The following is a 41,635-nucleotide window of genomic DNA, read 5'->3' as shown; positions in this document are numbered from 1 at the left end:
CAATTGGACATCCAAGAGTAGCAAACACCCATGAGGATGCTTACGGCATCCGCGCTCTCAACCTCGGGCTGAACCCCGAGGCTTCCCGCGCACTTAGTGAAGAAACAGCAAAAAGGCTCAGTGACCGAAATGCGCCCGCACGGTACCCACACCGCTGATGCGTGCCTCAAACCGGTCTCCCAGTTGCACCGGGGCCATCGGGCCGAGAGCACCGGTCAGCACCAAGTCGCCCGCGCGCAGCGGTTGGCCCAACGAGGCCAGCTTGCGCGCCAGCCACACGGCAGCATTGAGCGGGTGGCCCAAGCAGGCAGCACCGTTGCCGCTAGAGACTTGCTCGCCGCCACGGGTCATGGTCATCTCAACCATTTTGAGATCAAGGCCGTTGAGCTTGGTGGGCACACCGCCCAGCACCACCAGACCGCTGGAGGCGTTATCGGCCACAGTGTCGATGAACTGGATGTTCCAGTTAGCAATGCGGCTGCCCACGATTTCAATGGCCGGTAGCACATAGGCGGTGGCGTTGATGAGGTCGATCAGTGTGGCGTCATCTAAATCCAAATCGCGCTCCAATACCAGCGCGATCTCGGCTTCTACCTTGGGTTGCAGAGTACGGCTGGTCGGAATCTCCTCGTCGTCGCCATAAATCATGTCCGACAGCAAGGTGCCAAAGTCAGGTTGGCTCACGCCCAATTGCTTTTGCACGGCGGGCGAGGTTAGGCCAATTTTGCGGCCCACAATACGGCGGCCTTGCTCTACGGCATGGCGCACATTGGCCAGTTGCACGGCATAAGCGGTCTCACCATTGGGAATCTCATCACGCAGCGGTGCAATCGGGATGCCTGTGGCTTCGGCATGGCGTAGACGCTCGGCCCAAGCGTTGATCTGCATTTGTTCAGGAGTGCTCATGGGAGTCCTTGGGTTGAAAGAGCACCATCATGCACCTTGCCAGAGATAACGCCTCCTAAGCAGTCTCCACAGGTGCAGACCGGCCACGACCGTAAGACAATCGGCAGCATGAACTTGCGCAATATTTTGGTACCCGTGTTGGTGATCGGGCTGCTCTGGGTAGGTCACCGCACTTATGGCTGGGCGGGCGTAGCGGCGGTAGGCGGCGGGGTAGTGATGTGGCTACTGCTGCACTTTACCCGCATGATGAATGTCCTCCGGAGAGCGGCAGACCGGCCTATAGGCCATGTCAGCAGTGCCGTGATGCTCCATGCCCGATTGCAGCCGGGCATGGCCCTGATGCAAGTGATTGCCATGACCCGCTCCTTAGGCCAGTTGCAATCGCCTGCCGATATGCAGCCAGAAATCTACCGCTGGACGGACACCAGCGGCACGCAGGTGGACTGCGAATTTCGCCACGGCAAGCTGGTGCAATGGCAGTTGCAGCGCCCGGCACAGCCCGATATCAGCACAGAAGATGCTGCGGCTCCAGCATCCACGCCGTAAAATCTTGGGTTTTGCGAATCCCTGCAACCCCCAAAGGATACCCATGAGCCCCGTGATTCCCTCGATGGCCGACCGTGACGGCAAAATCTGGATGGACGGCCAGATGGTGGACTGGCGCGATGCCAAGATCCACGTGCTGACGCACACCCTGCACTATGGCTGCGGCGTTTTTGAGGGCGTGCGCGCCTACAACACGGTCAACGGCACTGCCGTCTTCCGCCTAGAGGAGCACACTGACCGCCTGTTCAATAGCGCCAAAATCTTGCGCATGAAGATGCCCTTCAGCAAAGAAGAGGTCAATGAAGCGCAAAAAGCCGTCATCCGCGAGAACAAGTTAGAGAGCGGCTACATCCGCCCCTTGGTTTGGATTGGTGACCAAAAGCTGGGCGTCTCGCCCAAGGGCAACACCATCCACGTCATGGCTGCGGCGTGGGCTTGGGGGGCATATCTGGGCGAAGAAGGCATGAAACGCGGTATCCGCGTCAAAACTTCGAGCTACACCCGCCACCACGTCAACATCACCATGACGCAGGCCAAGGCGGTGAGCAACTACAGCAACTCCATTTTGGCCAACATGGAAGCCACCGACGACGGCTACGACGAGGCCCTGCTGCTCGATGCAGCCGGTTTTGTCTCTGAAGGCGCTGGTGAAAACATTTTCGTCATCAAGAACGGCGTGATCTACACCCCCGACTTGTCGGCAGGCGCCCTCAACGGCATCACACGCAACACCATCTTCCACATTGCCAAAGATTTGGGCCTCGAAGTGGTGCAAAAGCGCATCACCCGCGATGAAGTCTATATTGCCGATGAGGCCTTCTTTACTGGCACCGCCGCTGAAGTCACACCCATTCGCGAGCTAGATCGCCTAGAAATTGGCTGTGGCAGCCGTGGCCCGATCACCGAAAAAATCCAAACCGCGTTCTTTGACATCGTCAATGGCCGCAACCCCCAGTATGCCCACTGGCTCACCAAGGTTTGATTGCCATGTCCCAAGCTGTTGTTGAACTGCTGGCCAAGGACTTGAATGGCCAAGGCGGCGTTTTCTGCCCCAACCCCAAGGCGGGCATGGTGCTATGGAACACCCACCCCAAGGTGTACGTGGATGTAGCCCACACCGGAGAGGCTAAGTGCCCCTACTGTGGCACCGTGTACCGCCTGAAGGCGGGGGAGCACGTTCACCACGGCCACTGATGGCATTGTTAGTTGCTGGCAAAAAGGCTGGCCATTGAGAGTGGATGGCTTGCCGTGGCAGCGCCTGTCTAGTTTAGCTGCCTTTATGGTGCCGGGGCTGGCGCTGTGGTTGCCCTCAGGCTACTCTTGGGGGGCACTGCTGCTGCTGTTGTGCAGCTTGGTGGGGGTGCACCAATGGTGGCGTCGGCCCTTGGGCATGGCCTCTGGCACCACCTGGGCCTTGGCTGGCAGCTTTGCCCTGATCGGGCTGGTGTGGATGCTCGATGTGGATGGCCCCGGCGGCTTGCGCAACCTAGACCGGGCAGCCAAGTATGTGGTGGCCCTGCCCTGCCTGTTTTATTTGCTGGCTTGTCCGCCGCGCGTGCGTAGCCTGTGGTGGGGTATGACCATAGGGGCTATGGGCAGTGGCTTGCTCGCCTTGTACCAAACTGGGGTGCTGGGCATGGAGCGCGCTGGTGGCTTTAGCAACGCCATCCAATATGGCAATCTCAGCCTTGCTTTGGGGCTGATGTGCGCTTTGGTGTGGTGTGCCCTAGGCGCTAACTTGGGCCGCTGGCAAGCCATGGCGTTGGCAGTAGCCACGGCGCTGGGCTTGCTAGGCTCTTTGTTATCGATGTCGCGCGGGGGCTGGTTAGCCCTAGGGCTGTCTTTACCTCTGTGGGGCTGGTTGCTGTGGCGCTGGGCCTACCGGCCCATGCTGCTGCGCGCTGCGGCACTGGGCACGCTGGGCTTGCTGGTTGCACTAGTGCTACAGGGGCCACAGCTATACCAACGTTGGGTGGAGGCCCGCACCGAAACACAAAATTACCTAGCACACGATCAAGCCAACTCTTCAGTCGGGCAGCGGCTCGACCACTGGCGCTTGGCTTGGGCCATGGGCTGGGATCGCCCGTGGACAGGCTGGGGCCGGGCTGGCTACACGGCAGAAAAACAGCAGCGCGTGGCTGCTGGGCAGGCCCATCCGTCAGTACTGGCCTTTGACCACGGCCACAATGAATTTTTAGACCTGTGGGCCAAACGCGGCTTGCCCGGTGTGCTGGCGCTGCTGCTACTGTATGCGGTGCCAGCCGCCATTTTTTGGCCCACACGCGCACGGCTGCGCAGTGCCACAGGGCCCACAGACCGCACTACGCTGGCCCTGCGTCTGACCGGGCTAGCCTTGCCAGTGCTCTACTGTGGCTTTGGCCTGACGCAGGCTTTTCTCAAGCACAACAGCGGCAACATGTTTTATTTGTTCATGTTGATACTCATTTTTACCAGCTTGCAGGCCCGCCAAGCCCAGAGGCAAGCTCCTCTGTAGCGCGGCACCCACCGCCGTCGAACCCTTGGTGTGTGAGGTGGTCTGCTAGTGCCCTGTTTGGCCTTGTCCCTAAACTTGGCATGGTGCTACACCCTAAGATGCGGCATTGCTTGACCATGGCCGTCGGCTGGCCCTCCCCAAGAAAGGACTTCAATCCATGCCTATTGATATGCCGACGATGTTGGTATCCATTTTGGTGGTAGCGTTGTCGATGGGTGCTGCCGTGCTGGCTTCAGGCTGGCGCATACCCCACCGCGATGGCCTGAATTTTTGGGGGCAGGGTTTGCTGTTGCTGTCGGCGGGGTTTATTTTGTTTGCCCTGTCGGTACGGCTACACAATCCTTGGCTGATCTGGCTGGGCAATGTGCTGCTGGCCGCCTCTTACGCCTCGGTGCTGATGGCACTGAGTCGTTTTCATGCACACGCTTGTCCGCTGTGGCTTACGGCAGGGCCGATACTGCTGGTGGCTCTGTTTTCTCTGGTATTTTTGCACCAGGGGGAGTGGCGTGTCATCATGGTAGAAGTGGTACTGCTATGGCAGTGGTGTGCCGTAGCTGCTAGTGTGTTGCGCTGCCAAAGCGGGCCGCTAGAGCGCGGGCGCTGGTTACTGCTGCTGGGGGCGGTGCTGATGGGGCTGGTGTATGCGGTGCGCATTGTGGCGCAGTGGCTGGACTGGGGGCAGATGGAGCACCTGTGGCCCCCCCACATGGCACAGGTAGCTCCGCATTTACTGAGCTTGTCGGGGCTGGTGTTTCTAACGCTGGGCTATGTGCTGATGACCAAAGAGCGCGCCGACGCAGAGTTTCGTCGCAGTGCGCGGCTCGATGCCCTGACCGGGATACCCAACCGCAGCGCCTTTTTAGATACCTTTCAGCATGTGCTGGCCCAAGCCGCCCGTGGGGACTGGCCGGTGGCGCTGCTCATGGCCGATATCGACAAGTTTAAGAACGTCAACGATACCTACGGCCATCTGGCTGGCGATGCCGTGCTCAGAGCCGTGGCGCAGCGCTTGCAAGCGGGGCTGCGGGCGCAAGATACGCTGGGCCGCTATGGTGGTGAGGAATTTTTGGTACTGCTGCCCGATACCCCCGTATCGGGTGCCCGCACCTTAGCACAGCACCTGCGCCAGAGTGTGGAGCAAATGGTGGTGTCTTGGGAGGGCAAAAAAATCACCGTCACCATCAGCGTCGGGATATCTGGGCAAATACCAGCAGGCGCGCAAGATGCACAGGCGCTGATTGATCGGGCCGATCAGGCCATGTATGCGGCCAAACATGCTGGCCGCAACCGGGTAGAGGTGGCTGACGCATTACCACCCCCGGTATCTACGCCTGCCTAAAAAGGGCAAGAATGGCTGGACGCTTGTAGCGGCAGGTGCAACACAAACACCGCCCCCGTGCCCGTAGCACTGCCTTGGCAATGCACGCTGCCTTGGTGGCGGGCCGCAATCGAGCGCACCAGCGCCAGCCCCAGCCCCACGCCACCAAAGCGCTCACTGGCCCCAGGCAGCCGAAAAAAAGGCTCAAAAATGCGCTCACGCAGCGCTTCAGGCACGCCAGGGCCTTGGTCACAGACATGCACCTCGGCCATAGGGCCGCTGCGGTGCAGCACCACCGTGATATCGCCTTGGCTGTAGCGGCGCGCATTTTCTAGCAGATTGCGCAGTGCCCGGCGCAGCAGTTTGGCCACCCCGGCCACTTCGAGGGTGTCGGTGCCTGCATCCAAATCAGCGCCCACACGCGCACACTCTTCGGCGGCCAACCCCACCAAATCCACCGATTCCACCGTGCCAATATCGGCCTCTAGGGCATCCAAGCGGCTGGCCAACAAGATTTCATCAACCAACTGATCGAGCTCAGCGATGTTGTGCAAAATCTCAGCGCGGAACGTGGGGGCTGGTTGCCCGGTGCCCATCAGCTCTAAGCCCATACGGATGCGCGTCAGCGGTGAGCGCAACTCGTGCGAGGCGTTAGCCAGCAGCGATTTGTGCGATTGCACCAAGGACTCAATCCGGCTAGCTGCCGCATTGAACTGGCGCGACAAATCGGCCACCTCATCATGGCCCTGCACCGGCACCCGGATGCTCAAATCGCCCTCACCAAAGCGCTGCACACTGCGCTGTAACACCTCCAGCCGCTTGAGCAAGCGGCGCACCACAGGAAAGGCACCCAAGGCCACCGCCAGCCCGACAACCCCCAGCATCCAGACAAAACCCAACGGCGGGCGCAGCCAGAAGGCGGCCGTTTTTTCGGGCGCTGGAGGCGGGCGGTTAGAGCGCTCGGCGGAGGGGGCGATCTCCATGCGATAGGACTGGCCGTTATCCAGTTGCAACTGGTAAATGGGAGCCTGCCCCGGTAAGCGCTGCGAGACACCACGCCCCACCAATACACCTTGGGCATCGCGCAGCAGCAACTCACGCCGGGCTGGTGCCGTGGTTTGCAAATGGTGCTCAGCCGCTACCCGCCAAGCCCAGCCCACCAGCAACGTGAGCACGGCCACCACACTGACTACCGCCAGCCAAATACGCAGATACAGACGTTCAGAAAACAAATGCAACAGCGACACAGAAGGAATAGCCATCGCTGCGCGCCTTAATCCTGCTGCTTGGCAAAGACATAACCGACACCGCGCACCGTGAGGATGCGGCGCGGGTTTTTCGCATCTTGCTCAATGGCGGCGCGGATACGGCCCATGTGGACATCAATTGAGCGGTCAAAAGCTTCAAGCTCGCGCCCACGCACCGCCTCCATGATCTGTTCGCGGGTGAGCACGCGCCCGGCACGCTCGGCCAGCGTGACCAGCAGATCAAACTGGTAAGAGGTGAGATCGCAAGGCTGCCCGGCCACAGTCACGGTGCGGGCGTCACGGTCGATTTCGAGGCTACCAAAGCGCAGCGGTTGTGCGCTAGGGGCAGGCCCTTCGGTGCGTCGGCGCAAGATGGCACGGATGCGCGCCAGCAGTTCGCGCGGCTCAAAGGGTTTGGGCAAATAATCGTCGGCACCCAGTTCTAGGCCAATCACGCGATCCATCGGATCACCCTTGGCCGTGAGCATGAGCACAGGCACCCGTGCCGCTGGGCCGGGCAGGCTGCGCAGGGTACGGCACACATCCAATCCATCCATATCGGGCAGCATCAAATCCAAAATGACCAAATCGGGCAGCCGCCCACCCCCTGACAACTGCGCCAAGCCACTGCGGCCATCATCACAGTGCGTCACTTGCATCCCTGCCTGCCCTAGGTATTCCGCCACCATCTGGGCCAGACGGGCATCATCTTCAATCATCAACAGTTGGGCGTTCATGGCAGTGGCAATCGAATAAGAAATAGAGACATAGTGTGCTGGACGCATGGCCCAGCGTTAAAGCACGGGTAAAGCCGGGGTAAAACCGGAGCGATGGCAGCAACGTTAGGGCCGGGCCGTCAAGGGCAGGCGGGCCACCAGCGCCACCAGCAGCAGCACCGGCACCCCCAGCAGGGCCGTAGCGATAAAAAAGTGGGTATAGCCGTGGGCATCGACAAACTGCCCAGAAAACCCAGCCAGCCATTTGGGAGCCAACAGCATCATGGAGCTAAACAGCGCATATTGGGTGGCCGAATACTGCACATTGGTCAACCCCGACAGATAGGCGATAAAAGCCGCCGAGGCAATGCCTCCAGACAAGTTGTCGGCACTCACCACCCAAATCAGCCCGGTCAGATCGTGGCCGCGTGTGCCCAGCCAAGCAAACAGCAAATTGCTGGCTGCCGACAGCACTGCCCCCAACATCAGCACCCGCATCACGCCCAAGCGCAAAGACAGCACGCCCCCGACAAAAGCCCCCAGCAGCGTCATGAGCACGCCAAACACCTTGGTCACGGCGGCCACCTCGTCTTTGGTATAGCCCATATCGACATAAAACGGATTGGCCATGATACCCATGACCACATCACTGATGCGATAGATGCCAATCAGCGCCAGCATCAGCACGGCTTGCCAGCGATAGCGGCGCAAAAAATCAGCAAAAGGCTCCACCAGCGCACCGCGCAGCCATTCGGCAGCATTGCGCGAAGGCGGCAGCGGCTTTTGCACCGGCTCGCGCGAGAGCAGCACGGTGATGGTGCCCACCAACATCGACATAGCCATGACCAAATAGGCCACCTGCCAAGCGCCATGCTGGTAGCCGCTGACATCCGCCGTTTGGGCGCGTGCTGCCAGCCACAGCACCCCAGCCCCGGCCCAAATCATGGCTAGCCGGTAGCCAGTTTGGTAAGTGGCCGCCAAGGCTGCTTGGTGTGCCGTGTCGGCGGACTCGATGCGAAAGGCATCCAGCGCAATATCTTGCGTGGCCGAGCCAAAGGCCACGGCCAGCGCGCACCACACCACCGGCTCCAATGCCTGCTGCGGATCGTTAAAGGCCATACCCACCAGCCCGGCCATGATGAGCAATTGCGACAGCAACAACCAACTGCGCCGCCGCCCCAGCCTGCGGGTGAGCAACGGCAGCGGCAGCCGATCTACCAGCGGCGACCACACCCACTTGAAGGCATAGGCCAGCCCGACCCAACTCAAGTAGCCGATGGTGGTGCGGTCAATGCCCGCCTCACGCAACCAAAACGACAAGGTGCCCAGCACCAGCAACAGCGGCAACCCCGCAGAAAAGCCCAAGGTGAGCATGCGCAGGCTGGCCGGTTCTAAGTACACGCGCAGGGTTTGCCGCCAAGACGGACGTATGGGTGATGGGAGGTCTGACATCAAAAGCATCCTTTTTGCCTATTATTGGCGCATGTGCCACACTGGCAGGCTGTACAAAAATACCAGCACACATGCCCCACACCTTACCCCCCTGCCCGCAATGTGGCCTAGAAAACACCTATCCCGATGGCGACAACTATGTTTGCCCCGACTGCGGTTTTGAGTGGCCCGCCCAACCCAGCAGCACCGATGCCGATGAATCTGCCAGCGATGGCATGGTGCGCGATGCCAACGGCAACCCGCTGGCCGATGGCGATGCCGTCATTTTGGTCAAAGACTTAAAGGTCAAGGGCGCGGGCGCTACCCTGAAAAAAGGCACCAAGATCAAGGGCATTCGGTTGGTCGATGGTGCCGATGGCCACAACGTCGATTGCAAGACCGATCTGGGCAGCTTGCTACTCAAATCAGAGTTTCTGAAAAAAGCCTGAGATTTGCAGGGTGCAGGCCAGCCTTGGTACATTGCCACCATGTATCCGCCTGCCCTGATTCCTGGCCTGCATGGCCTGCGCCGCCGCGTGGTGTATGTCACGCTATATGAGTTGATCGCCATTGTGGCGGCCACCATTGGGCTGATGTTGCTGTCCAATCAGGCGGCGGGCCATTCCGGCGTAGTCGCGGTGCTGGCCTCGGCCATTGCAGTGCTCTGGAATCTGCTGTTCAACACCTTGTTTGAACGCTGGGAGGCGCGCCAAACAGTACGCGGGCGCAGCCTGCGCCGCCGCGCCGCCCACGCCATTGGTTTTGAGGGTGGGCTGGCGCTGATTTTGATACCGGTGTTTGCTTGGTGGTTTAACGTCAGCCTGTGGCAGGCACTGGTGATGGATTTTTGGATGGTGCTGTTCTTCTTGGCCTACACCTTCAGTTTTAACTGGGCCTTTGACCGCATCTTTGGCTTGCCCGCTTCAGCCTGCGCCGAGCCCAGCCCTATTGGCTAACGGGCGCTGCGCCGCTGCTCGCGCAGCATGAACAAGTACAGGCCCTCAACCTTCTCACGCGCCCAAGGCGTTTTGCGCAAAAACTTGAGGCTAGAGGCCACGCTAGGGTCACTTTGAAAACAGCGCACCGGGATGCGCTGGCCCAGCTCCTGCCAACCGAAGTAGTCGGAGAGCGCAACTACCATCGCTTCTAGCGTGATGCCGTGCAGTGGGTTGCGGGGCTGTTGGGGTGCGGGGAGATCAGAGGTGGTCATGCCGCAAGGATTTTAGTGCCGTACCCACAACGATAAACCTTAGCCCCTGATGCTTATGCCACCTCTAGGGTTTGTGTTTTCCTCAATAATGAACCTAGCCTCTTTGATTCAGGGGCATTTTGCTGGAGAGCACCATGGCCTTGCGTGACTACTTAAACGAACAACTGCTGGGCATTTTGGCCAGCTACCAGCCCACTGGGGTGGTACACCACATCGGCGTGGTTTACCCCCGGCGCAACAACGAGCTGCAAATTTTTATCCCGCGCGGGCACCAACTGGCGGTGGGTTCACTGGTCACGGTGCACTTGGACAACCGCACCGGGGTCGATGAGTTGGATGCGGAGCTGCGCGTGTACCGCACCTCGTACAAGGGCCGCGTGCAAACCACCGAAGACAACTGGCTGGTGCTAGAACCGCAGGAATACACCCTGATCCACGGCGTGCAGGTGGTAGATAGCTTGACGGCACAGGGCTACACCTTTCCTGCCGATGCGCGCCCAGAACACCCACTGCCGTCCAGCCCCTTGCAGGGCATTCCTCCGGTAGAGCCCAAAGACAACGACAACAAGGTGGGCGTACTCACCACCTTGGCCCAAGGCCAGCCGCACACCACGGTACTGGCGTTTCTGTCTAGCGCAGAGGATGATGTGTTTCTGATCTCCATGCCCGACAGCTTTAAGGCGCGGCAACTGCGCCGCAACCCCCACTGCTTTTTTACCATTGACGAACGCGCCAAGTTCACCTTTGAGCAATCCATCGAATGGAACTACACCATCATGGAGATGCAAGCGCACCAGATACCAACGAGCAGCCCCCTGTTTGAACAGGTGCGCCGCTCTTTTATCCTCAAAAACCCGTGGGAAGTGGGCTTCTTTCTCAGCCCGGTGCTGGAGATGTTTCACCTGCAACGGGTGGGATTAGTGTGCTCAGGGCAAGCTAGGCCGTTCAGTGTGGCTTAGGCGGCGGCAGTTTCTGCGGCAGGGGCGTTTTCAAACACCCGCGCCAGCAGGGCACCGGCATAGCGCTCTTCGAGCGGAATCCACACCCGCATCGGGTTGCCTGCGGCCACCAGCACCGGCTGGCCATCAGCGTTGCGCATCTGCTCTAGGCGCAATTGCACGTTGCCGCTGGGGTGGATGATTTCGATCAAATCGCCCACAGCAAAGCGGTTTTTGGTTTCCACTTCGGCCCAGCCGTCTTGTACGGCATGTACCTCGCCCACAAACTGGCTGCGGTGGGCGATAGAGTGCCCGGTAATATAGTTTTGGTACTCTTGGCTGGGGCGGCGTTCTAGCAAGCCGCCGGTGTAGCCCCGATTCGCTAAGCCTTCCAACTCCAGCAGCAGTTCTGGGTTGAACGGGCGGCCTGCTACCGCATCGTCAATGGCGCGGCGATACACCTGCGCCGTGCGTGCCACGTAGTACAGACTCTTGGTGCGGCCTTCAATCTTGAGCGAATCGACACCAATCTGTGTCAGCTTGGCAACGTGCTCAATGGCACGCAAATCCTTGCTGTTCATGATGTAGGTGCCGTGCTCGTCTTCCATGATCGGCATCAGCTCGCCGGGGCGGCCAATTTCTTCAATCAGGTACACCTTGTCGGCGGCGGGGTGGCGCTGGCCGTCGCCGCAGGAAGAGAAGGCTTGCTCGGCCTCTTGCTGGGCAGCGGCAAAGTTAAAGTCACCCTCCATGCGGCTGGCAATGGCTTCGCCGGTGCTGGAATCGGTGGCGGCATCGTGGGTTTTGTATTCCCAGCGGCAGGCATTGGTGCAGGTGCCTTGGTTGGGGTCGCGGCGATTGAAGTAGCCCGACAGCAGGCAGCGGCCAGAGTAGGCAATGCACAGCGCGCCATGCACAAACACTTCCAACTCCATGTCGGGGCATTCTTGGCGGATTTTTTCAATCTCGTCCAAGCTCAGTTCGCGCGACAAAATGATGCGTTCTACGCCCATTTTTTGCCAGAACTTGACGGTGGCCCAGTTGGTGGTGTTGGCCTGCACCGAGAGGTGAATCACCTGCTCCGGCCATTTCTCTTTCACCATCATGATGAGGCCGGGGTCGGCCATGATGAGAGCGTCGGGGCGCAGCGCAATCACTGGCTCAATGTCGCGCAGGTAGGTGCGTACCTTGTCGTTGTGGGCAATCAGGTTGCTGGTGACAAAAAACTTTTTGCCGCGCTGGTGCGCTTCGGCAATGCCTTGGGCGATTTGCTCTAGGCGAAACTCATTGTTGCGCGCGCGCAGGCTGTAGCGGGGCTGACCCGCATAGACGGCATCCGCGCCAAAGTCGTAAGCGGCGCGCATTTTGTCGAGTGAGCCAGCAGGCAGCAGCAGTTCAGGGCTTTTGAGGGTCATGGGGGGCAGCACGGTCAAGGAAGAAAGGGGCAACAAGGCGCTATTGTCCGAGGTTCGTGCGGCGGCGCGGTAGGGCCAGCGCCAAAGACCCTATTGCCGATTTTTTGGCGCGAGCTATGTGGATGCCTATTGACCGACAAAAGGTAATTCAGTTGCATTACCATGTAAACCCTTATCTTTCTGACAGGAGCACGCCATGCCTGCAACCCTCGAAGTCGAATCCACCTTGACCGACCGCTACCAAACTACGGTGCCAGAGACTGTGCGCCGCGCCCTGCGGCTAGGCAAGCGCGACAAAATCCACTACGCCATCCGCTCCAGTGGTGAAGTGGTACTGACCCGCGCCGAAACCATAGAGGCGCAAGACCCAGTGCTGGGCGCATTCTTGGACTTGCTAGCCCGCGATATAGCCACACAGCCACAGCGCCTACAGGCGATAGATGCCAGTTTGGTGCAGCGCCTACACACGCTGACGGATGGTGTGGATGTCGATCTCGATGCGGCCTTATCGGCAGACGACGAATGAGCCTGAAGCAGTCCACGCCCTTGGTGATTCATGGCTGGACAGTTTTTGCCCACCCGTTGTTTTTGGCACAGTTAGAAGCCTTGGCCCAACAGGTGGAGGTGCTCCAGCAAAAAGACCCCATCGGGTACACACAAAAAAATGCCAGTAAACGATTGGCTGCCATCACCCAATTGGCGTTTGATGTCATTCCACAAGACCCGACACGGCCTGAATACCGCCAAGGGGGCACGCTGGGGGATGATCGCAAGCACTGGTTTCGAGCCAAATTCTTCCAGCAATATCGGCTGTTTTTTCGCTACCACGCGCAAGCCAAGGTGATTGTGCTGGTTTGGGTTAATGACGAGAACAGCAAGCGCGCTTACGAAAGCAACGATGATGCTTACCGGGTGTTTCGTAAGATGCTGGACAGCGGCCAGCCGCCGGATGATTGGGAAGAATTGTTAGCGGAGGCTCTGCTGTGAGATAAAGGGTGAGCCTGACTTCTTTTTTCCTTTATCTTCTACGATCATGGTGCGCCGGACGACCTAAAAGTCAGAAATTTTTAGTCTATCTATCTACATTTTTTCAAAGAGCTGAGAAATTTAATGAAACTTAACCCTCAACACATAAAAATTTCTACACTACTTGAAGGTAGATTATTTAGAATTCCAAAATATCAGCGAGCGTACTCTTGGCATAAACAGCAGAGAAACGATCTTTTTTCTGATATAAATGAAGCAAATAGATCTGGCCGTGAGCATTTTATGGCAACATTGGTGGCTCTAGAAAGAGAAACTCGTGAGATAGAAACCAATGAATTCAAAACCGTTGAATTAGTTGATGGTCAGCAGCGAGTAACAACTCTAGTTATTTTACTCAAAGCCATAGAAAAGGCATTGAATCCATCTAATCCAACAGAACAAAAAGTTAAAAATGAAATTTCCGAACTTCTAATCAAGGGCGATGACCACTCTCTTATTTTATTGCAAACAAACCACGATAGCAGTGATATTTTTAGTACCTACATCCGCAATGGTGTTATCAAAAATGCAGCCGCAGCAACTACTGCAGATAAGAACTTAATTGATGCGGCATCAGAATGCGAGGCATTTGTTGAAAAATGGCAGGACACAGAAAAAAATCTGCTTAAATTAATTTTCACAATTAAAAATAAACTATCTATTATTTATCACGAATTAGCAGATGAAGCGACTGTTTATCGTGTATTCGAGGTTCTTAATAGTCGTGGCCTTGATGTTAAATGGATAGATAAACTCAAGAGTCAGCTTATGGCCTTAATTTTTGAGCACATTGATAAAGGCTCCAAGAATGATGCAATCCATGAAATGCAAGTAGTCTGGCAAGACATCTACCGCGCACTTAAAATGGATACAAAAATTGGCGATGAAGCGCTACGTTTTGCAGGAACATGGGCTGCAACCACTAGGCCAAATCGAATATCCAGCGAAGAAGATGCAACCATCCATCTTATTTCTGCTGCTGGAAGCCAACTAAAAAGCATCTCCAAAATTGGCCAACAAGTTAAAGATATAGTTCAGGCTAGCCTAGAACTCTCGAATAATTCTCGCCTGAGCGCGGTGACACGAATTTCTCATGCTCGATTTGTAGCTGCTGCAATTATTTTAAGAGATTTTTCTGAAGTAGATAAAAAGGAACTTCTTGGCAAATGGGAGCGAGTAACTTTTAGAATATTTGAATTGGGAGGAGCAGACACAAGGTACAAGGTTGGCGAATATGTACGATTAGGCTACGACATTTATAAAAAAAATATAGATAAAAAAGAAATTCTTTCAGGGCTAGACGAAATATCTAAGAAATATTCAATTAATGACGTACTAGAAAAAATTGACTGGAGCGATTGCTACTCTAACTGGGCAGATCAACTTCGATACATTTTATATCGCTACGAAGAAAATTTATGCAAACAAGAAAATCAAAAAATCAATGGGAGCCAGTGGTTAAAAATATGGTCTGAGGAGCCGTCAAAATCTATTGAGCATATCAAACCTCAAAGCTCTAGTGCATCTTATATCCACGCCCTCGGCAATTTAGTTATGTTAGCACCCGGTGTCAACTCTTCACTCAAGGATAAAGATCCAGTTGAAAAATCTTTAATTTATCAGCAATGCGGTTTAACTGGAACAATCAGGGTTGGAAAGTTAATTGATAAATCAAAAAAATGGAATGAAGCAATGGTGAGAAATCGAACCAAAGAAATCGAAGATTTTATAAGGAAAGAATGGGCCGATTAAATTAAAGAAACAAAGAAGAAATAAAGTGGCCAAGCTCGAATTATTTTCAAAGAGTGATCGCAGGCTTGGCATCACAAGGGGCGGAGGCGATCATTCTTGGCTGCACAGAGATTTCGTTGTTGGTGAGTCAACAAGATACAAAATTTCCGCTGTTTGACACCACGGCCATTCACGCCCGTGCGGCGGCGGAAGAGGCGCTTGCCTGACCCCTCCATTGAGCGGAAAGCGCCCTACTGCTGCTTACTGCGGCACCACTGGCACCCCCGCCAAAACACTGGGCGCAAAAGCCGGAAACTCTTCCGGGTCAAAGGCTTTATCACCCGCTGGGTCAGCCACGCCGGTGGCTTGCAGCGCCTTGAAATCAAAATGCCGGTTGTCCATAAAGTGCGAGGGCACCAAGTTTTGCAGCGCTACCGCCATGTTTTCGATACGGCCCGGATACTGGGTTTGCCAGTCGCGCAGCATTTGGCCGATTTGTTGGCGTTGTAGGTTCTCTTGGCTGCCGCACAACGTACACGGAATGATTGGGAAGGCGCGCAGTTCGGCCCAGCGCAGTAAATCGGCCTCGGCCACATGGGCCAGCGGGCGAATCACGATGTGATCACCCCGGTCGCTCACCACCTTGGGCGGCATCCCCTTGAGCTTGCCGCCAAAAAACATATTCAAAAAGAAGGTTTGCAGCATGTCGTCGCGGTGGTGGCCCAAGGCGATTTTCCTGCAACCCAACTCGTCGGCCAGCCGGTACAAAATGCCCCGGCGCAGACGCGAGCACAGGCTGCACATGGTTTTTCCTTCGGGGATGTGCTGCTTGACCACGCTGTAGGTGTCTTGCGTTTCGATATGGAACGGCACGCCCAAGCCCGTCAGGTACTCCGGCAGCACATGGGCCGGAAATCCCGGCTGCTTTTGGTCGAGGTTCACGGCCACGATGTCAAAGCGTGGCGCGCCACGGCGTTGCAGCTTGAGCAAAAAATCCAACATGCCATAGCTGTCTTTGCCACCCGAGAGGCAGACCATGATGCGGTCGCCGTCTTCGATCAGGCCAAAGTCATCCACCGCTTGGCGCACTTGGCGGTACAGGCGTTTTTCTAGCCGTTGCTGTTCGTGGGCGGTGTTGGTGCTGTCGGGGGCCTGGGGGTCAGAAGATGCGTTCATCAGGGGCAGAGGCTGAAAGGTGGATAGGCGAAGCCACTATTGTCCGAGGTTCGGGCCAGTACTAGGTGGCAAAAAGAACGGGGGCGAATAAGGTTTTTCTGTGGTTGCCGCTACTTTGACCACCCACACCGGCACAAGCGAGGGGATCGAACAGCAGATGCGCACGACCATCAGTAGGAAAACCAGCCAGCAATAATAAACACTGATGGTTGTTGCACCACAACAGCATAGCGCGCTGACGCTGCTGGCTCCAACAAGGCCAACATAGTTCTACGGTAGCTCGGCCAGCAAAATACGCAACATGTGCAAAATCTGTGCAGTCATCAGGGTTGGAGAGATGCCACACGGCAGGGCTGCCGTGTAGAGGGGAAAAGGAGCCTGCCATGAATGATTCCCGCAGAACGCCATCGCAAACCCGCCACCTTCTTGACCAAGAGATGGTAGACCGTACAGGCCAGCCACAACTTACAAGCGTCCCGACACGGCATGGAAAATGGAAACGCTCCTGCGCCTGTCGAAACTCTGAAGCCAATTTCTCAACATGAAAAATGATAAAATCATAGATAATTTTTCATTTTCTTTACCATACCACTCGGAGATTGAATTATTTACCAAAAACCACACATGGAATAAAAATATTACTCTATCTTAGAACATTAATTAATCACTCGAGTTTTCCATTATTCTCTCAGCGGTTTTTTATTATCTCACAGATAAAAACACAGCCAATCAAATATATTTCTTTCTTATTAGCTAATTTTTTACTAGATAAATAATTTACAGACCAAGCCACCTTTATATTTTATACAGAGTGGTATTTTTATTATGACGCTAGCTCGGCCATTAATACCATGATCGACATTCATCCTACTGCCTATATTTCCCATCTGGCTGATATTGAAGATTCAGTACGTGGCAGCCTTATTGCTCTAGGGGCCCACTCTAAGATTGACAGCTTTGTCAAAATTAAACCAGCCGGTGGTATTGGCAATTTACATATCGGTGAACAAGTTACTATCAATTCAGGATGTGTATTTTACACTGGAAATGGTATTTACATTGGTAATCACGTGGTTATTGCGGCCAACTGTACTTTTGCTCCAGTCAATCATGCCTATCAGAAAAAAGACATATTGATCCGTAATCAAGGGTTTTTGCCCAGCAAAGGGGGTATTTTGATTGAAGACGATGTTTGGGTTGGTGCTAACTGTGTTCTTCTCGATGGGGCAGTACTACGTCGTGGCTGTGTTGTCGGAGCAGGATCGATTGTGCGTGGAGAATTGAAACAGTACACTGTTTATGCAGGCCAGCCGTTGACTCAAATTGGAGAACGCCAATGACGGCCCCTTTATTTACTGTGCTTGGTGCATCAGGATATATAGGTAGCAGGTTAGTAACAAATTTATGCAGTTTAAATAATACCGTATGGGCACCCGCGCGTGATGATCCAAGCATACTAAATAGACCATTAGGTCATTTATTATATTGCGTTGGGCTAACTGGAAATTTTCGGTCTAGGCCATTCGATGCAATCGATGCACACATCACCTTACTGGCACAACTATTAAAATATGCTAATTTTAGCTCACTGCTTTATCTTTCCTCAACACGCGTTTATTTAGGGTCTGAACGCACCGATGAGGATGCGCCTCTAACAATCAACTTATCAGATTCATCAAATCTTTATAATCTTACAAAACTTACTGGTGAATCGCTATGTCACAATAGCGGACGAAAAAATGTCCGTGTCGCAAGATTGTCAAATGTGGTGGGGCCGGGGATGGATCCTGCAAGTGGAAATTTTATTGCAACCTTATTGTCAGAGGCTCGCTCTGGACATGTGCTACTCCAAAGTGATCCTAAGAGTATGAAAGATTACATCCATATTGATGATGTTGTTAACTGGTTACCACGTATTGCTTTAGAAGGACGAGCAAATTCTTACAATGTAGCTAGTGGCATACAAACAACTCATGAACAGTGGTTGCAATGGATTACAACAGCAACGGGTTGTACTCAAGCTATAAAATCTGGAGCACCATTACATCAATTTCAAAAAATCAATGTAGATCGGTTACGAAGAGAATTTAGAGTAGAAGCAAAATCAATTTCAGACTGGTTGAATACACCACCAAATGTTACAATCAAATAAAGCAAAGGTCATGCAAATGAATCCAATTGAGCAATTTGCACAAGAACGTCAAGCAAGATTGGAATCTTATAGTACTGACGATTCATTTTCAACATTGTCACGTAAATGGCTGCAAGCTTCTATGGCTCGCCAATATGTTTACAATTTTGATTGGCTTGGCCGCCCAATTATTCAATATCCACAAGACATAGTTGCCATGCAAGATTTAGTTTGGCGTGTTCGTCCGGATTTAATTATTGAAACAGGCATTGCACATGGTGGCTCATTAGTTTTAAGTGCTTCACTCTTAGCAATGCTTGATATGTGCGATGCGATAGAAATAGGTGCCACGATTGACCCACGCCAATCCAAACGTAAAGTATTGGGCATTGATGTTGACATCAGATCACACAACCGAAATCATATTGAAGCTCACCCAATGGCCAGTCGGATTTCTATGATAGAAGGCTCATCGATTGATATCGGTGTAATTAAAAAAGTACACGATTTTGCAAGAAAATACCAACGTATACTGGTTTGTTTAGATTCAATGCATACTCATGAGCATGTTTTAGCCGAATTAGAAGCTTATACACCTTTGGTATCACTAGGAAGTTACTGTATAGTTTTTGATACTTTTGTCGAAGACATGCCATCTGGTTTTTTCTCCAATCGACCATGGAACGTGGGAAATAATCCAAAAACCGCAGTAAGCAAATGGATAAAAAATAATCCAAACTTCAAAGTAGATAGCACGATTGCACAACGTTTACAGATTACCGTTGCACCAGATGGATTTCTTTATCGCTGTGGAAAATAAAAATTTTGACCTCATTTTTATGAATCTTTAAGATATGAAATTTGCACCTCTATCATATAAAATGATAGTTCTTTTAGATTCATCTATTTATGATGAATATTCAGATATGGCAGTCAACAAAGTGTGAGTACCCACAGTAGTGGAATGATACATTTTCAAAAATACATAGGCCATGAGACGCAGTGATAGTGGGTGGACAAAGTAAAAAAGCAATCTCAGACAAGGCAAAACTCAGGGGCCTACTATTGAGTACCACATCATTGAGGCCGAATCATAGCGGGTAAGGTACGTACACCCTCTCTTGTCTTTGGTTGGCGGCAGTGCTATGTTGCGCCATGAAGAAACACCCCATTCACCACCTGCAACTGCGTGTGCGCGAGTTGGGGCAGTTGTTCAATTCTTTAGACCCCTCGCCCTTTTTGAACAAAGACTTGGATCGCGAGGCCGAAGTTTTTATTGAAAGTTGGGCACAGGGCCTGCCCTCCGACAGCCATTTGCACATCACCGTGCATTTACAGCATTTGCCCACCGAGGGTGATGCGGCAGGGTTAATTACCGAAGCCATCCACAACTATTTCAGCTACAAGGCCGGGTTGGTGCGTGGCGAGTTGCACCGGCTGCTGCGCGAGGGGCGCACCAGCTTGCTGATTGGTATTAGCTTTTTAACGGTGTGCCTGCTGGCCGCTGATGCCAGCAAAGAAATTGTGCCCGGCACACACTTTGCCGTGGCGCGTGAGGGCTTGACCATTTTGGGCTGGGTAGCCTTATGGCGGCCCTTGCAAATTTTTTTGTACGACTGGTGGCCGCTAGCACGCAAGATGCGCGTCTGCCGCGCTTTGGGCCGGGCCGTGGTACGTGTGGTCACGGCACAACCATAAAAAAACCACCCAGTGCCTGTAGCAGGCGGTGGGTGGTGTTTGGGCACACGCGCTAGGCGCGTGGCGCTGGCAGATTAGGCCTTGGTAGTGTGCTTAGTGGTCTTGGCAACCACGTCAGTGACGTGGGCTTCGGCTTGGGCCACGGCTTGCTTGGCAGCAGCTTGGGCAGAGTCCAGCACTTGTTGGCCAGTGGCAGCAGCGTTCTTGAATGCAGCAACGATGGCTTCGCTGCCAGCGGGGGCGTTCTTGGTCAAAGATTCCAACGAAGAGTTGAAGGTTTTTTGCGCTTCAGCGATCTTTTCTTTGGAAGCCTTGCCCAGTTCGGTGCTGGTGGCCGAAGCAATTTCGTACATGCTGCGGCTGTAGGCCGTGGCCTTTTCGGTCAGGGGCTTGACCAAATTGGTTTGGGCGGCCAACATTTCTTCGGGGGTCTTAGCAGCAGCCACGGCTTGCAGCGAGTCCAGCGTGCCAGTCAAAACAGACTTGGCGGTGGCCATGTTGAGTTCAGCCAGCTTTTCAAAACCAGCAAAGGCGGTGGTGGCAGCAGCAGAGAACTCAGCAGCAGCGTTTTTGTTAGCGTCGGCGATGGTTTGGGCGTTGATGGTTTGCATGTGAAAACTCCGGTCAGGTTTTATGCGCCACCCCAAGCCAAGCCTGGGAAAAAATGTTGCGGCGCAACATGACTCTTATGGTAATGCCGTTTGGCTAAATTGCAAGCAAAAAATGTTGCAGTGCAACATTTTCTTACGATATCGTATTCTTACCGCCCAGCCACTGGGCTAGGTGGGTAGCAGTCTGTGCCACACTTGCCCCATGTCTTCTACAGAATGGGCCGACACGGCGCTGCAAGCTTTTGATCGGGTGGTGCAATCGGGGGCTGGCTTGCGCAGCCGACCTGGCCAGCGCCGCATGGCACAACAGGTGGCGCACACTTTGAGTACGGCCACCTTGGGCACTCCAGAGCCACAGGGGCCGGCGCCACTGCGGGCTATTGCCATCATTCAGGCCGGAACTGGGGTGGGCAAATCGCTGGCCTATTGCGCCCCAGCCATTGCATTGGCACTGGCACGAGAAACGCGGGTGCTGATCTCCACCGCCACCGTAGCCTTGCAAGAGCAACTCATCCACAAAGACCTGCCCGCCTTGATGGCGCAGATGCCACAGCCGTTTCGCTTTGCGCTGGCCAAAGGGCGCGGGCGCTATGTCTGCAAGCTCAAATTGGAGCAACTCTCAGGCACTGGTGCCGTTGCGGCGGAAGAAGACGATTTGTTCTCCGAAGAAGAAAACGCCGCCCGTGCCAGCCGCCCCGCCCATGAAACTGAAGCCCGCCTGCGCTACTACAGCAGTCTGGCGCAAGTCTTGGCCGCCAGCACTTGGGATGGTGACCGCGATAGCCTAGATACTCCACCTGCACCGGAGCTGTGGGCACCCGTTGCCGCCGAGGCCGGTTCCTGCACTGGCAAGCATTGCCCAGCCTTTGGCCAATGCAGCTATTTTGAGCAGCGCAAAGCCTTGGTGGCCGCACAGGTGATTGTGGTCAACCACGATCTGTTGTTGTCCACCTTGGGCGCACGGGTCTTGCCTGAGCTAGACAACTGCCTACTGGTGCTCGACGAAGCGCACCACCTGCCCGCCACTGCATTGGAGCAGTTTGCTTGCAGCATGGATTTGAGCCGTCTGCTTTGGATTGACCGCCTCGCGCAACGGGCCATACGCATCGGTACGCTAATGGAAGTAGCCGAGGTTGCCGACATTCCGCGCTATGCCGCGCAGTTGCGCCAGAGTTTGCAAGATGTGGCGCGCTTGGTGCTGGACTTGTATGGCGCGTCCCTGCGCCCTGCCCCCGAAACCGCAGGCCGTGGCCGCACACCACTCTACGCTATGCCCACACGAGCGCGCCTGCCCGGTGGCGTGCTGCCCGAAGTGCTGGTACTGCCGCTGGAGCAACTGGCCCAACAGGCTTTGGGTTTTATCCAATGCCTGAGTGCTATTGCCAAGGCATTGCGGCTGCAAATGCGCGATCAGCCCAACGAGGCCAAACGCTTATCTACCTTGTATGCCCAAATTGGGATGTTGGCACCGCGCCTGCAAACCGTGCATGACACGAGCCAATTGCTGCTGCAACAGCCCCCCGTAGGCGATGAGGCCAGCACTAACGCGCCCGTGGTCCCACATGCCAAATGGTTCACCCTCACGATGGATGGCGAATACATCGCCCTACAAGCCCACGCTAGCCCCCTGCTGCCCGGTGCCATGCTGCGCCACAAGCTGTGGCAGCAAGTGCGTGGTGCCGTGCTGACCTCGGCCACCCTGACCAGTTGCGGCCAGTTTGATTTTTTCCTGCGCGAGTCGGGGCTTGACATGGATGATGCCGCGACAGCGCTAGAAGTGCCCAGCCCATTTGACTATGCGCGCCAAGGCACGTTGGTGACCGTAACTACCCGTGCTGATCCCAAAGATGCCAGCCAATTTACCCCGGAAATGGTGGCCGCCCTGCTGCACGATTTGGCCCAAGTGCCCTATGGTGCGCTGGTGCTCTTTACCTCGCGCGAGCAGATGCGCCAAGCAGTAGAGGCACTGCCCCCAACCTTGTTGCCACAGGTGCTGGTGCAAAACACCCTGCCACGCACCCAATTGCTACAACGCCACCGCGAACGCGTAGCCAATGGGCAACCCTCCATCATTTTTGGTATGCAATCGTTTGGCGAGGGGCTGGACTTGCCGGGACGCTTGTGCGAATCGGTATTTATCACCAAGTTGCCTTTTGCCTCGCCAGACGACCCAGTGGGCGAAGCCCGCGCCGAATGGCTGCGCACCGTAGGGCGTGACCCGTTCAATGAGCTGGTGGTGCCAGCAACAGCGATGCGGCTGGCGCAATGGGCAGGGCGCGCTATCCGCAGCGAAGAAGACCAAGCCCAAGTCTATTGCTACGACCGCCGCCTGACGCAAACCCGCTATGGCCAGCGCTTGCTAGCAGGATTGCCACCCTTTACCCACGTTCTGCGGCCAGCCACGTGAGCACAGTGGCCGTTGCTATTAATCAGCAATAAAAATGGCCCAACATTTTACGCTCCACCAGAATATTTTCTGGTAGTAGAAATCTATTAGTCATTCGTGACCTATTAATTTCTGGCTATTGGCTTTAGCTATTGGCAGTGGTTAAATAACGCACGAGAAATTGATGTCTAAAAGGGTGATTTCCTATGGGCAATCTGAGTACAATATTCCTCATAAGGTGGCGATAGCATTTTTGCCTATCACTTCAATCTTTACCGCCGTCATATTTTTCTCTCTCTTTCCTACTGGCATAGCTGCGGCTGCTGTTGGGGTAGACAGTACCACCGTCCATAATGCAGCGCCTAGCAGTTCCAAGAGCAAACTTTGTAGTACAGCGGCAATTGTGCCTATGCTTTTTATACTCAGTCCAGTGATTGCAGCAAGTTGGACATCTACAGGGTCTGCCGATTGCAATGCTTGTGCTACATCATGAGCCGCCGCAGCGTTGGCCAACTGGCGGCGCAGGTCAGCGGCCCGCTCAGCCTGGGTGTTTTCCACTTGTAGCGCCTGAACCTTCGCAGCCGTAGCTACCCCCAATACCTGTGCCGTTGCACACTTATCGGGTGTTTTCACTTGACAGCGGGCCAGTGCTGATTGGGTAGCCGCATCCTGTGCAGTAGCCTTGGCTAAGTCAGCCGCCACTTTAACCAGTGGCCGGGCAACGATGGAATCGAGTTCCTCTTGTAACGCCAATGTATGGCTAGACACGGCCACAGTCTTCGCCCGGTGTTCACTTGCTCGATGCGTTGCCTTAGCAAAAAAATGGGCCTGATTGTAAACAGTGGCCACTATGCAGACCAAAAAAAGCACCTTGGTCACAACACTGCGTCGGCTTAATGCAGGTAGCAGGTGGCTACCAAGTACCAATGCTACCGCAGTGGCTAGCATCACCCACTGCTCCGTCTTGGTGGTAGCCCGTTCCATCACTGCACTAGAGGCCATGCCAATACACACAGCAGTGCAGATGAACGCCAGCAAACCGGCCACAGTGCGGGTATGGGGGTAAGGTAAGGGTGTTGTAGTCGAGCTCATAGCCTCGCAACTTACACAAGCACCATTGAAAAACATTGCTTTTTATTGCAGTGAAAAAGTAGCCGTTGCCGCTTGACCTTGCTGTATCAAAACGTAACATATTGATTTCATTTATAAAAATCAACAATTTTCAATCCAGCAAGCCACTTTTATTGATACAATTAGTTACAAATAGACAGCTACAATAGAAAAATCACCGTCATAGATTTACATCTTTTTGCTCCGGTACAAGCTGACAATTGACGCGGCTGCGAGCGCAAGTAGCATCGTTCACGGAGATCTAGTGAGTTATGGGCCTACGCACTATGATGGACTTTGCATGGGCACCAGCACCAAAACCCTCCAGTTGCGTGTCAAAGTGCTGCGTCGTATAGCGCATGAGGTCAATCAGGTCTGGAGCCATATCAACGAGGTCTCAGCCAAGCGGCACAGCATCTCCGCCCCAATTTTTGTCAGGCTACGAACGAGAAAAATACACGGCGCAGTTCAGCCAGTTCGACGATGTAAGCGCAGGCAGCGGCACAGTGCAACTGGTGTGTGTGGACAAAGACGGCCATGCCAAATCCAAGGCTGGCGCGAGAACACGCCGCCATCTTCGTAGGCGACATGGCTAGCAGTAAGCTGATGAAAACCAAGGTAGCCAAGTCCACGCTGGATGCGAGCTGGTCATTACTGAAGATGGTGTTGCAACACGAGAGCCACCAGGCCGGTATTGTCTTTAGGCAAGTGAACGAAGCGTATTCAACCCAACCTCGCTCGTGCTGCAGGAGTACTCCTACCAGCAGCCCGAAAGGTAGCGCAGGACTTGGAATAAGAGAATGGACGTGCAGCGATTACTCGGCTGTACCTCTCCGTATTTGAGGGTGGCAAAGATATTAAACCCCCAAGCTCTGCGCAAGCCTCAAGGCAGCTATCATCACCAATTTTCTGACCTAGCGCAAAATCCAGCTTAAACAAGCGGCTATCGAAGAATTACGTTATTTACAGACAAATTCCAGTCGTTTGCAAAATTTTTCATAGAATATTGTTTAATATATAATAAAGAATTTAAGATATTTATTAAAGACAATATACACACATTTACGCCAATGCGCTATATATTATATATTATTTTTATATTTTTAACATCATCACAAATACCGGTTTCCGCAAGAGATTTTGTAATTGAACGCTCATTTTTGGTTGATCCAACCGGAGAGTTGAGTATTGAAGATGTTCAAACATTAGAGTTCAAACCTGCACCTGTAATACTGTCACGAGGCTACACTGCATCGGTAACCTGGTTGCGCGTTATCGTAGACTCCAGTACTTTGGCACAACTATTGGTGGTTGTGCGCCCCCCTTATTTGGATGATGTACGCTTATACAGCCGAACACCAAACGCCTCAGGATTACCCGGAGCGTGGCAAATGCGCCAACAAGGGGATGCTTTCGCCTTCAATCAGCGTGATCGGCATAATTTGAATTTCAGTTTTGCTATAGAGCCTTCTGCTGAAAAACCCACCACAGTATATGTGCGCCTCAAAACCAGTAGCACCACTGCTTTATTTGTTGCAGTCCAATCTATCGCCGAGGCAGAACAATTTGATAGTCTATTGATGCTAGGCAGTGGAATTTATGCTGGCATACTATTTGTATTAATATTAATTTCATTAGAGCGATTTTTCATTACACGAGATTTTTTATGGGGGCTGAATGGAATCTTTCAATTGATAACCCTTATCATGGCTGCTACATTTATGGGGTTTCATTCAAAATACATCATCCCAGACAATCCAACCTTGGCAAATAAAGGCACCTCTGTTGTCTTGATTTTACATTTTCTTATTAGCGCCATCTACTCATATAAATTTTTCACAGCATTTGAAGGCCCACGCATAAACAGAATTTTTTTTGGCTGCCTATATTTAGTGACACCGATTTTATTCTGGCAAATAACAAACGACCATATCCAGCAAGCAATGGAACTGAAATCAATGATGACTTTGCCATCAATAATACTGAGTTTCATAATTAGCTACCAATTAAAAATTGAAGACAAAATTATTCGCAATTTAATTCGCTTTAATTACATCTGCTTATTAATTTATTTACTATATATCATGTTGCCAATTATGGGGTGGGCACCCATGAGTCAGCCGCATTTATATCCAGTAATTGGACCCAATCTATTTGCGTCAATTATGCAATATTTGATACTAACGCGACGGGATCATTTAGAACTACGTAATCAAATTCATCTGCATGAAAAAATTGAAAAAACTCAAGCCCAACTATTATGGGAGCAACAGCGTCGTGCTGAAAGTGCAAGTTTCATGAGCATGTTATTGCATGAATTAAAAAATCCATTGGCATCCATTCGTCTTGCCACACAAACTTTGATGAGTGGTCGTATCCTTCAACCTAAGGATCAACAGATTCGTATCAATAATATTTATGAATCTGTTGATGGTATGAATGCTGTACTAGAACGTTGCCGCCATGCAGATCGGCTGGATCAAGGTAATTGGCTACCCCAAAAGACTCCGCATGATGTAGCAAAACTTTTATCACAATGGATTCAAGAACACCGATTACACCATCGACTCAAAGCCGATTTACCGGAATTATTATTTGCACAAATCGAGATTGATTTGTTAAAAATCATGGTGATGAATTTAATTGATAATGCCCTTGCTTACTCTCCGACTGACTCTATAGTCGAGGTAAAATTAATAGAAACAAATCACCCTGCATCAGAGTTTTTGATTGCAATATATAACAGCGTGGGCAAAGTGGGTTGGCCCGATCCAGACCGGGTATTTACCAAATATTACCGAGCACAAGCAGCACACCAACGAACAGGTTCTGGATTAGGGCTATTTTTGGTCAAAAGTATTGCCCAGCTTCACGGTGGCGATGCGAGCTACCAACCACAGAAAGATAAAATAGCATTTGAACTCCGATTGCCATACCAATGAATTCACAAGTACATATCGTTGTAGTAGAAGACCATGACATCGTCCGTGATGAATTGGTTGCGTTTTTAACCCGCCCCGAATGGCACGTGCGGGGAGTAGACTGTGGTGAAGGTCTTGATATAGCATTGCATCAACACCCGGCCAATATTGTGATTATTGATTTAAATCTACCTGGCGAAGATGGTTTGAGTATTTCTCAGCGATTACGCCGTGCACTTCCCGATATTGGAATTATCTTATTAACAGCGCGCGTGCTTCCAATGGATAAAGTAGCAGGCTATCAAAGTGGTGCTGACGTATACCTCACTAAGCCAGCAAATATTGGTGAGCTAGAGGCTGTAGTCATTAACTTGGCTAGACGAGTTAAACGATGGGGACATCATAATCTACAACTGAACATCTCCAAATTAACTCTTGGAATATCATTAGAAATGAATATTAGCTTAACTCTCACTGAGGCAAATATACTCTATGAACTGTCTTTAGCTCCAAAGCAATGTATAGACACTGAAAGCCTTTTGCATCACCTCGATTCACAACACAAAATGAATTTATCACGTGAAAATTTGCCCGTAATTATTAGCCGCTTGCGAACTAAAATATCGGATGGCTTGGACATTAAAAACTCAATCAAGGCAGTGCGGAATTATGGCTATAAGTTAACGACACAAATAACTTTGCAGGAAAATTGATTTTTTACACCTAGAAATATTCATCAAATTGGCACAACTCTGCACCAGATTTATTTTAATATTGAGCACTACCCAATTTGATAAACCCACACTGGACGCTCACCATCTAAAGTGTAATGGGCGAATGGAATGACGTCGGGCACGGCAAATTCTAAACTGACCAGCCACGAACCGGGGGCCATATCGGCATTGGCCTTGGCCCAAGCACGGGCCATGCTTTCAGGGCGCTGGAACAAATAAACCAGCGCGAATGGCCCCCAAGGCTCTTGCCAGATGTCACCCCGGCGCACCTGTGCCCAAGGGCAGCGGCGCGCGCACAGCCAGCGCAGCGGGCGGCTCCACTCTAGGCCATGCCAACGGGCCAAGGGGTAGGCTTGGCGCAGGGCCAGCAGACCATCGCCCAAGCCACAGCCCGCGTCTAGAACCTCAGCCCCCGGTTCTAGCCAAGCATAATCAGGCAGGCTGTTGAGAGCATCGGCGGGCGTGGGAAAGACCGGCGCATCGCGCCAAGCGTGTAGCGGATAGACTGCCAGCAACAAGCCCAACGGCAGCAGCCAGACCCATTGCGGCACGCTGGCCATGCCGGTCAGCACCAGCGACAGCGGAAAACCCAATACGATCAACACACGACGCCAGAAGTTCTCCCCAAGCAGGCTGACCAGCGTACACCACACCATCGCTACCACCAGCGCCCACAGCGGCGGCAGCAGCCGTTGTAACAACAACAACAGCAGCCAACCTGAAGACCACGCCAGCACGGCAGGCAGGGGCCAAGGCAGGCGGATGATCATGAAACAGCCCCGTCAGAATAATATTTCGCGTCAAACATGGTCAGGCAGCACGCAGCCGATCAATCAAGCCATTGAGGGCTTCGGTAGAGCCAAATTGAATGACCAACTCGCCCACATCGTCCAACTGCCCGGCACGGCGCACGCGCTTTTTGATGCGTACTTCTACTTCGGCCATCAGCAGGTCAGAGAGTTCTTCTTCTAAGCGCAGCAGGTCGCGTGGTTTGGCGCGGGTAGCGGTCTTAGAGGTGGGGCCGGTCTTGCCAGCGTTGGCCGCCAGCTTTTTGCCCAAGGCTTCGGCCTCGCGCACCGAGAGCTTTTTGGCGGCAATCTGGTGAGCGGCAGTGATTTGCGTGGCTTTGTCTAAACTCAACAAAGCGCGGGCATGGCCCATGTCCAAATCACCGGCCAGCAGCATAGTCTGCACGGGAGTAGCCAGTTGCAGCAGGCGCAGCAAGTTGCTGGCAGCGCTGCGCGAGCGGCCTACGGCCTGCGCTGCCTGTTCGTGCGTGAGGCCAAACTCGCGCACCAGCCGTTGCAGGCCTTGGGCTTCTTCCAGCGGGTTCAGGTCTTCGCGCTGAATGTTTTCGATCAGCGCCATCGCGGCGGCGGCTTCGTCGGGCACATCGCGCACCAGCACCGGCACACTGTCTAGTCCAGCCAGTTTGGCAGCGCGAAAGCGCCGCTCCCCAGCAATGATTTCATGGCGTCCGGCGTGCGGGCCACTGCCCAAGCGGCGCACCAAAATCGGCTGCATGATGCCTTGCGCCCGGATGCTTTCAGCCAGCTCGTAGAGTGCGCCTTCATCCATGCGCGTGCGCGGTTGGTATTGGCCGGGCACCAGCTCTATCAAGAGTAGGGAGGAGGGGGCTTGTCCAACTGTACTGTTAAGGGTTGTCGGGCTAGGGGCGGTGGGGCCGAGCAGGGCTTCGAGGCCGCGCCCCAAGCCCTTGGGTTTTTTCGTTGCCATCGGGCTTAATCTTTCGTTGCGATGAGGGTTTGCAGCAGGGCCAGGCCTTCGGGCCAGTCGCCGAGGCCAGAATCGGCATTGAGGTGACCACGTTCGCCCACATCGGCATACTGGCACCCCCAAGCATCGGCCAAAGCCTGTGCGTGGGCAGCGCTGCCATAGGGGTCATTGCGGCTGGCTACCAGTACGGCCGGGAAGGGCAGCGGCTGGCAGGCCATCGGTGCCCAGCCGGGCAGTTGTTGGCGCATGTCGGGGCGCTCTACGTCTGGTGGGGCTACCAGCAAAGCGCCCTGCACCTTGCGGGCATCGGGCGAATGGGCAGCCCACCACGCCACCAGCAGGCAAGCCAAACTATGCGCTACCAGCACCACCGGGCCGGGGCTATCGACCACCACTTCTTGCAATCGGGCGCTCCAGTCACCGCGCAACGGGCGTTGCCAGTCGTGTTGCTCAAGGCGTTCGTAGCCGTGCAGGCGCTCCCAACGGCTTTGCCAGTGGTCGGGGCCGGAATTCTGCCAGCCGGGCAGGGTGAGGATGCGGGGGGATGTTGTGGGCATGGTGGGGCAAAGGTTTAGCTGCGGCGGGCCGCAGAGGAGGCCACCGCCTTTTTGGCCGCAGGCTTGCGCCCCTTAGCCGGAGCCGCCACACCCACCCGCCCCATCATCTCGCGGGCAAAGTTGATAAACGCTTGGCTGCCCTTGGCGGCTGGGTCAAACACCACACCGGGCAAGCCGTGGCTGGGGGCTTCGGCCAAGCGCACGTTGCGCGGGATCACGGTTTGGAACACCTTGTCGCCAAAATGGGTCTGCAATTGCTCACTGACTTGCTGTTGTAAGGTGGTGCGCGGGTCAAACATCACACGCAGTAGGCCAATGATCTGCAAGTCAGGATTGAGGTTGGCGCGCACTTGGGTAATGGTGTGCAGCAGGTCGGTCACGCCCTCTAAGGCAAAGTATTCGCACTGCATGGGCACCACAACGCCGTGGGCAGCGCACAGGCCATTGAGCGTGAGGATGGACAACGAGGGTGGACAATCGACCAGCACAAAGTCGTACTCGGCGGCGGCTTGGGCCAGTGCTGCTTTGAGGCGCTGGTCACGTTGCGGCAGCGAGACCAGTTCGATCTCAGCCCCAGCCAGTTCGCGATTCGCTCCCAGCACATGGTAGCCACAAGCAGGTGCTGCCACGGCGGCTTCGGCCACGGTGGCCTCGCCCATCAGCACGTCATAGACCGACAGGGGCAGCTCGCGCTTGTCCACGCCCGAGCCCATCGTGGCATTGCCTTGGGGGTCAAGATCGACCAGCAGCACCCGCTGGCCTAGCTGGGCCAGCCCCGCAGCCAAATTGACGGTGGTGGTGGTTTTGCCCACGCCACCCTTTTGGTTGGCAACGCAAAAAATATGGGACATGGCAATTTACCTTGAAAAAGCGAGTTTGAAGCCAAAGCCGATGAGCAGCATTCCGGCGGTTTTTTCCAGCACACGGCCAATCAGCGGATTAGCGCGTAGCCTGGCGGCCAAATGGTGGGTGAGCAGCACCACAATCAGGGCATAGACAAAGGTCAATAGCGCAATGGTCAGTGCCATGATGCCAAAGGTGAGCAGCCCCTGATGGTGGGCCGGATCCACAAACAGCGGGAAGAACGCCATATAAAACACAATGGCTTTCGGGTTGAGCAGGGTAATCAGCGCCCCTTGGCGAAAGTAGTGGCGCGGTTGCATCACCAGCACAGGGGGTGCGCCCGGTGGGGCCGTGAGCATCTTCCAGCCCAGCCATGCCAAATAAGCGGCCCCCAGCCACTGCACCGCTTGAAAGGCCGTCGGATAGGTAGCCAGCAGCGCCGCTACCCCGGCTACGGCCAGCCACATCAGCACCTGATCGGCGGCCATCACACCCAACGTAGTCGCCAGCCCGGCGCGCACCCCACCCTTGCCGGTGGCAGTAATCAAGGCCAAATTGCCCGGCCCCGGAATAGCCAAAAACACGATGATGGCGACGACAAAAGCGCCATAGTCGGCAATACCAGCCATACGGTTCAGGCCGTGGCGGCCAAGCGCAACCAGACAATGCAGCGCTCGGCATCCAACCCCGGTACCGTCAATGGTTCCACGTGAAACACTTGCACTTGGGCATGTAGGGCGTCGATTTCATCTTGGGGGTGTTTGCCTTTCATCGCCAGCCAGATGCTTTGCGACCCTAGGGCCGCGCGCGACCAAGAAGTGAAGTCGGGCAGCGAGGCAAAGGCACGGCAACTGACCACATCAAACGGGCCAGCCAAGGATTCCACGCGGGCATGGATGCCGTGCAGATTCGGCAGCTTGAGTGCCACCGCCGCTTGTTGAATAAAGGCGGCCTTCTTGGCTACGGTATCCACGCAGCTCACGTCCAGTGCCGGGCAGCAAATGGCAAACACCACGCCCGGCAAACCACCGCCAGAGCCGACATCCAACAGGCGCGGGGCCGTGTTACCCGCCGCTGCCAAAGTAGCCAGATGCCGCTGTAATGGGGCCACGGCGGCCAGACTATCAAGCAGATGGTGGGTGAGCATTTCTGCCGGGTTGCGCACCGCAGTCAGGTTGTACACCTTGTTCCACTTTTGCAGCAGCGCCATAAAGTCGAGCAGTTGCTGCACTTGGGCATCGCTCAAGGTCAGGCCTAGCGCTTGTATGCCTTGGCGCAGCGGTGTTTCCAGATTGGTGGTGCTCATGCGGCCTCCGGGGTGGTAGTGGTGGTGGCAAAGCCCTTAAAGCCACCTTTTTTCAAATGCACCATCAGCAGCGAGATCGTGGCCGGGGTGATGCCTGAGATGCGCGAGGCTTGCCCCAAGGTTTCAGGGCGGTGCTTTTGCAGCTTCTGCCGCGCCTCAATGCTCAAAGCCGAAACTTGCATATAGTCCAGCTCGGATGGCAGGCGCAGGTTTTCGTAATGGGCGGCGCGTTGCACCTCGTCTTTTTGCCGGTCAATGTAGCCTGCGTATTTGGCGGCAATTTCTACCTGCTCCAATACAGCATCGGTGGCCTCGCCCAATGTTTCACGTGAAACATCGCTACTGGCGTATTTGCCACCATCCATATCCATCAGCGCAGCATAGGAAACATTGGGGCGGCGTAGCAGCTCGAACAGGTTGTATTCGTGCTCAATGGCCTTGCCCAGCACGCGCTCAGACTCGGCAGCAGGCAAGATGCGCGGGTTCACCCAAGTGGCCTTCAGGCGTTCTGTTTCACGTGAAACAGCATCGCGCTTGCGGCTAAAGGCATCCCAGCGGGCATCATCCACCAAGCCCATTTGGCGGCCCTGCTCGGTCAGGCGCATATCTGCGTTGTCTTCGCGCAGTTGCAAGCGGAACTCAGCCCGGCTGGTAAACATACGATACGGTTCGGTCACGCCCTTGGTAATCAGGTCATCCACCATCACCCCCAAATAGGCTTCATCGCGCCGAGGCAGCCAAGCGTCTTGGCCCCGGCATTGCAGCGCGGCGTTCAGTCCGGCAAACAAGCCTTGGGCAGCGGCTTCTTCGTAGCCGGTAGTACCGTTGATCTGCCCGGCAAAGAACAAACCTTGGATTTGTCGGGTCTCAAAGCTGCTCTTGAGCGCACGTGGGTCAAAGTAGTCGTATTCAATGGCGTAGCCGGGGCGCAGGATATGGGCGTTTTCTAGCCCCTTCATGCTGCGCACCAGTGCCAACTGGATATCAAACGGCAAGCTGGTGCTGATGCCGTTGGGGTAGAACTCGTGCGTGGTCAAGCCCTCAGGCTCCAGAAAAATCTGGTGGCTGTCTTTGTCGGCAAAGCGGTTGATTTTGTCTTCAACGCTGGGGCAATAGCGCGGCCCCACGCCCTCAATCTTGCCGGTGAACATCGGGCTGCGGTCAAAGCCGCTGCGGATGATCTCGTGTGTGCGCTCGTTGGTGTGCGTGATCCAGCAGGGCATCTGCTGTGGGTGCATCGCTGCCTTGCCCATAAAACTGAACACCGGCACTTGGCCCTCGTTGCTGCCACCGGGCATACCATCGCCGGGCTGCTCGGTGCATTGGGCAAAGTCAATCGTGCGGCCATCAATACGCGGCGGCGTACCGGTTTTGAGGCGGGCTTGGGGCAGTTGCAGCTCTTTCAGGCGTGCCGACAGGCTGATGGCTGGAGGGTCGCCAGCACGGCCTGCGGCATAGTGGTTCAGGCCCACATGCACCTTGCCATCCAAAAAAGTACCGGCAGTCAGCACCACCGTGCGGCTGCGAAAGCGCACACCAATTTGCGTCACGGCACCGACCACGCGGTCGCCCTCCACCATCAAATCATCCACCGCTTGCTGAAACAGCCAGAGATTGGGCTGGTTTTCCAGCATACGGCGGATCGCGGCTTTGTACAAAATGCGGTCGGCCTGCGCCCGCGTGGCACGCACGGCGGGGCCTTTGCTGCTGTTAAGGATGCGAAATTGGATACCGCCCTCATCCGTGGCCAGCGCCATCGCGCCGCCCAGAGCATCCACCTCTTTGACCAGATGACCCTTGCCAATGCCGCCGATGCTGGGGTTGCAGCTCATCTGGCCCAAAGTCTCGATGTTGTGGGTGAGCAGCAAGGTCTGGCAACCCATGCGTGCAGCGGCCAGTGCCGCCTCGGTTCCGGCATGGCCGCCGCCAACGACGATGACATCGAATTCTTGGGGATAAAGCATGGGCAGTCCTGCGCTGGGAGCTAGAGTAAAGGGGGCTGATTTTCCCACTTTTGCCGATTTATGCGGGTGGAGTAGCCTGCGCTGCAAACGCGTGGCTTTGCAAGCCGGGTTGCGTTGTTCGGCCTCCCGATAAAAATGGTGCCATATCGAGCCACCACTTTTTCCTGCAAAAATCTAGCTGCCTGCCAATGTGCCACATTCAGGCACCTGAGCCGTGCAATCTTGCGGGTCTCTCTTGAGCAAACACAGAAAGCGTTACATCATGCAAAGTCAATGGATCACACTGGAATCAAGCGACGGTTTTCTCTGCCCAGCCTGGGAAGCGGTACCTGAAGGCACTCCGCGCGGGGCTGTGGTGGTGTTGCAAGAAATTTTTGGCGTCAACAGTCACATCCGCGCCGTGGCCGAGCGCTTTGCCGCCCGTGGCTATCTGGCCGTGGCTCCGGCACTGTTTACCCGCGTCCAGCCCGATGTCGATTTGGGCTACACCCCCGAAGATATGCAGGCTGGCTTTGCCCTGAAAACGTCGGTAGACCAGTTGCCGGGGGCAGGAATACTGCCCGACATCCAAGCCGCTATTGACCATGCCGCAGCCCGCAGTGGCGCTGCGGTGGGTATCGTTGGATTTTGCTGGGGCGGCTTAATGGCTTGGCAAGCTGCTTGCGAACTGACAGGGCTGGCGGCCGCCGTCAGCTACTACGGTGGCGGTATGACCACCTCTGCCGAGGTGGCACGCCAGCCACGCTGCCCGGCACTCGCCCATTTTGCCAGCCAAGACCAGTGGATTGCCCTAGACGGCGTGCAAGCCTTTGCGGCGGCCCACCCTGAGGTGCAATGCCATGTCTACGATGCCCACCACGGTTTTAACTGCGACCAACGGGGAGCCTACGATGAGGCAGCAGCCGTCAGTGCGCGCAACCGCACCTTGGCCTTTTTTAACCAGCATCTGGCCTGATCTTGCCCGTGGGCCATCACCAGCATGGCCCCCATCGCCCACCAAAAGCCGTGCTGTCGGTGAGGGGGATAAAAAAAGCCTCCAGTGCTTGTGCAGCCTTGGAGGCATCCGAGAAGATGCGAGCCACAGGCCCGTGGCCTGTAGGCTATGGCAATGTGGATCAGCCGCGCACTTGGGCCAGCAGCGTGGCCGCATCACTGACCGCCAGTTTGCCACCTTCTTCCACGTTGAGCTGCACCACCTTGCCGTCCTTGACCAGCATCGAGTAACGGTTGCTGCGCAAGCCCAAACCCTTGCCAGTCAAGTCCAGCGTCAGGCCAGTGGCCTTGGTAAAGGTGGCATCGCCATCGGCCAACATACGCACGGCACCAGCGGTTTTCTGGTCACGCGCCCAAGCTCCCATGACAAAGGCATCATTCACGGCCACGCACCAGATTTCATCTACGCCTGCGGCCTTGAACTCTGCCGCTTGGGCCACAAAGCCAGGCACATGCTGGGCCGAGCAGGTGGGGGTAAAAGCACCGGGCACGGCAAAAATAGCAACGGTCTTGCCGGTGGTGGCTTGTTGCACATCCACCGGGTTGGGGCCTAGGCTGCAACCATTGCCTTCTACTTCGATGTATTCCATCAGGGTGGCAACGGGCAGGGTGTCTCCGACTTTGATCATAGGTGCTCCAGAAAAAGAAAAACGACCCACATTGTGGGTCGTTTTGCGCAGCAGTGCTGACTAGTAGCCAGTTAGGCTTACAGCAGACCGGCCTTTTGCACCAAGCGGGTAGCAACCCAGTTCTTGGTCTTGGACAGCGGACGGCTTTCGGTGATCTCGATCACGTCGCCGACATGGTAGGCGTTGTTTTCGTCGTGCGCGTGGTACTTGCTCGACTTACCAACAATCTTGCCATACAACTCATGGATGACACGACGCTCGACCAACACGGTCACGGTCTTTTCACGCTTATCGCTGACCACCTTGCCAATCAAGGTGCGCTTGAGGGATTTTTTAGCTTCCGTCATGTGGGCTCCTTACTTGGCGGCTTGCTTTTCAGCAAGAATGGTCTTGGCACGGGCGATGGCACGGCGTGTAACGCTCAGAGTGCCTGTGTTGCCCAGCTGTTGGGTTGCCTTTTGCATACGCAGGCCGAAATGGGCTTTTTGCAAAGCCTTGATTTCTTCCTTGATGCCGGCGACGTCTTTTTGGCGCAGTTCAGCAGTATTCATATCAGTTTCTCCTGAAATCACTGGCCAACCATGCGTGCCACGAACGTGGTGCGCAGGGGCAGCTTGGCAGCCGCCAAACGGAAGGCTTCGCGAGCGAGTTCTTCGGGCACGCCGACGATCTCGAACACAATCTTGCCGGGCTGGATTTCGGCCACGTAGTATTCGGGGTTGCCCTTACCATTACCCATACGCACTTCGGCGGGCTTGGTAGAAATCGGCTTGTCCGGGAACACGCGAATCCAGATACGGCCACCACGCTTAACGTGACGGGAAATAGCACGACGTGCAGCTTCCAGTTGGCGCGCAGTCAAGCGGCCACGGTCGGTACACTTCAGGCCGAAGTCGCCAAAGGCCACACTGTTACCACGGGTGGCAACACCAGTGTTACGGCCTTTTTGCTCCTTGCGGTATTTGCGGCGAGCAGGTTGCAGCATCTTTTATTCTCCTTTTCCGTCCGCTGCTGTAGCGGGCGCGTCTGCTTTACGAACGCGCTTAACGGCATCGGCACCAGCACCGGCGGGTTTGTCGCTGCCATCGGCAGGGGCGGCATTGCTACCCGTAGGGCGGCGGCCACCACGGCCTGCACCGGCACGGTCGCCACCGGGGCGGCCATCACGGCGGGGGCCACGTGGGCGGCGCTCTTCTTCGGGGCGTGGAGTTTCCACAGCGGGCAGATCGTTACGGCCCAGTGTGTCACCCTTGTAGACCCAGACCTTGACGCCGATCACACCGTAGGTGGTCTTGGCTTCAGAGGTGCCGTAGTCGATATCAGCACGCAGGGTGTGAAGTGGCACACGGCCTTCACGGTACCACTCGCAACGAGCGATTTCGATACCATTGAGACGGCCCGACGACATGATCTTGATGCCCAGAGCGCCCAAACGCATAGCGTTCTGCATGGCGCGCTTCATGGCACGGCGGAACATGATGCGCTTTTCGAGCTGTTGGGTGATGCTATCAGCGATCAGCTTGGCATCGATTTCGGGCTTGCGCACTTCTTCGATGTTCACTGCCACTGGCACGCCCAAGCGCACAGCGAGTTCCTTCTTGAGGTTCTCGATGTCTTCGCCCTTCTTGCCGATCACCACGCCCGGACGTGCCGAGTAAATGGTGATGCGGGCGTTCTTGGCGGGGCGCTCGATCAGGATACGCGAAACCGACGCGTTCTTGAGCTTGGCCTTGAGGTACTCACGCACCTTGATGTCTTCAGCCAGCATACCGGCGAAGTCACGGTTGCTGGCGTACCAGCGGCTTGCCCAGTTACGGCTGACCGCCAGGCGGAAGCCGGTAGGATGGATTTTCTGTCCCATAGTCTTCCTTGGCCTCAGTTGCCAACCGTCACGTACACATGGCACGTGGGTTTGCTGATGCGGTTGCCGCGGCCTTTGGCGCGCGCGGTAAAGCGCTTGAGCGTGGTGCCTTGTTCGACGTAGATGGTTTTTACCTTCAACTCGTCGATGTCAGCGCCATCGTTGTGTTCGGCGTTCGCAATAGCCGATTCCAGAACCTTCTTGACGATACCAGCAGCTTTTTTCTGCGTGAAAGTCAGGATGTTCAGGGCTTGGTCAACCTTCTTGCCGCGAATCAGATCAGCGACCAGACGGCCCTTATCGACCGACAGACGGACGCCCCGGAGGACTGCACGTGTTTCAGACATGGTCGTTCCTTATTTCTTCTGGACTTTTTTGTCCGCGGGGTGACCCTTGAAGGTGCGCGTCAGGGCGAATTCGCCCAGCTTGTGGCCCACCATCTGGTCGGTGACGTACACGGGCACGTGCTGCTTGCCGTTGTGAACGGCGATGGTCAGGCCGATGAAATCGGGCAGAACCATAGAGCGACGCGACCAGGTCTTCACTGGCTTCTTGTCCTTGGTGGCAATGGCTTTTTCAACCTTGGCCAGCAAGTGATGGTCAACAAACGGACCCTTTTTGAGAGAGCGAGTCATTTGCTACCCCTTACTTCTTACGACGCGACACAATCATGCCTTGTGTGCGCTTATTGTTGCGGGTGCGATAACCCTTGGTCAGATTGCCCCAAGGATCGACAGCATGACGGCCTTCACCGGTACGGCCTTCACCACCACCGTGGGGGTGATCGACCGGGTTCATGGCGACGCCACGCACGGTGGGACGAATGCCCATCCAGCGCTTGACACCGGCTTTGCCCAGTTGGCGCAGGCTGTGCTCTTCGTTGGCAACTTCACCAATGGTGGCGCGGCATTCGATGTGAATCTTGCGCACTTCACCCGAGCGCATACGCACTTGGGCATAGGTGGTTTCGCGAGCCAGCAGCGTAGCGGAGGCACCAGCCGAACGGGCGATTTGCGCACCAGCACCGGGCTTGAGCTCGATGCAGTGGATGGTCGAACCCACAGGGATGTTGCGGATCGGCAGGGTGTTGCCAGCGCGGATAGGCGCTTCGGAACCGGACATCAGCGTGCTGCCAACTTCCAGGCCACGGGGGGCAATGATGTAACGACGTTCGCCGTCGGCATAGCACACCAGAGCGATGTGGGCCGTGCGGTTAGGATCGTATTCAATGCGTTCAACCTTGGCGGCAATGCCATCCTTGTTGCGCTTGAAGTCCACCACGCGGTAGTGGTGCTTGTGACCACCGCCCTTGTGGCGGGTGGTGATGTGACCATTGTTGTTACGGCCAGCCTTTTGGTGCTGGGGTTCCAACAGGGGGGCGTAGCCCTCACCCTTGTGCAGGTGGTCACGGGTAACCTTCACCACAGCACGTTGGCCGGGCGAGGTGGGTTTCATTTTAATGACTGCCATGATTAAGCGGCCTCCCCGGACAGGTTCAGCTCTTGACCGGGCTTGAGCGTCACATAGGCCTTGCGCACGTTGTCGCGGCGGCCCATGGTCTTGCCAAAACGCTTGGTCTTGCCTTTGGTGTTCACCACAGACACGCCTTTAACCTCGACCTTGAACATCAATTCCACAGCGGCCTTGATTTCAGTCTTGGTAGCGGTTTGCAGCACCTTGAACGTCACAGCGTTGGACTTTTCTGCAACCATGGTGGCCTTTTCGGACACGATGGGAGCAACCAGCACCTGCATCAGACGACCTTCGTCAAACTTGGGGCTACTCATGCGAACATCTCCTTGAGCTTGTCGATTGCGCCCTTAGTGACGATGACCTTCTTGTAGTGCACCAGCGACACGGGATCGGCATAACGGGGCTCGACCACGAGCACGTTGGCCAGATTGCGCGAAGCCAGGTACAGGTTCTCGTCGACTTCTTCAGAAATCACCATGACCGATTGCAGGTTCATGGCCTTGAACTTGTCGGCCAGCACCTTGGTCTTGGGCGATTCGAGCTTGAGCGAATCCACTACAGCCAGACGGCCTTCGCGGGCCAGCTGCGAGAAGATCGAAGCCATACCAGCGCGGTACATCTTCTTGTTGATCTTCTGTGTGAAGTTTTCGTCAGGCATATTCGGGAAAATCCGACCGCCCCCACGCCACAGTGGCGAGGAAGTCATACCAGCGCGTGCGTTACCCGTACCCTTTTGCTTGAAAGGCTTTTTGGTCGAGTGACGAACTTGTTGACGGTCTTTTTGGGCACGGGTGCCTTGACGACCGTTGGCGCGGTAAGCGACAACAACTTGGTGAACCAAGTCTTCGTTGTAGGGACGATCAAACACGGCTTCAGGGGCATCAAACTTGGATGCGGCCTGGCCTTGGTCATTCAGGAGTTCGAGCTGCATTAGTTCGCTCCTTTGGCAGCGGTGGCCTTGACAGCGGGACGCACGGTCACGAACCCACCCTTAGAGCCGGGAATTGCGCCCTTGATCAAGAGCAGTTGACGCGCTTCGTCGATGCGGATGACATCGAGGTTTTGCGTGGTCTTGGTGACGTCACCGAGGTGACCAGTCATGCGCTTACCGGGGAACACGCGACCGGGGTCTTGTGCCATACCGATAGAGCCGGGCACGTTGTGCGAACGGCTGTTACCGTGCGACGCGCGCTGCGAGCTCATGTTGTGACGCTTGATGGTACCAGCGTAGCCCTTACCGATGGAAGTGCCTTGCACGTCCACTTTTTGGCCCACGGTAAACACATCAGTCACCGCAACAGCGACACCAGCGGCATACTTGCCAGCGGTTTCAGCGGTCACGCGGAATTCTTTGATGATCTCACCGGCTTCAACACCTGCCTTGGCAAGGTGACCGGCTTCTGGCTTAGTGACACGCGAAGCTTTGCGCGCGCCAAAAGTGACTTGCAAAGCCACATAGCCATCGTTCTCTTGGGTTTTGACCTGGGTCACGCGGTTGTTGGACACATCCACCACTGTGACGGGCACTGCGTCCCCATCATCAGTGAACAGACGCATCATGCCCACCTTGCGGCCCAGCAACCCCAGGGAGTTGCTCAGACTCATTTGTTTCTCCAAAACTTCCACCGCCGCGACTTCAATTGGCCTTGGCGTTGCACGCTTGTGCGTGAAAGACGGTTGATAAAACTCCGCCCTTTGCGTAATGCAAAAGGCGAAGCCATAAAGTATAGCGCGAACTGCCTTTACAAGCAAGTTCGCGCAGTAGCCTTACCATGTCGGCGACGAATCGCCGAGGGGAAGGTGTTTATTGCAGCTTGATTTCGACGTCGACGCCAGCGGGCAAGTCGAGCTTCATCAGGGCGTCAACGGTCTTGTCGGTAGGATCGACAATGTCCATCAGGCGCTGGTGGGTGCGGATTTCAAACTGGTCGCGGCTGGTCTTGTTGACGTGGGGCGAACGCAGAATGTCGAAACGCTTCATGCGGGTCGGCAGGGGCACGGGGCCCTTGACGATAGCGCCAGTGCGCTTGGCAGTGTCAACGATTTCAGCGGCAGACTGGTCGATCAACTTGTAATCGAAAGCCTTCAGACGGATGCGGATCTTTTGCTTAGACATGGTGTTTTCCTTGTGCAGTGCAACGATTACGCAATGATCTTGGCAACCACGCCAGCGCCGACGGTACGGCCACCTTCGCGGATAGCGAAACGCAGACCTTCTTCCATCGCGATGGGGTTGATCAGCTTGACGGTGATCGACACGTTATCGCCAGGCATGACCATTTCTTTGCCTTCGGGCAGTTCGATGGCACCGGTCACGTCCGTGGTACGGAAGTAGAACTGGGGACGGTAGTTGTTGAAGAAGGGGGTGTGGCGGCCGCCTTCGTCTTTGCTCAGCACGTACACTTCAGCGGTGAAGTGGGTGTGGGGCTTGATGGAGCCGGGCTTGCACAGCACTTGGCCGCGCTCGACGTCTTCGCGCTTGGTGCCGCGCAGCAGCAGACCGACGTTGTCGCCAGCTTGACCTTGG

50 protein-coding genes are annotated in these 41,635 nt (G+C 55.1%); 21 read left to right on the top strand and 29 right to left on the bottom strand.

Features of this window, described 5'->3' with window-relative positions:
- Positions 1 to 117: 117 nt before the first annotated feature.
- Positions 118 to 906, bottom strand: a complete 789-nt coding sequence (mhpD, locus tag BMX55_RS15160; protein WP_091459147.1) for a 2-keto-4-pentenoate hydratase — start codon at positions 904 to 906, stop codon at positions 118 to 120.
- 108 nt (positions 907 to 1,014) lie between these two features.
- Here mhpD and BMX55_RS15155 point away from each other — a divergent pair, with 108 nt between their 5' ends.
- The 5 genes from BMX55_RS15155 to BMX55_RS15135 all read left to right on the top strand — a co-directional run bounded on the left by BMX55_RS15155 (position 1,015) and on the right by BMX55_RS15135 (position 5,285).
- Complete coding sequence (locus tag BMX55_RS15155) at positions 1,015 to 1,452, top strand: glycerate kinase (protein ID WP_091459145.1); 438 nt, start codon at positions 1,015 to 1,017, stop codon at positions 1,450 to 1,452.
- A 43-nt stretch (positions 1,453 to 1,495) separates the two neighbouring features.
- The gene (locus BMX55_RS15150) at positions 1,496 to 2,434 is read left to right on the top strand and encodes a branched-chain amino acid transaminase (RefSeq protein WP_091459143.1); all 939 of its coding nucleotides are present in this window, start codon (positions 1,496 to 1,498) and stop codon (positions 2,432 to 2,434) included.
- Between the two features lie 5 nt (positions 2,435 to 2,439).
- Complete coding sequence (locus BMX55_RS15145; RefSeq protein ID WP_091459159.1) at positions 2,440 to 2,646, top strand: zinc-finger domain-containing protein; 207 nt, start codon at positions 2,440 to 2,442, stop codon at positions 2,644 to 2,646.
- 49 nt (positions 2,647 to 2,695) lie between these two features.
- On the top strand, positions 2,696 to 3,946 hold the full coding sequence (locus BMX55_RS15140) for an O-antigen ligase family protein (protein WP_425432079.1): 1,251 nt from the start codon (positions 2,696 to 2,698) through the stop codon (positions 3,944 to 3,946).
- Positions 3,947 to 4,103: 157 nt separating this feature from the next.
- The gene (locus tag BMX55_RS15135; protein WP_091459141.1) at positions 4,104 to 5,285 is read left to right on the top strand and encodes a GGDEF domain-containing protein; all 1,182 of its coding nucleotides are present in this window, start codon (positions 4,104 to 4,106) and stop codon (positions 5,283 to 5,285) included.
- Here the strand turns inward: BMX55_RS15135 and BMX55_RS15130 are convergent.
- From BMX55_RS15130 to BMX55_RS15120, 3 genes are all read right to left on the bottom strand, one after another.
- Entirely contained in the window at positions 5,282 to 6,511 is a 1,230-nt protein-coding gene (locus tag BMX55_RS15130; protein ID WP_091459156.1) for an ATP-binding protein, read from the bottom strand. The genes BMX55_RS15135 and BMX55_RS15130 overlap by 4 nt on opposite strands.
- Before the next feature lie 26 nt (positions 6,512 to 6,537).
- On the bottom strand, positions 6,538 to 7,248 hold the full coding sequence (locus BMX55_RS15125) for a response regulator transcription factor (protein ID WP_091459155.1): 711 nt from the start codon (positions 7,246 to 7,248) through the stop codon (positions 6,538 to 6,540).
- A gap of 105 nt (positions 7,249 to 7,353) precedes the next feature.
- Complete coding sequence (locus BMX55_RS15120) at positions 7,354 to 8,679, bottom strand: AmpG family muropeptide MFS transporter (RefSeq protein ID WP_245751507.1); 1,326 nt, start codon at positions 8,677 to 8,679, stop codon at positions 7,354 to 7,356.
- A 71-nt stretch (positions 8,680 to 8,750) separates the two neighbouring features.
- Between BMX55_RS15120 and BMX55_RS15115 the strand changes: the two genes are divergently transcribed.
- Together BMX55_RS15115 and BMX55_RS15110 are read left to right on the top strand one after the other, a co-directional pair.
- Complete coding sequence (locus BMX55_RS15115; protein ID WP_091459137.1) at positions 8,751 to 9,107, top strand: zinc ribbon domain-containing protein YjdM; 357 nt, start codon at positions 8,751 to 8,753, stop codon at positions 9,105 to 9,107.
- Between the two features lie 39 nt (positions 9,108 to 9,146).
- Positions 9,147 to 9,614: a PACE efflux transporter gene (locus BMX55_RS15110; RefSeq protein ID WP_091459152.1), complete on the top strand. Its 468-nt coding sequence runs from the start codon at positions 9,147 to 9,149 to the stop codon at positions 9,612 to 9,614.
- Here BMX55_RS15110 and BMX55_RS15105 read toward each other — a convergent pair.
- Positions 9,611 to 9,868: a VF530 family protein gene (locus BMX55_RS15105; RefSeq protein WP_091459135.1), complete on the bottom strand. Its 258-nt coding sequence runs from the start codon at positions 9,866 to 9,868 to the stop codon at positions 9,611 to 9,613. The two genes, BMX55_RS15110 and BMX55_RS15105, sit on opposite strands and share 4 nt — an antisense overlap.
- A gap of 134 nt (positions 9,869 to 10,002) precedes the next feature.
- On the opposite strand from BMX55_RS15105, the gene BMX55_RS15100 reads away from it, so the two are divergent.
- Positions 10,003 to 10,827 carry a pyridoxamine 5'-phosphate oxidase family protein gene (locus BMX55_RS15100; RefSeq protein ID WP_091459133.1) on the top strand — a complete coding sequence of 275 codons (825 nt, stop codon included), beginning with the start codon at positions 10,003 to 10,005 and terminating at the stop codon, positions 10,825 to 10,827.
- On the opposite strand, the gene trhP is transcribed toward BMX55_RS15100, so the two are convergent.
- A complete protein-coding gene (trhP, locus tag BMX55_RS15095) occupies positions 10,824 to 12,221 on the bottom strand; it encodes a prephenate-dependent tRNA uridine(34) hydroxylase TrhP (protein WP_091459131.1) in 1,398 nt (465 codons plus the stop codon). The genes BMX55_RS15100 and trhP overlap by 4 nt on opposite strands.
- A gap of 196 nt (positions 12,222 to 12,417) precedes the next feature.
- On the opposite strand from trhP, the gene BMX55_RS15090 reads away from it, so the two are divergent.
- From BMX55_RS15090 to BMX55_RS15075, 4 genes are all read left to right on the top strand, one after another.
- Positions 12,418 to 12,747 (top strand): type II toxin-antitoxin system PrlF family antitoxin, encoded by a 330-nt coding sequence (locus BMX55_RS15090; RefSeq protein ID WP_091459130.1) that lies wholly within the window; start codon positions 12,418 to 12,420, stop codon positions 12,745 to 12,747.
- Complete coding sequence (locus tag BMX55_RS15085) at positions 12,744 to 13,208, top strand: type II toxin-antitoxin system YhaV family toxin (protein WP_091459128.1); 465 nt, start codon at positions 12,744 to 12,746, stop codon at positions 13,206 to 13,208. The genes BMX55_RS15090 and BMX55_RS15085 overlap by 4 nt, the downstream gene beginning before the upstream one ends.
- A gap of 123 nt (positions 13,209 to 13,331) precedes the next feature.
- Positions 13,332 to 14,999, top strand: coding sequence for a DUF262 domain-containing protein (locus tag BMX55_RS15080; RefSeq protein WP_091459127.1), 1,668 nt, complete (start codon positions 13,332 to 13,334; stop codon positions 14,997 to 14,999).
- Between the two features lie 20 nt (positions 15,000 to 15,019).
- Entirely contained in the window at positions 15,020 to 15,205 is a 186-nt protein-coding gene (locus BMX55_RS15075) for an aspartate/glutamate racemase family protein (protein WP_091459125.1), read from the top strand.
- A gap of 34 nt (positions 15,206 to 15,239) precedes the next feature.
- Here the strand turns inward: BMX55_RS15075 and ttcA are convergent, their stop codons facing one another.
- Positions 15,240 to 16,154 (bottom strand): tRNA 2-thiocytidine(32) synthetase TtcA, encoded by a 915-nt coding sequence (gene ttcA / locus BMX55_RS15070; RefSeq protein ID WP_091459123.1) that lies wholly within the window; start codon positions 16,152 to 16,154, stop codon positions 15,240 to 15,242.
- An 851-nt stretch (positions 16,155 to 17,005) separates the two neighbouring features.
- On the opposite strand from ttcA, the gene BMX55_RS15065 reads away from it, so the two are divergent.
- The 4 genes from BMX55_RS15065 to BMX55_RS15050 all read left to right on the top strand — a co-directional run bounded on the left by BMX55_RS15065 (position 17,006) and on the right by BMX55_RS15050 (position 19,983).
- Positions 17,006 to 17,494, top strand: coding sequence for an acyltransferase (locus tag BMX55_RS15065; protein ID WP_091459121.1), 489 nt, complete (start codon positions 17,006 to 17,008; stop codon positions 17,492 to 17,494).
- Positions 17,491 to 18,306, top strand: a complete 816-nt coding sequence (locus tag BMX55_RS15060; protein ID WP_091459119.1) for an NAD-dependent epimerase/dehydratase family protein — start codon at positions 17,491 to 17,493, stop codon at positions 18,304 to 18,306. Before BMX55_RS15065 ends, BMX55_RS15060 begins: the two co-directional genes overlap by 4 nt.
- 16 nt (positions 18,307 to 18,322) lie before the next feature.
- Complete coding sequence (locus BMX55_RS15055) at positions 18,323 to 19,105, top strand: cephalosporin hydroxylase family protein (RefSeq protein WP_091459150.1); 783 nt, start codon at positions 18,323 to 18,325, stop codon at positions 19,103 to 19,105.
- Between the two features lie 335 nt (positions 19,106 to 19,440).
- Entirely contained in the window at positions 19,441 to 19,983 is a 543-nt protein-coding gene (locus tag BMX55_RS15050) for a hypothetical protein (RefSeq protein ID WP_091459117.1), read from the top strand.
- Between the two features lie 74 nt (positions 19,984 to 20,057).
- Here the strand turns inward: BMX55_RS15050 and BMX55_RS15045 are convergent, their stop codons facing one another.
- Positions 20,058 to 20,594, bottom strand: a complete 537-nt coding sequence (locus BMX55_RS15045; protein WP_091459115.1) for a phasin family protein — start codon at positions 20,592 to 20,594, stop codon at positions 20,058 to 20,060.
- Between the two features lie 202 nt (positions 20,595 to 20,796).
- Between BMX55_RS15045 and dinG the strand changes: the two genes are divergently transcribed.
- The gene (dinG, locus tag BMX55_RS15040; protein WP_091459113.1) at positions 20,797 to 23,001 is read left to right on the top strand and encodes an ATP-dependent DNA helicase DinG; all 2,205 of its coding nucleotides are present in this window, start codon (positions 20,797 to 20,799) and stop codon (positions 22,999 to 23,001) included.
- A gap of 210 nt (positions 23,002 to 23,211) precedes the next feature.
- On the opposite strand, the gene BMX55_RS15035 is transcribed toward dinG, so the two are convergent.
- A complete protein-coding gene (locus BMX55_RS15035) occupies positions 23,212 to 23,928 on the bottom strand; it encodes a hypothetical protein (RefSeq protein ID WP_143059697.1) in 717 nt (238 codons plus the stop codon).
- 699 nt (positions 23,929 to 24,627) lie between these two features.
- Here BMX55_RS15035 and BMX55_RS16970 point away from each other — a divergent pair.
- From BMX55_RS16970 to BMX55_RS15020, 3 genes are all read left to right on the top strand, one after another.
- Positions 24,628 to 24,933, top strand: a complete 306-nt coding sequence (locus BMX55_RS16970; protein WP_483866619.1) for a zinc ribbon domain-containing protein — start codon at positions 24,628 to 24,630, stop codon at positions 24,931 to 24,933.
- A gap of 227 nt (positions 24,934 to 25,160) precedes the next feature.
- On the top strand, positions 25,161 to 27,032 hold the full coding sequence (locus tag BMX55_RS15025) for a sensor histidine kinase (RefSeq protein ID WP_091459107.1): 1,872 nt from the start codon (positions 25,161 to 25,163) through the stop codon (positions 27,030 to 27,032).
- Positions 27,029 to 27,724 carry a response regulator transcription factor gene (locus BMX55_RS15020; RefSeq protein ID WP_091459105.1) on the top strand — a complete coding sequence of 232 codons (696 nt, stop codon included), beginning with the start codon at positions 27,029 to 27,031 and terminating at the stop codon, positions 27,722 to 27,724. Before BMX55_RS15025 ends, BMX55_RS15020 begins: the two co-directional genes overlap by 4 nt.
- A gap of 68 nt (positions 27,725 to 27,792) precedes the next feature.
- Here BMX55_RS15020 and BMX55_RS15015 read toward each other — a convergent pair whose 3' ends face one another.
- Genes BMX55_RS15015 through mnmG form a run of 7 tightly spaced genes read right to left on the bottom strand, consistent with a single transcriptional unit; the run spans position 27,793 to position 34,152 of the window.
- Positions 27,793 to 28,515 (bottom strand): class I SAM-dependent methyltransferase, encoded by a 723-nt coding sequence (locus BMX55_RS15015; protein ID WP_091459103.1) that lies wholly within the window; start codon positions 28,513 to 28,515, stop codon positions 27,793 to 27,795.
- Between the two features lie 40 nt (positions 28,516 to 28,555).
- Positions 28,556 to 29,482 (bottom strand): ParB/RepB/Spo0J family partition protein, encoded by a 927-nt coding sequence (locus tag BMX55_RS15010; RefSeq protein WP_091459102.1) that lies wholly within the window; start codon positions 29,480 to 29,482, stop codon positions 28,556 to 28,558.
- A gap of 5 nt (positions 29,483 to 29,487) precedes the next feature.
- Positions 29,488 to 30,039, bottom strand: coding sequence for an RBBP9/YdeN family alpha/beta hydrolase (locus BMX55_RS15005; protein WP_091459100.1), 552 nt, complete (start codon positions 30,037 to 30,039; stop codon positions 29,488 to 29,490).
- Positions 30,040 to 30,053: 14 nt separating this feature from the next.
- Positions 30,054 to 30,890: a ParA family protein gene (locus BMX55_RS15000; RefSeq protein WP_091459098.1), complete on the bottom strand. Its 837-nt coding sequence runs from the start codon at positions 30,888 to 30,890 to the stop codon at positions 30,054 to 30,056.
- Positions 30,891 to 30,896: 6 nt separating this feature from the next.
- Positions 30,897 to 31,511 (bottom strand): LysE family translocator, encoded by a 615-nt coding sequence (locus BMX55_RS14995; RefSeq protein WP_091459096.1) that lies wholly within the window; start codon positions 31,509 to 31,511, stop codon positions 30,897 to 30,899.
- A gap of 5 nt (positions 31,512 to 31,516) precedes the next feature.
- Positions 31,517 to 32,188: a 16S rRNA (guanine(527)-N(7))-methyltransferase RsmG gene (gene rsmG, locus BMX55_RS14990; protein ID WP_091459095.1), complete on the bottom strand. Its 672-nt coding sequence runs from the start codon at positions 32,186 to 32,188 to the stop codon at positions 31,517 to 31,519.
- Positions 32,185 to 34,152 carry a tRNA uridine-5-carboxymethylaminomethyl(34) synthesis enzyme MnmG gene (gene mnmG / locus BMX55_RS14985; RefSeq protein WP_091459093.1) on the bottom strand — a complete coding sequence of 656 codons (1,968 nt, stop codon included), beginning with the start codon at positions 34,150 to 34,152 and terminating at the stop codon, positions 32,185 to 32,187. Before mnmG ends, rsmG begins: the two co-directional genes overlap by 4 nt.
- A 262-nt stretch (positions 34,153 to 34,414) precedes the next feature.
- Between mnmG and BMX55_RS14980 the strand changes: the two genes are divergently transcribed.
- A complete protein-coding gene (locus BMX55_RS14980; RefSeq protein ID WP_091459149.1) occupies positions 34,415 to 35,107 on the top strand; it encodes a dienelactone hydrolase family protein in 693 nt (230 codons plus the stop codon).
- Between the two features lie 160 nt (positions 35,108 to 35,267).
- Here the strand turns inward: BMX55_RS14980 and BMX55_RS14975 are convergent, their stop codons facing one another.
- From BMX55_RS14975 to BMX55_RS14915, 13 genes are all read right to left on the bottom strand, one after another.
- Positions 35,268 to 35,774 carry a peroxiredoxin gene (locus tag BMX55_RS14975; protein ID WP_091459091.1) on the bottom strand — a complete coding sequence of 169 codons (507 nt, stop codon included), beginning with the start codon at positions 35,772 to 35,774 and terminating at the stop codon, positions 35,268 to 35,270.
- A 77-nt stretch (positions 35,775 to 35,851) separates the two neighbouring features.
- Positions 35,852 to 36,121 (bottom strand): 30S ribosomal protein S17, encoded by a 270-nt coding sequence (gene rpsQ, locus BMX55_RS14970; protein ID WP_091459089.1) that lies wholly within the window; start codon positions 36,119 to 36,121, stop codon positions 35,852 to 35,854.
- A 9-nt stretch (positions 36,122 to 36,130) separates the two neighbouring features.
- Complete coding sequence (gene rpmC, locus BMX55_RS14965) at positions 36,131 to 36,325, bottom strand: 50S ribosomal protein L29 (RefSeq protein WP_091459087.1); 195 nt, start codon at positions 36,323 to 36,325, stop codon at positions 36,131 to 36,133.
- 17 nt (positions 36,326 to 36,342) lie between these two features.
- The gene (gene rplP, locus BMX55_RS14960; RefSeq protein ID WP_091459085.1) at positions 36,343 to 36,759 is read right to left on the bottom strand and encodes a 50S ribosomal protein L16; all 417 of its coding nucleotides are present in this window, start codon (positions 36,757 to 36,759) and stop codon (positions 36,343 to 36,345) included.
- A gap of 3 nt (positions 36,760 to 36,762) precedes the next feature.
- A complete protein-coding gene (gene rpsC, locus BMX55_RS14955; protein ID WP_091459084.1) occupies positions 36,763 to 37,635 on the bottom strand; it encodes a 30S ribosomal protein S3 in 873 nt (290 codons plus the stop codon).
- Positions 37,636 to 37,649: 14 nt separating this feature from the next.
- Positions 37,650 to 37,982 (bottom strand): 50S ribosomal protein L22, encoded by a 333-nt coding sequence (rplV, locus tag BMX55_RS14950; RefSeq protein ID WP_005796970.1) that lies wholly within the window; start codon positions 37,980 to 37,982, stop codon positions 37,650 to 37,652.
- 9 nt (positions 37,983 to 37,991) lie between these two features.
- Positions 37,992 to 38,270: a 30S ribosomal protein S19 gene (rpsS, locus tag BMX55_RS14945; RefSeq protein WP_047349368.1), complete on the bottom strand. Its 279-nt coding sequence runs from the start codon at positions 38,268 to 38,270 to the stop codon at positions 37,992 to 37,994.
- 10 nt (positions 38,271 to 38,280) lie between these two features.
- Positions 38,281 to 39,105 carry a 50S ribosomal protein L2 gene (rplB, locus tag BMX55_RS14940; protein ID WP_091459081.1) on the bottom strand — a complete coding sequence of 275 codons (825 nt, stop codon included), beginning with the start codon at positions 39,103 to 39,105 and terminating at the stop codon, positions 38,281 to 38,283.
- A 2-nt stretch (positions 39,106 to 39,107) separates the two neighbouring features.
- The gene (gene rplW / locus BMX55_RS14935; protein WP_091459079.1) at positions 39,108 to 39,422 is read right to left on the bottom strand and encodes a 50S ribosomal protein L23; all 315 of its coding nucleotides are present in this window, start codon (positions 39,420 to 39,422) and stop codon (positions 39,108 to 39,110) included.
- Positions 39,419 to 40,039, bottom strand: coding sequence for a 50S ribosomal protein L4 (rplD, locus tag BMX55_RS14930; protein WP_091459077.1), 621 nt, complete (start codon positions 40,037 to 40,039; stop codon positions 39,419 to 39,421). Before rplD ends, rplW begins: the two co-directional genes overlap by 4 nt.
- Positions 40,039 to 40,713 carry a 50S ribosomal protein L3 gene (rplC, locus tag BMX55_RS14925; protein ID WP_091459076.1) on the bottom strand — a complete coding sequence of 225 codons (675 nt, stop codon included), beginning with the start codon at positions 40,711 to 40,713 and terminating at the stop codon, positions 40,039 to 40,041. The genes rplD and rplC overlap by 1 nt, the downstream gene beginning before the upstream one ends.
- Before the next feature lie 199 nt (positions 40,714 to 40,912).
- Positions 40,913 to 41,224, bottom strand: coding sequence for a 30S ribosomal protein S10 (gene rpsJ / locus BMX55_RS14920; RefSeq protein WP_003059431.1), 312 nt, complete (start codon positions 41,222 to 41,224; stop codon positions 40,913 to 40,915).
- 26 nt (positions 41,225 to 41,250) lie between these two features.
- Positions 41,251 to 41,635: elongation factor Tu (locus BMX55_RS14915; RefSeq protein WP_483866618.1), on the bottom strand; the 385-nt coding region annotated here is incomplete at its 5' end.

Source organism: Giesbergeria anulus (assembly GCF_900111115.1).
Classification (GTDB): Bacteria; Pseudomonadota; Gammaproteobacteria; order Burkholderiales; family Burkholderiaceae_C; genus Simplicispira; species Simplicispira anulus.
The sequence above is the reverse complement of the archived record's forward strand: the minus strand, read 5'-3'. Positions and strand labels throughout refer to the sequence as shown.

Coding starts and splice junctions, on each gene's coding strand:
- BMX55_RS14975 (WP_091459091.1), bottom strand. CDS start 35,774: ATGATCAAAGTCGGAGACACCCTGCCCGTTGCCACCCTGATGGAATAC.
- rsmG (WP_091459095.1), bottom strand. CDS start 32,188: ATGAGCACCACCAATCTGGAAACACCGCTGCGCCAAGGCATACAAGCG.
- BMX55_RS15155 (WP_091459145.1), top strand. CDS start 1,015: ATGAACTTGCGCAATATTTTGGTACCCGTGTTGGTGATCGGGCTGCTC.
- BMX55_RS15090 (WP_091459130.1), top strand. CDS start 12,418: ATGCCTGCAACCCTCGAAGTCGAATCCACCTTGACCGACCGCTACCAA.
- rplD (WP_091459077.1), bottom strand. CDS start 40,039: ATGCAGCTCGAACTCCTGAATGACCAAGGCCAGGCCGCATCCAAGTTT.
- BMX55_RS14980 (WP_091459149.1), top strand. CDS start 34,415: ATGCAAAGTCAATGGATCACACTGGAATCAAGCGACGGTTTTCTCTGC.
- BMX55_RS15015 (WP_091459103.1), bottom strand. CDS start 28,515: ATGATCATCCGCCTGCCTTGGCCCCTGCCTGCCGTGCTGGCGTGGTCT.
- rpsC (WP_091459084.1), bottom strand. CDS start 37,635: ATGGGACAGAAAATCCATCCTACCGGCTTCCGCCTGGCGGTCAGCCGT.
- rpmC (WP_091459087.1), bottom strand. CDS start 36,325: ATGAATACTGCTGAACTGCGCCAAAAAGACGTCGCCGGCATCAAGGAA.
- rplW (WP_091459079.1), bottom strand. CDS start 39,422: ATGAGTAGCCCCAAGTTTGACGAAGGTCGTCTGATGCAGGTGCTGGTT.
- BMX55_RS15145 (WP_091459159.1), top strand. CDS start 2,440: ATGTCCCAAGCTGTTGTTGAACTGCTGGCCAAGGACTTGAATGGCCAA.
- BMX55_RS15115 (WP_091459137.1), top strand. CDS start 8,751: ATGCCCCACACCTTACCCCCCTGCCCGCAATGTGGCCTAGAAAACACC.
- BMX55_RS15080 (WP_091459127.1), top strand. CDS start 13,332: ATGAAACTTAACCCTCAACACATAAAAATTTCTACACTACTTGAAGGT.
- BMX55_RS15020 (WP_091459105.1), top strand. CDS start 27,029: ATGAATTCACAAGTACATATCGTTGTAGTAGAAGACCATGACATCGTC.
- BMX55_RS15005 (WP_091459100.1), bottom strand. CDS start 30,039: ATGCCCACAACATCCCCCCGCATCCTCACCCTGCCCGGCTGGCAGAAT.
- BMX55_RS15035 (WP_143059697.1), bottom strand. CDS start 23,928: ATGCTAGCCACTGCGGTAGCATTGGTACTTGGTAGCCACCTGCTACCT.
- BMX55_RS15050 (WP_091459117.1), top strand. CDS start 19,441: ATGAAGAAACACCCCATTCACCACCTGCAACTGCGTGTGCGCGAGTTG.
- ttcA (WP_091459123.1), bottom strand. CDS start 16,154: ATGAACGCATCTTCTGACCCCCAGGCCCCCGACAGCACCAACACCGCC.
- BMX55_RS14995 (WP_091459096.1), bottom strand. CDS start 31,511: ATGGCTGGTATTGCCGACTATGGCGCTTTTGTCGTCGCCATCATCGTG.
- BMX55_RS15150 (WP_091459143.1), top strand. CDS start 1,496: ATGAGCCCCGTGATTCCCTCGATGGCCGACCGTGACGGCAAAATCTGG.
- BMX55_RS15085 (WP_091459128.1), top strand. CDS start 12,744: ATGAGCCTGAAGCAGTCCACGCCCTTGGTGATTCATGGCTGGACAGTT.
- dinG (WP_091459113.1), top strand. CDS start 20,797: ATGTCTTCTACAGAATGGGCCGACACGGCGCTGCAAGCTTTTGATCGG.
- BMX55_RS15060 (WP_091459119.1), top strand. CDS start 17,491: ATGACGGCCCCTTTATTTACTGTGCTTGGTGCATCAGGATATATAGGT.
- trhP (WP_091459131.1), bottom strand. CDS start 12,221: ATGACCCTCAAAAGCCCTGAACTGCTGCTGCCTGCTGGCTCACTCGAC.
- rpsS (WP_047349368.1), bottom strand. CDS start 38,270: ATGACTCGCTCTCTCAAAAAGGGTCCGTTTGTTGACCATCACTTGCTG.
- BMX55_RS15055 (WP_091459150.1), top strand. CDS start 18,323: ATGAATCCAATTGAGCAATTTGCACAAGAACGTCAAGCAAGATTGGAA.
- BMX55_RS15010 (WP_091459102.1), bottom strand. CDS start 29,482: ATGGCAACGAAAAAACCCAAGGGCTTGGGGCGCGGCCTCGAAGCCCTG.
- BMX55_RS16970 (WP_483866619.1), top strand. CDS start 24,628: ATGCCAAATCCAAGGCTGGCGCGAGAACACGCCGCCATCTTCGTAGGC.
- BMX55_RS15120 (WP_245751507.1), bottom strand. CDS start 8,679: ATGTCAGACCTCCCATCACCCATACGTCCGTCTTGGCGGCAAACCCTG.
- BMX55_RS15025 (WP_091459107.1), top strand. CDS start 25,161: ATGCGCTATATATTATATATTATTTTTATATTTTTAACATCATCACAA.
- BMX55_RS15045 (WP_091459115.1), bottom strand. CDS start 20,594: ATGCAAACCATCAACGCCCAAACCATCGCCGACGCTAACAAAAACGCT.
- rplC (WP_091459076.1), bottom strand. CDS start 40,713: ATGAGTCTGAGCAACTCCCTGGGGTTGCTGGGCCGCAAGGTGGGCATG.
- BMX55_RS15135 (WP_091459141.1), top strand. CDS start 4,104: ATGCCTATTGATATGCCGACGATGTTGGTATCCATTTTGGTGGTAGCG.
- BMX55_RS15065 (WP_091459121.1), top strand. CDS start 17,006: ATGATCGACATTCATCCTACTGCCTATATTTCCCATCTGGCTGATATT.
- BMX55_RS15100 (WP_091459133.1), top strand. CDS start 10,003: ATGGCCTTGCGTGACTACTTAAACGAACAACTGCTGGGCATTTTGGCC.
- rplB (WP_091459081.1), bottom strand. CDS start 39,105: ATGGCAGTCATTAAAATGAAACCCACCTCGCCCGGCCAACGTGCTGTG.
- mhpD (WP_091459147.1), bottom strand. CDS start 906: ATGAGCACTCCTGAACAAATGCAGATCAACGCTTGGGCCGAGCGTCTA.
- rpsQ (WP_091459089.1), bottom strand. CDS start 36,121: ATGACGGAAGCTAAAAAATCCCTCAAGCGCACCTTGATTGGCAAGGTG.
- rpsJ (WP_003059431.1), bottom strand. CDS start 41,224: ATGTCTAAGCAAAAGATCCGCATCCGTCTGAAGGCTTTCGATTACAAG.
- mnmG (WP_091459093.1), bottom strand. CDS start 34,152: ATGCTTTATCCCCAAGAATTCGATGTCATCGTCGTTGGCGGCGGCCAT.
- BMX55_RS15110 (WP_091459152.1), top strand. CDS start 9,147: ATGTATCCGCCTGCCCTGATTCCTGGCCTGCATGGCCTGCGCCGCCGC.
- rplP (WP_091459085.1), bottom strand. CDS start 36,759: ATGCTGCAACCTGCTCGCCGCAAATACCGCAAGGAGCAAAAAGGCCGT.
- BMX55_RS15000 (WP_091459098.1), bottom strand. CDS start 30,890: ATGTCCCATATTTTTTGCGTTGCCAACCAAAAGGGTGGCGTGGGCAAA.
- BMX55_RS15125 (WP_091459155.1), bottom strand. CDS start 7,248: ATGAACGCCCAACTGTTGATGATTGAAGATGATGCCCGTCTGGCCCAG.
- rplV (WP_005796970.1), bottom strand. CDS start 37,982: ATGTCTGAAACACGTGCAGTCCTCCGGGGCGTCCGTCTGTCGGTCGAT.
- BMX55_RS15105 (WP_091459135.1), bottom strand. CDS start 9,868: ATGACCACCTCTGATCTCCCCGCACCCCAACAGCCCCGCAACCCACTG.